31 protein-coding genes are annotated in these 47,596 nt (G+C 71.7%); 18 read left to right on the forward strand and 13 right to left on the reverse strand.

All coding sequences use genetic code 11. The features are described from left to right. Positions 1–133 precede the first annotated feature (133 nt). From JKV81_RS22095 to JKV81_RS22115, 5 genes are read right to left on the reverse strand one after another with little or no spacing between them, the layout of a single operon-like run. The gene (locus JKV81_RS22095) at positions 134–1,447 is read right to left on the reverse strand and encodes a DUF58 domain-containing protein (RefSeq protein ID WP_202077387.1); all 1,314 of its coding nucleotides are present in this window, start codon (positions 1,445–1,447) and stop codon (positions 134–136) included. 10 nt (positions 1,448–1,457) lie between these two features. Next, a complete protein-coding gene (locus JKV81_RS22100) occupies positions 1,458–2,477 on the reverse strand; it encodes an AAA family ATPase (RefSeq protein WP_129263729.1) in 1,020 nt (339 codons plus the stop codon). Further along, positions 2,474–3,703, reverse strand: a complete 1,230-nt coding sequence (locus tag JKV81_RS22105) for a DUF4350 domain-containing protein (protein WP_202077389.1) — start codon at positions 3,701–3,703, stop codon at positions 2,474–2,476. The genes JKV81_RS22100 and JKV81_RS22105 overlap by 4 nt, the downstream gene beginning before the upstream one ends. Beyond that, positions 3,700–4,392, reverse strand: coding sequence for a DUF4129 domain-containing protein (locus JKV81_RS22110; protein WP_202077391.1), 693 nt, complete (start codon positions 4,390–4,392; stop codon positions 3,700–3,702). Before JKV81_RS22110 ends, JKV81_RS22105 begins: the two co-directional genes overlap by 4 nt. Positions 4,393–4,396: 4 nt before the next feature. Next, a complete protein-coding gene (locus JKV81_RS22115; protein ID WP_202077393.1) occupies positions 4,397–5,608 on the reverse strand; it encodes a DUF7847 domain-containing protein in 1,212 nt (403 codons plus the stop codon). Between the two features lie 140 nt (positions 5,609–5,748). Here JKV81_RS22115 and mtnA point away from each other — a divergent pair, with 140 nt between their 5' ends. The 7 genes from mtnA to JKV81_RS22150 all read left to right on the forward strand — a co-directional run bounded on the left by mtnA (position 5,749) and on the right by JKV81_RS22150 (position 14,313). Beyond that, positions 5,749–6,894: an S-methyl-5-thioribose-1-phosphate isomerase gene (gene mtnA, locus JKV81_RS22120; RefSeq protein WP_202077395.1), complete on the forward strand. Its 1,146-nt coding sequence runs from the start codon at positions 5,749–5,751 to the stop codon at positions 6,892–6,894. Between the two features lie 4 nt (positions 6,895–6,898). Continuing rightward, complete coding sequence (gene mtrA / locus JKV81_RS22125) at positions 6,899–7,588, forward strand: two-component system response regulator MtrA (protein ID WP_187281934.1); 690 nt, start codon at positions 6,899–6,901, stop codon at positions 7,586–7,588. Between the two features lies 1 nt (position 7,589). Next, positions 7,590–9,623: an MtrAB system histidine kinase MtrB gene (gene mtrB / locus JKV81_RS22130; RefSeq protein ID WP_129263720.1), complete on the forward strand. Its 2,034-nt coding sequence runs from the start codon at positions 7,590–7,592 to the stop codon at positions 9,621–9,623. A gap of 22 nt (positions 9,624–9,645) precedes the next feature. Then, a complete protein-coding gene (locus tag JKV81_RS22135) occupies positions 9,646–11,472 on the forward strand; it encodes an LpqB family beta-propeller domain-containing protein (protein ID WP_129266989.1) in 1,827 nt (608 codons plus the stop codon). Positions 11,473–11,561: 89 nt separating this feature from the next. Beyond that, a complete protein-coding gene (locus JKV81_RS22140) occupies positions 11,562–12,347 on the forward strand; it encodes a ComF family protein (protein WP_202077398.1) in 786 nt (261 codons plus the stop codon). 329 nt (positions 12,348–12,676) lie between these two features. Beyond that, positions 12,677–13,366 carry a ribosome hibernation-promoting factor, HPF/YfiA family gene (hpf, locus tag JKV81_RS22145; RefSeq protein ID WP_099172963.1) on the forward strand — a complete coding sequence of 230 codons (690 nt, stop codon included), beginning with the start codon at positions 12,677–12,679 and terminating at the stop codon, positions 13,364–13,366. Between the two features lie 194 nt (positions 13,367–13,560). Next, complete coding sequence (locus tag JKV81_RS22150; RefSeq protein WP_099172962.1) at positions 13,561–14,313, forward strand: response regulator; 753 nt, start codon at positions 13,561–13,563, stop codon at positions 14,311–14,313. Here the strand turns inward: JKV81_RS22150 and JKV81_RS22155 are convergent. Both JKV81_RS22155 and JKV81_RS22160 read right to left on the reverse strand, forming a co-directional pair. Next, complete coding sequence (locus JKV81_RS22155) at positions 14,306–15,514, reverse strand: winged helix-turn-helix domain-containing protein (RefSeq protein ID WP_129263716.1); 1,209 nt, start codon at positions 15,512–15,514, stop codon at positions 14,306–14,308. The two genes, JKV81_RS22150 and JKV81_RS22155, sit on opposite strands and share 8 nt — an antisense overlap. Before the next feature lie 10 nt (positions 15,515–15,524). After that, entirely contained in the window at positions 15,525–16,115 is a 591-nt protein-coding gene (locus tag JKV81_RS22160) for a GNAT family N-acetyltransferase (protein ID WP_129263714.1), read from the reverse strand. A 241-nt stretch (positions 16,116–16,356) separates the two neighbouring features. On the opposite strand from JKV81_RS22160, the gene secA reads away from it, so the two are divergent. Then, positions 16,357–19,179, forward strand: coding sequence for a preprotein translocase subunit SecA (secA, locus tag JKV81_RS22165; protein ID WP_099172959.1), 2,823 nt, complete (start codon positions 16,357–16,359; stop codon positions 19,177–19,179). A gap of 258 nt (positions 19,180–19,437) precedes the next feature. On the opposite strand, the gene JKV81_RS22170 is transcribed toward secA, so the two are convergent. Then, on the reverse strand, positions 19,438–19,854 hold the full coding sequence (locus JKV81_RS22170; RefSeq protein WP_124276149.1) for an Rv3235 family protein: 417 nt from the start codon (positions 19,852–19,854) through the stop codon (positions 19,438–19,440). A gap of 278 nt (positions 19,855–20,132) precedes the next feature. On the opposite strand from JKV81_RS22170, the gene JKV81_RS22175 reads away from it, so the two are divergent. The 3 genes from JKV81_RS22175 to JKV81_RS22185 all read left to right on the forward strand — a co-directional run bounded on the left by JKV81_RS22175 (position 20,133) and on the right by JKV81_RS22185 (position 26,836). Further along, on the forward strand, positions 20,133–20,639 hold the full coding sequence (locus JKV81_RS22175) for a DUF6912 family protein (protein WP_124276150.1): 507 nt from the start codon (positions 20,133–20,135) through the stop codon (positions 20,637–20,639). A 97-nt stretch (positions 20,640–20,736) separates the two neighbouring features. Continuing rightward, complete coding sequence (locus JKV81_RS22180; RefSeq protein ID WP_124276151.1) at positions 20,737–21,408, forward strand: HAD family hydrolase; 672 nt, start codon at positions 20,737–20,739, stop codon at positions 21,406–21,408. 394 nt (positions 21,409–21,802) lie between these two features. Continuing rightward, positions 21,803–26,836, forward strand: coding sequence for an NAD-glutamate dehydrogenase (locus JKV81_RS22185; protein ID WP_202077400.1), 5,034 nt, complete (start codon positions 21,803–21,805; stop codon positions 26,834–26,836). Positions 26,837–26,926: 90 nt separating this feature from the next. Here the strand turns inward: JKV81_RS22185 and JKV81_RS22190 are convergent, their stop codons facing one another. Further along, positions 26,927–27,730: an ABC transporter ATP-binding protein gene (locus JKV81_RS22190; protein ID WP_129263710.1), complete on the reverse strand. Its 804-nt coding sequence runs from the start codon at positions 27,728–27,730 to the stop codon at positions 26,927–26,929. Next, on the reverse strand, positions 27,723–28,664 hold the full coding sequence (locus JKV81_RS22195; RefSeq protein WP_124276154.1) for an ABC transporter permease: 942 nt from the start codon (positions 28,662–28,664) through the stop codon (positions 27,723–27,725). Before JKV81_RS22195 ends, JKV81_RS22190 begins: the two co-directional genes overlap by 8 nt. 142 nt (positions 28,665–28,806) lie before the next feature. Here JKV81_RS22195 and JKV81_RS22200 point away from each other — a divergent pair, with 142 nt between their 5' ends. Then, on the forward strand, positions 28,807–29,412 hold the full coding sequence (locus tag JKV81_RS22200) for a TetR/AcrR family transcriptional regulator (protein WP_187281936.1): 606 nt from the start codon (positions 28,807–28,809) through the stop codon (positions 29,410–29,412). Here JKV81_RS22200 and JKV81_RS22205 read toward each other — a convergent pair. Next, positions 29,402–32,788 (reverse strand): CDP-glycerol glycerophosphotransferase family protein, encoded by a 3,387-nt coding sequence (locus tag JKV81_RS22205; RefSeq protein ID WP_202077402.1) that lies wholly within the window; start codon positions 32,786–32,788, stop codon positions 29,402–29,404. The genes JKV81_RS22200 and JKV81_RS22205 overlap by 11 nt on opposite strands. 100 nt (positions 32,789–32,888) lie before the next feature. Here JKV81_RS22205 and JKV81_RS22210 point away from each other — a divergent pair, with 100 nt between their 5' ends. From JKV81_RS22210 to JKV81_RS22235, 6 genes are all read left to right on the forward strand, one after another. After that, positions 32,889–34,901: a CDP-glycerol glycerophosphotransferase family protein gene (locus JKV81_RS22210; RefSeq protein WP_202077404.1), complete on the forward strand. Its 2,013-nt coding sequence runs from the start codon at positions 32,889–32,891 to the stop codon at positions 34,899–34,901. Between the two features lie 91 nt (positions 34,902–34,992). Continuing rightward, positions 34,993–35,727 carry a methyltransferase domain-containing protein gene (locus tag JKV81_RS22215; RefSeq protein ID WP_129263704.1) on the forward strand — a complete coding sequence of 245 codons (735 nt, stop codon included), beginning with the start codon at positions 34,993–34,995 and terminating at the stop codon, positions 35,725–35,727. Between the two features lie 11 nt (positions 35,728–35,738). Further along, positions 35,739–36,611, forward strand: a complete 873-nt coding sequence (locus JKV81_RS22220) for a TylF/MycF/NovP-related O-methyltransferase (RefSeq protein ID WP_187281938.1) — start codon at positions 35,739–35,741, stop codon at positions 36,609–36,611. 117 nt (positions 36,612–36,728) lie between these two features. Then, positions 36,729–40,181, forward strand: a complete 3,453-nt coding sequence (locus JKV81_RS22225; protein ID WP_202077406.1) for a bifunctional glycosyltransferase/CDP-glycerol:glycerophosphate glycerophosphotransferase — start codon at positions 36,729–36,731, stop codon at positions 40,179–40,181. Then, positions 40,178–43,024, forward strand: coding sequence for a bifunctional glycosyltransferase/CDP-glycerol:glycerophosphate glycerophosphotransferase (locus JKV81_RS22230; protein ID WP_202077408.1), 2,847 nt, complete (start codon positions 40,178–40,180; stop codon positions 43,022–43,024). The genes JKV81_RS22225 and JKV81_RS22230 overlap by 4 nt, the downstream gene beginning before the upstream one ends. Continuing rightward, a complete protein-coding gene (locus tag JKV81_RS22235; RefSeq protein ID WP_129263698.1) occupies positions 43,021–44,169 on the forward strand; it encodes a glycosyltransferase in 1,149 nt (382 codons plus the stop codon). Before JKV81_RS22230 ends, JKV81_RS22235 begins: the two co-directional genes overlap by 4 nt. Positions 44,170–44,219: 50 nt before the next feature. On the opposite strand, the gene JKV81_RS22240 is transcribed toward JKV81_RS22235, so the two are convergent. Both JKV81_RS22240 and JKV81_RS22245 read right to left on the reverse strand, forming a co-directional pair. Beyond that, positions 44,220–46,454 carry a bifunctional glycosyltransferase/CDP-glycerol:glycerophosphate glycerophosphotransferase gene (locus JKV81_RS22240; protein ID WP_202077410.1) on the reverse strand — a complete coding sequence of 745 codons (2,235 nt, stop codon included), beginning with the start codon at positions 46,452–46,454 and terminating at the stop codon, positions 44,220–44,222. Positions 46,455–46,649: 195 nt separating this feature from the next. Next, a complete protein-coding gene (locus JKV81_RS22245) occupies positions 46,650–47,564 on the reverse strand; it encodes a carbohydrate ABC transporter permease (RefSeq protein WP_129263694.1) in 915 nt (304 codons plus the stop codon). Positions 47,565–47,596: the final 32 nt, after the last annotated feature.

Here is a 47,596-nt window from a genome sequence, read left to right on the forward strand (position 1 = left end):
CCGTGCCCTTGTGGCACGGGGCTTTTCTGCGTTTACGGGCGCCCTTCGCCGAAGCGCCTTCGACGGCAGCTCTCCTGCCGGGACCAGGGGAGCTGCCGCCTGAGTAGCTGTCTTCCGAGTTCCGTGCCGGCAGTTACAGCCGGCCTGCCGCCTTCAGCGCGAGGTAGGCGTCAGCCAGTTCGGGAGCGAGCTCGTTGGGTGTCGCATCGACAACTGTCACGCCGTGGCGCCGGAGCTGGTCCGCGGTGCGGCGGCGCTGGGCCTGCGCCTGCATTCCTGCGGCGGCCTCGTAGATCGCGTCCGCTGTGCCCCGCGCGTGGGCCATCGCCTCGACGTGAGGGTCCGCGACAGCAGCCACCAGAACCGTGTGGCGCTGTGTGAGCTGGGGAAGGACCGGCAGGAGGCCTTCCTCGATGGGCGCGGCGTCCAGGCTGGTGAGCAGGACGATCAGGGAACGGCGTGGCGCGTTGGCCAGCGCAGCCGTGCTGAGGCCATGAGCGTCGGTCTCCACGAGCTCGGGCTCCAGTGTGGCCAGCGTGTTGACGAGCGTCGCCAGGACGTCCCCTCCCGCTGTTCTGCCCTGCACCTGTGCTCGGACACGTCGGTCGTAGGCGATCAGGTTCACGCGGTCGCCCGCGCGGGTGGCGAGGGCGGTGAGGAGGAGGGTCGCGTCCATGGCGGCGTCGAGCCGCGGTACGTCGCCCACCCGGCCTGCTGATGTGCGGCCTGTGTCGAGGACGACGAGGATGTGGCGGTCGCGCTCGGGGCGCCAGGTGCGGACAGCGACCGCGGACTGGCGGGCAGTTGCCCGCCAGTCGATGGAACGGGTGTCGTCGCCCGGGACGTAGGCGCGCAGACTGTCGAACTCCGTTCCCTCTCCCCGCGTCAGCACACTGGTCCGGCCGTCGAGTTCCCGGAGCCGAGCGAGGCGGGAGGGCAGATGCTTCCGGCTTGTGAAGGGCGGTAGCGCCCGGACCGTCCACGGCACCCGGTGATATCCCTGGCGTGACGCCAGACCGAGGGGGCCGAACGATCTGACGGTGACTCGGTCGGCCTGGCGGTCTCCGCGCCGTGACGGACGCAGGAGCGTGGTCAGGCGGCGGCGTTCGCCGGCGGGTACCGCGAACTGGTGGCGGGACGAGGCCTGTTCGGCCTCGGCGGTCCAGCTGCTGGGGGGCCAGGCGTCGCGGAGGTGGGCACGGAGCGGGCGCCGGGACGGATTGGTCACTGTGAGTTGCACAGCTGCGGTCTCGCCGAGTCGAACGGATGTGTCACCGGATCGGGTGAACTGCAGCGTACGTACTGGCGCGGCCAGGGCGTAGTCGCACAGAATTGCCAGTGAGAGCGGGACTTCGACCGCGAGTATGCCTGTCCAGTTCGGGGCCAGGATGCCTACGGGGAGTGACCCCAGGGCCGCCACCAGAGCGGCCCGACCGGTGAGGGCCATGGTCACCGCCTCACCGGGGGACGGGGACGTGGGCGAGGACAGAGGTGATGACGGAGTCCGCGGTGACTCCCTCCATCTCTGCTTCAGGCCGCAGTTGTATGCGGTGGCGGAGTGTGGGCAGCGCGAGGGCCTTCACGTCGTCCGGGGTGACGTAGTCCCGGCCCGTCAGCCAGGCCCAGGCTCGCGCGGTGGAGAGCAGTGCGGTGGCTCCTCGGGGGGAGGCACCGAGATTGAGCGAGGGGGAATCACGCGTGGCACGACAGATATCCACGACATAGGCGGCGATCTCGGGGGAGACCGAGGTCCTGGCGACGGCGGCGCGTGCCGCTTCGAGGTCGGCGGGGCCGGCCACGGGCTGGATGCCCGCTGCCTTGAGGTCACGAGGGTTGAACCCGTCCGCGTGGCGGGTGAGCACGTTGATCTCGTCCTCACGCGTGGGAAGGGGGACCGTCAGCTTGAGCAGGAAGCGGTCCAACTGGGCCTCGGGCAGCGGATAGGTGCCCTCGTATTCGACAGGGTTCTGGGTGGCTGCCACCAGGAAGGGGTCGGGCAGCGGCCGGGGGGACCCGTCGATGGTGACCTGGCGTTCCTCCATGGCCTCCAGCAGGGAGGACTGGGTCTTGGGCGGTGTCCGGTTGATCTCGTCGGCGAGCAGGAGGTTGGTGAACACGGGGCCGGGCTGGAAGGAGAACTCGGCGGTGCGGGCGTCGTAGACCAGTGAGCCCGTGACGTCGCTCGGCATCAGGTCGGGGGTGAACTGGACGCGTTTGGTGTCCAGTTCGAGTGAGGCCGCGAGTGCGCGGACCAGGAGGGTCTTCGCCACTCCGGGAACGCCTTCCAGCAGGACATGGCCTCGACAGAGGAGAGCCACGACCAGACCCGTCACGGCGGGGTCCTGGCCGACGACGGCCTTGGCGATCTCGGAACGCAGTGCTTCCAGGGATGCGCGGGCGCTGTCGGAGTTCACGGAGGCCGCAGGGGCCTCTGTGGGTGCCGCAAGCTCGGCGGTCTCCGGGGTCGGGGCGCTCATGACGTGCGTACCTCTCTTTCGAGGGCGTCGAGTTGATCGGTCAGAAGGACCAGCGCGGCGTCATCGGCCGGCGCGGGGCCGAAGAGGAGGGCGCCGGCGTCGCTGCCCTGATGGCTGAGGCGTGCGGCGAGGGCGGGAAGGAGTACGGCGGGGGAATCTGTGTCACGGGGTGACACACCGAGGAGGGGCGAGATGCGGTTCCGCGTGGCGGAGCGCAGGGCGGCCGCGGCGTGGTCGCGGGCATCGGCCCTGCGGTAGAGGCGGGCGCGTCCTTCGGTGGATTCGGAGGCTCGGATGGCGACGGGAAGCCGCTCGGTGACCAGGGGGCCGAAGCGGCGTCCGCGCCAGACGGCGGCGAGGACGGCGGCGAGGGCCAGTTGCAGGGTGGCCCAGAGCCAGCCCGGGGGGACGAGGCCGATGAAGCCGCTCTCTCCTTCGGCTCCGCCTTCGGTGCCGTCACCCGGGCCGGCTGTTCCGCCTTCGGCTGCGGAGGGATCGTCGAGCGAGGGGAGGTACCAGAGGAGATGCGGGCGGGATCCGAGGAGTTGGAGGCCGAGCGAGGCGTTGCCCTGCTGGTCGAGACGGTCGTTGTGGAGGAGGCCGGGGGAGCCGATCAGCACGGTGTCGCCGGCGGCCTGTCCCGGCAGGACGAGGAGGGAGGCCAGTCCGTTGTCCGGGTAGCAGGCGATGGCCCCGGGGGTGTCCGTCGCGTAGTGGATGCCACCCAGGTCTGCGCTCCCCGCAGTGCGCGCCGCGGGGAGCGCGCAGCGGGGGAGGCGGGCGGTCTCCGGGCCGTGTGCGGCCTGGTGCACGCCGGCTGCGAGGCGGGCCACGGAGGGGCCGCCGGCGGCGATCAGGACGGTGCGGCCAGCGGAGTCGGCGGTCGCCGCGCGAAGGCGCTGCTGCTGGTGGGCGGTGAGCGTGTTGGGCCCGGTGACGAGCAGAGTGGTGTCGGGTCCTGCCGCATCCGTGGCCTCGTCGAGGGTGGTGGCGATGTCGACGGAGACGCCGCGGTCCTTGAGGAGTTCGGCGAGCGCCCGGCTGCCGTTGGGGTCGGCGGAACGGGGGTCGAGCGGGCCGTGCTGGCCGCCCGGGCGGAGGGCGGCAAGGGTAACCCCGGCGACGACGAGGATGAGGACGGCGAGCAGGGGCCCGCGGACGCGCTGCCAGATCTGTTGGGGGCTGCGGGATTCCGATGTGGTGGGAGCAGCCGCGGTGGCGGTCATCCGGCGGCTCCCCGCGCAGCGCCGGTGGCCGGCAGGGGCTTGGCGGCCTCGAGATCGAGGTCGAGGGTGCACAGGGCCAGATACGCGGCCTCGTCGGCGGTGCGGCCGCCGTATGTGACGTCGTCGAAGACCCGGGCGGCGGCGCGGAGGCGGTCGGCGTGGGCCGGCATCAGCCTGCCCGCCTCGGAGGCCGCTTCGTCGGCGGTGCGGCCGGGGCGCGGGTCGAGCACGGCCCGGTCCTCCAGGGAGCGTACGAGGGCGCGCATCCGTTCCTGGACGGCTTCGGTCCAGCGTCGGGCTTCGGCGTGTGCGGCGGCCGTGGCGCGGTGGTCGGCCGCGCTGCGGAGGGTGTCGCCGAAGAGTGTCTCCGGGGAGTGGGCGATGCGTCGCGGGGTGCCGAGCCTCCACCACAGGGCGGCCACCAGGGCAGCCAGGATCAGGACGAGTACGACGAGCCCGAGCGGGCCGCCGGGGGCGGTCCCGGCGGCGTCGGAGAACAGGTCTCCGATCCAGTCCCAGAAGCGGTCGAGACCACGTTCGAGGAGGTTCGGGTCGTGTTCGTGGTACATCGGGTCGGACAGTTCGTCCCGCGCCGCCTCACGGGCGGGGACGCGTGGGGTGTCCACGGGTATGTCCTCGCCCGCCCTGATGAACCGTACGGCTGTGGTGGTGCCCCCCGCCCCCGTCACCGCATCAGTTCCTGGGGGTGTCGTAGCCGGGGACGCCCGCGGCCCGGGCGAGTTCGAGGTCGAGCGCTTCGCGGCGGATGCGCTGGTCGACGTAGAGCAGGGCCATCACTCCTGCGGTGAAGGGATAGGCGAGCGTCGAGACGATCACTTCACCGATGCCCGTGATGATGAGGAAGGGCCAGCCGAAGTCCGCGGAGTTGCCGTTGAGGAGCTCGCTGAGGCCGTCGCTGTCCACGGTCACGGCGATGACGCCGAACGGGATCGTGATGATCAAGGTCAGGACGATGACCAGCAGGTAGGTGAGGGCCAGGATGCCGAAGGTCCGCCACCAGTTGCCCCTGACCAGTTTGGCGGAGCGGCGCAGCGAGGTGAGTACGGACTGTCGTTCCAGCATCAGCGCCGGTGCCGCGAGCGTGAAGCGGATCATCAGCCAGACAACGACGGCACAGGCGCCGAGGAAGCCGAGGACCGTCAGGGCGAGCCCGCCCGCACCGTCGCCGAGGGCCAGGCCGGGAAGCAGGCCCACCGCCATGATCGCGGCGCTCATCAGGCTCAGCAGGAGGGTCAGCCCGAGGAGCGGGAGGAGGCGTGGGCGGGCCTCGGACCACGCCTCGGAGAGTGTGACGCCCCGGCCCAGCACGGAGCGGCTGATCACCACGGTGAGGATCGAGGTGGTGATGAGGGTCGCGATCATCGTGATGAGCGTGCTGGGGGCGCTGGTGATCAGCTGGGACTGCGCCGAGTCGGTGGCCTGACGGATGGCCTCAGCCCCCGTCGCGTTGGGGTCGACCGACTTCTGCTCGGGCAGGAGGAAGCGCTGCATGAGGATGATCGCGATCTCGGCGATCACGGAGACGGTGAGGCTGATGCCCAGCACCGTGCGCCAGTGCCTGCGCATGGTGGTCACCGCGCCGTCGAGGATCTCGCCGACCCCCAGCGGGCGGAGCGGGATGACGCCGGGCTTTGCGGCCATGGGCGGGCGGCCCCATCCGGGGCCTCCCTGCGGCATGCCGCCCCAGCCCGGTGCGGGCGGTGGGGCGCCCGGGCCGGTGCCGGGGGCGCTCGGCGGGGACCACTGTCCCGGCGGCGGCTGTTCGGGAGACCACTGTCCGGCGGGCCCGCTTCCGTCGACGGGAGCGGAGGGCCTGGGGATGCCCTTCTCCTGGCCGTCGGAGGGGGCGGATCCGGGCGAAGCCCAGCCCGGAGAGTCGTTCATCGTCGCTCCTTCACAGTCCTGCCCGCTCATCGGGGCGGCAGGTTGCCAGCCATCGTGCCACGCGTCGGTCCGATGCGGGTCTGGCGCCGTATCTCCTTCTTGCCTTCGTGTGCGGGCGGTTCAGCGGGCAGACTGGGCAGATGGCTGATCAGGACGCGCAAACGCCGGTGGGTATCGAGCCTCCGGCCCTCTCCGTACTCCGCTGGGCCGAGCCTCCGGAAGGCCCTGCGGTGGTGCTCCTCGACCAGACGCGGCTGCCCGCCGAGGAGGCCGAGCTGGTGTGCGCCGACGTGCCCGCGCTGGTGCGGGCGATCCGGACTCTGGCGGTGCGGGGGGCGCCCCTGCTGGGCATCGCCGGGGCATACGGGGTGGCGCTGGCCGCTGCCCGGGGTGAGGACGTGGCGCAGGCCGCGGAGCTGTTGGAGCAGGCGCGGCCCACCGCGGTCAATCTCGGGTACGGGGCGCGGCGGGTGGCGCGGGCGTACGAGGAGGCCGCCGGGAGCGGGTCCGGCCCGGAGGCGGCTGCCGTGGCCCTGGCCGAGGCGCGGGCTCTGCACCGGGAGGACGCGGAGGCCAGTGGGCGCATGGCGCAGTACGGTCTGGAGCTGCTCGCGGAGCTCCTGCCCGGGGGAGGCGGGCACCGGCTGCTGACCCACTGCAACACCGGGGCGCTGGTCTCCGGTGGCGCGGGGACGGCGTTCGCGGTGGCTCTGCGGGCGCATCGGAAGGGCAGCCTGCGGCATCTGTGGGTCGACGAGACCAGGCCGCTGCTCCAGGGTGCCCGGCTGACGGCGTACGAGGCGGGGCGGAACGGGATGCCGTACAGCTTGCTCACGGACAGTGCGGCGGGTTCGCTGTTTGCGGCGGGGGAGGTGGATGCCGTAATCATCGGGGCGGACCGCATCGCCGCGGACGGCTCGGTGGCCAACAAGGTGGGGAGCTATCCGTTGGCGGTGCTCGCGAAGTACCACCATGTGCCGTTCGTCGTCGTGGCCCCGACGACCACCGTCGATCTGGGGACGGTGGACGGCACATCGATCGTCGTGGAGCAGCGTTCCGCGACGGAAGTGACAGAGTTCACATCGAAGCCGGGTGTCCGGGGCGGAGGCGAAGGCGGCGGGACGGTCGTCGCGCCGCCGGGGACCAAGGCGTACAACCCCGCATTCGACATCACGCCGCCCGAACTGGTCACGGCGATCGTCACGGAGGAGGGCGTTATTTCCCCGGTCACGGGGGTCGGACTGGCAGAGCTGTGTGCCAGGTCATCGCAGGTAACGATTAGCTAATGGGATGATGTCGTTTATGAAGGGACGCGTCCTTGTCGTCGACGACGACACCGCACTGGCCGAGATGCTCGGCATTGTGCTGCGGGGAGAAGGTTTCGAACCGTCGTTCGTAGCGGACGGCGACAAGGCACTGGCCGCATTTCGTGAGGCCAAGCCCGACCTGGTGCTGTTGGACCTCATGCTGCCCGGAAGGGACGGCATCGAGGTCTGCCGGCTGATCAGGGCCGAGTCAGGTGTGCCGATCGTCATGCTCACTGCCAAGAGCGACACGGTGGATGTGGTGGTGGGCCTGGAATCCGGGGCCGACGACTACATCGTCAAGCCGTTCAAGCCGAAGGAGTTGGTTGCCCGGATCAGGGCGCGTTTGCGGAGGTCCGAAGAGCCGGCGCCGGAACAGCTGGCGATCGGTGACCTGGTCATCGACGTGGCCGGCCACTCGGTGAAGCGGGAGGGGCAGTCCATCGCCCTCACCCCGCTGGAGTTCGACCTGCTGGTCGCTCTCGCCCGTAAGCCGTGGCAGGTCTTCACCCGTGAGGTGCTGCTCGAGCAGGTGTGGGGCTATCGCCACGCCGCGGACACCCGTCTGGTGAACGTCCATGTCCAGCGGCTCCGCTCCAAGGTGGAGAAGGACCCGGAGCGGCCCGAGATCGTCGTGACGGTCCGCGGTGTCGGTTACAAGGCCGGACCGAGCTGACATGACCCTGGGCAGCGCTGCTCCGCCACCCGGGGTGCCCGGGGCCCGTACGGAGCGGGCTGCCGGTCCGGCACGGAGTGCTTCTCGTTTCGGGCGGGCCTCGCTGGGCGGCCGGTTGTTCCGCGACCGGACGCCCGGCGGCCCCGTGCCGCGGCTGCTGATGCGGTGGATCCGCGGCCCGCTGCTGCCGGCCGTCCGCCTGTGGCGGCGCAATCTGCAGCTCCGCGTCGTGGCGGGCACGCTGCTGATGTCGATCGCGGTGGTTCTCCTGCTCGGATTCGTCGTGATCGGGCAGGTCCGCAACGGGCTGCTCGAGGCGAAGGGGAAGGCCGCCCAGACACAGGCGGCCGGCGGTTTCGCGGCCGCCCAGACCAACGCGAACGCGCCGCTCGTCCCGGGGGACCAGAGCGAGGAGGGCGCCGACGGGATGACCGCCAACACCTCCTGGCGCACCGAACTCGTCGACCAGCTCGCCAGCGGCGGCACGAACGCCTTCAACGTGGTGGCGCTCAGCCCCGACTCCGCCGGGCACGGCACCACCAGCCGGGCCCCGCGCGGGTCCGGCAGCGTGGAGGCGTCCAGCATCCCGCAGAAGCTGCGGGACGACGTGGGCAACGGCGCGGGTGCCTTCCAGACGTACTCGCTGATCCGGTACTCGTACGGGAAGGACCCGGAGCCCGGTCTCGTCGTGGGCAAGCGGCTCTACGACGTCGACCACAACCCGTACGAGCTGTACTACCTCTTCCCGCTCACGCAGGAGGAGAAGTCGCTGACCCTGGTCACGACGACGCTGGCCACGGCCGGTCTGTTCGTGGTCGTGCTCCTGGGGGCCATCGCCTGGTTCGTGGTGCGCCAGGTCGTCACGCCCGTACGGATGGCTGCCGGGATCGCCGAGAGGCTCTCCGCGGGCCGGCTCCAGGAGCGGATGAAGGTCACCGGTGAGGACGACATCGCGCGCCTCGGCGAGGCCTTCAACAAGATGGCGCAGAACCTTCAGCTGAAGATCCAGCAGCTGGAGGAGCTCTCCCGCATGCAGCGGCGTTTCGTCTCGGACGTCAGCCATGAGCTGCGCACCCCGCTGACGACCGTGCGGATGGCCGCCGATGTCATCCATGAGGCGCGCGTCGACTTCGACCCGGTCACGGCTCGCTCCGCCGAGCTGCTGGGCGACCAGCTCGACCGCTTCGAGTCGCTCCTGTCCGACCTGCTGGAGATCAGCAGGTTCGACGCGGGGGCCGCTGCCCTGGAGGCGGAGCCGATAGACCTGCGCACGGTCGTGCGGCGGGTGATCGGTGGCGCCGAGCCGCTGGCGGAGCGCAAGGGCACGCGGATCCGGGTGGTCGGTGACGAACAGCCCGTGGTCGCGGAGGCCGACGCCCGCCGTGTCGAGCGGGTCCTGCGCAATCTCGTCGTCAACGCCGTCGAGCACGGCGAGGGCAGGGACGTGATCGTGCGGATGGGTGTCGCGCAGGGTGCCGTGGCCGTCGCGGTCAGGGACTACGGCGTGGGGCTCAAGCCGGGCGAGGCGACCCGGGTCTTCAACCGCTTCTGGCGGGCGGATCCGGCGCGGGCCCGCACCACCGGCGGTACCGGGCTCGGGCTGTCGATCGCCGTCGAGGACGCGCGGCTGCACGGGGGCTGGCTGCAGGCATGGGGCGAGCCCGGTGGTGGTTCGCAGTTCCGGCTGACCCTGCCGCGTACGGCGGACGAGCCGCTGCGCGGTTCGCCGATACCGCTGGAGCCGGAGGACTCCCGGCGTAACCGGGAGGACCGTGAGCGTGCGGAGGCGGCGCCGGCGGTGAGCGATCACCGGCTGATGTCCGTACCGAGCCAGACCGGTTCCACGGTGCGTTCGCAGCAGGCCGGGCCGGCGCACGGGTCCGGGGCGTCGCGTACGACGGCGTCGGTCGATCCGGCGGCCCTGCCGGGCAGTGGAGCACGCGTGGTGTCGCGTCCGGCCGGGGAACGGCCGGGCGGGGGCGCCGACCCAGAGACGCTGGACCGGGAGCAGGAGGACACGACTCGTGGACACTGACCGCCGTCGGGGCGGCCGCGCGGTGCGGTTGTCGGTGCTGCTCGGGTGCGGCGTCATGGTGCTCGCCGGGTGCGGAGCGATGCCGGTCACCGGGGACGTGAAGGCGGTCGACGCCTCGCAGCCGGGCGACTCCCAGGTCCAGGTGTACGCCGTCCCTCCGAGGGAGGGGGCCACGCCCATGGAGGTCGTGGACGGCTTCCTGGAGTCGATGACCAGTGACGACCCCGACTTCCGGACGACCCGCCAGTACCTGACGGCGGAGGCCGGCGAGAGCTGGCAGCCGGGCGAGGGCATCACGGTGCTCGCCAAGGCGCCGAGCCGCAACGGGCCCACGATCCATGACAAGGAACGCCGGAACACCGAGACCACCTACGCGCTGACCGGCGAACAGGTGGCGGCGGTCGACGCGCAGAGTTCGTACCGGCCGCTCGCCCCCTCGGAGTACGACCAGATGCTGCACCTGGTCCGGCAGAAGGGCGCGGACGGCAAGCAGGAGTGGCGCATCGACATCGTCCCGGACGGCCTGGTGCTCGGGCAGTCCGACTTCAAGCGCCTCTACCGGTCCGTGAACAAGTACTACTTCGCCGCCGGGCTGACGGACGAGTCGGCGGCGCTGGTCGCCGATCCCGTCTACGTGCGCAACCGTACGGATCCGGTCACGCGGATGGACACGGCCACCCAGACGGTGCGGACGCTGCTGGAAGGCCCTTCGAACTGGCTGCGGCCTGTGGTCGATTCGCGCTTCCCCGAGGGGACGGCGCTGAAGAGCGGGGTGACCTCGCTGACGACGGACGACCAGAACGTCCTGAAGGTGCCGCTCAACAAGAAGGCCGACGGGGCCGGGCAGGGGGCCTGCCGGATGATGGCGGCCCAGGTGCTCTTCACGCTGCGGGATCTGACGTCCGCGCGGGTCGGGCAGGTGGAGCTGCAGGGTGACCGCGGCCCGCTGTGCTCGCTCAGCGCCGACGAGGCGACGGACTTCGCCTCGGACCATGGTTCCGGCGAACCCGACAGCCAGTACTTCGTGGACGACAAGGGGCATGTCCAGCGCATCCCCGGGAGCACCAAGGGCGGTGGGGATCCGGAGCCGGTGATCGGTCCGCTGGGCAGCGGGACGGTGGCCATGAGCGCCGTGGGTGTGGCCAGGGACGAGGAGCAGGCCGCCGCGGTCTCGGAGAATCAGCAGGATCTCTACGTGTCCTCCCTGACCGAGGAGAGCGAGCCGGCGGCCCCTGTGGTGTCCAGCACCGCGAAGAAGGCCGCGGACCGTCTGTCGGCGCCGAGCTGGGACGGCCGGGGCGATCTGTGGGTCGCCGACCGTGATCCGGCGGATCCCAGGCTGCTGCGTCTGGCCGGAGGTGCCGGAGAACCGCAGGAGGTCGCGGTGCCCGGCCTGAACGGCGGGCGGATCGAGGCGCTGCGGATGTCCTCCGACGGGGTGCGGATCGCCCTGCGGGTGTCGAAGGACGGGCACACGACGCTGCACATCGGCCGGGTCGAGCGGCACGGTTCGGGAGACGCCGAGCAGGTCTCGGTGGAGGACCTGCGCCAGGCCGCGCCCCAGCTGGCGGAGGTGACGGCGGTTTCCTGGTCCGGGCGCAGCCGTCTCGTGGTGGTCGGCAAGGAGGAGGGCGGCGTGCAGCAGGTGCGTTACGTCCAGGCCGACGGATCCACGTCGTCCTCGGGGGTCCTGCCGGGGGTGAACCAGGTGACGGCCGTGGCCGCTGCCGACGACGACCAGCTTCCGCTGATGGCGGACACCGAGAGCGACGGGATAGTGAAGCTGTCGCCCGGCGACAACTGGCAGACGGTTCTCAAGGAGGGCTCCTCGCTGGTCTATCCGGGCTGACCAGCCCGGCGGTGCGGGCGTGCCCCGGTTGTCCACAGGGGTTTTCCACAGGGGTGGCGAGGACCTGACGGCCCGGTCACAGTGGGACTGTGCGCGGCTGGTGGCAGGAGATCGCCGGACTGGTGCTGCCCGTGGCCTGTGCCGGCTGCGGCAGGCCGCGGACCGAGCTGTGCGAGGAGTGTGCCGCCGGGGCGGCGGCCGGGCCGCGCCGGGTGAGGCCCGCGCCCGAGCCCGCGGGGCTCCCGGTGGTCCACGCGGCGGCGCCGTACGAGAACGCCGTACGGGCGATGCTGCTGGCCCACAAGGAGCGAGGGGCACTCGGCCTCGCAGGAGTGCTCGGCGGGGCGCTGGCGGCCGCTGTACGGGCCGGAGCGGGGCATCCGGGCGAGCGGGGCCCCCTGCTGCTGGTCCCCGTGCCGTCCACGCGGCGGGCCACGGCCGTGCGCGGTCATGATCCGGTGCGCAGGATCGCGGCCGCCGCCGCGGCCGAGCTGCGGCGCGGCGGGACGTCGGCCCGGGCGCTCGCCGTGCTGCGGCAGCGGCGTGCGGTGGCCGACCAGGCGGGGCTGGGGGCCCGGGAGCGGCAGGCGAATCTGGCGGGTGCGCTCGTCGTCGCGGACGGCGGCCGGAGGCTGCTCGACGGAGGCCGGGTGGTGCTGGTGGACGACCTGCTGACGACGGGGGCGTCGCTGGCGGAGGCGGCCCGCGCGGTCCGTGAGGTCGCTGAGGTCGGTGCGGGCCGTGCGGCCCGTGCCACGAGTGACACCTCGGCCGGTACGGGGGGCGCGGACGATACGGGCGAGGGCGCGCCGGACGGGCTGCGCGCTGCGGTTGTCGCAGCTTCTCCGTCTGCCTTCGAAATAAACCGGAACTGACAGATAACTTGCATCGTTGCAGGTAGTGAGTGGGTAAAGGGCCCCGATCGGAGGTACGCGTGAGTAGCGGGTGCCGACACGGTGGTGGGCAGGCTATGTTCGGTTGTGAGGGACGGTGAATTCCGTACCTCCGTGAATGCGCCACCAGGTTTCGGGCAGGTAACTCACCGGTACGCCAGAAGCATGGAAATCGGTGGGGTGGAGTCCCTGCCGATGGGGGAGGAGGAGGTGACAGCCACCGAGTCCGCGGCTCCGGCGATCACCGGAGCCTGGTGCAAAAGGGAGATGCTCCGCCGCCGAAGCGGAGCGATCCGGGAACGGAGTTCTGCGTGGACATCGTCGTCAAGGGCCGCAAGACCGAGGTACCCGAGCGGTTCCGCAAGCACGTGGCCGAGAAGCTGAAGCTGGACAAGATCCAGAAGTTCGACGGCAAGGTGATCAGCCTCGACGTCGAGGTGTCCAAGGAGCCCAATCCCCGTCAGGCCGACCGTGCGGCAAGGGTGGAGATCACGCTCCGCTCGCGTGGGCCGGTCATCCGGGCGGAAGCGGCAGCAGGCGACCCGTACGCAGCGCTTGACCTGGCCACGGACAAGCTGGACACACAGCTGCGCAAGGAGCACGACAAGCGCTACAGCAGGCGGGGCAACGGCCGGCTGTCCGCAGCCACGGTGGGCGAGGTCGTGCCGGACGCCGCCTCGTTCAACGGGGACGGTGAACTGATCCCCACCGAGCCGGAGCCGTCCGTGCCCACCACCAGGATCGGTTCGCTCGAGGTACAGGGCGAAGGACCGCTCGTGGTGCGCGAGAAGACGCACGTCGCTGCGCCGATGACACTCGACCAGGCGCTCTACGAGATGGAGCTGGTCGGGCACGACTTCTACCTGTTCGTCGACTCCGAGACCAAGGAGCCCAGCGTCGTCTATCGGCGGCATGCCTATGACTACGGTGTCATTCACCTGAGGACCGACCCGCTGGCCTCCGACGAGGCGGGCGGCGCGGGCGGTGCGCTCGGCGGCTGACACCATCGCTCACAGCCGATACGCGGTGCCCCTGGAAGCGTCAGCGCGCTCCCAGGGGCACCGCGTGCGACCGCGGGGGCACCGCTTCGGCGGCCAGGCATGAAATCATGGCGCCCCAGGCCAATCAGTGCTCTGTGCACTGCCGTTGGCGGACAGCCTGTGACCTCAGGCAGTGGCCTTCAGGGGGAGGAACGATGGCGGACACCTTCGGGCCCGTACGCGGGACGAACGATGCCGACAGCGCTGCCGGTGCGGATTCCGTTGCGGATGACGGCAGTTCCCGCAAGGAACCGATCAGGGTTCTCGTGGTGGACGACCACGCGCTCTTCCGCCGGGGCCTGGAGATCGTCCTCGCGCAGGAGGAGGACATCCAGGTCGTCGGAGAGGCGGGGGACGGGGCGGAGGCGGTCGACAAGGCGGCGGATCTGCTGCCCGACATCGTGCTGATGGATGTGAGGATGCCCAAGCGCGGTGGCATCGAAGCCTGCACCTCCATCAAGGAGGTGGCCCCCAGCGCGAAGATCATCATGCTGACGATCAGCGACGAGGAGGCCGACCTCTACGAGGCGATCAAGGCGGGCGCCACCGGCTATCTGCTCAAGGAGATCTCGACCGACGAGGTGGCCACGGCCATTCGCGCGGTGGCGGACGGCCAGTCCCAGATCAGCCCGTCGATGGCGTCGAAACTGCTCACCGAGTTCAAGTCGATGATCCAGCGCACCGACGAGCGCCGGCTCGTTCCCGCGCCGCGGCTGACCGAGCGTGAGCTGGAAGTGCTCAAACTCGTCGCCACGGGCATGAACAACCGCGATATCGCCAAGGAATTGTTCATTTCCGAGAACACGGTCAAGAACCACGTCCGCAATATTCTGGAGAAGCTCCAGCTGCACTCCCGGATGGAAGCCGTGGTCTATGCCATGCGGGAGAAGATCCTCGAGATCAGGTAGCGGACGGGCGCACGGCGTCCGGTGCCTGCCGAAGGGCCCGGGCGGTCTCCGCCATGAGCGGCTCGCGCAGCTCCGGTGCGTCGACACGCTCCAGCCGTACGTCCGTGCAGCCGACCCAGGACGCCGCCTCCACGAGGGCCTCCGCCATGGGCGCCACGGACTTCGCGCCGTCCAGGGACACCTGGCGGGCGACCAGCGTGGTCCCCTCCCTGGCCGGGTCGACCCGGCCCTGCAGTCTGCCGCCCGCCAGCAGCGGCATCGCGAAGTAGCCGTGGATCCGCTTGGCCCGGGGGACGTACGCCTCCAGGCGGTGGGTGAAGGTGAAGATCCGCTCCGTGCGCGCCCGCTCCCAGATCAGTGAGTCGAACGGCGACAGCAACGTCGTACGGTGCCGTCCGCGCGGCTCCGAGGCGAGGGCGTCGGGGTGGGCCCAGGCGGGCTTGGCCCAGCCCCGCACCGACACCGGGACCAGCCCGGAGTCCGCCACGACGGAGTCGAACTGCTCGGCCTTGATCCGGTGGTAGTCGGCGATGTCCGTCCGGGTGCCCACGCCCAGCGACTGCCCCGCCAGGGCCACCAGCCTGCGCAGGCACTCCTTGTCGTCCAGGTCGTCGTGGAGCACGGCGGCCGGGATCGCCCGCTCGGCCAGGTCGTAGACCCGCTTCCAGCCGCGCCGCTCGGTGCACACCACCTCGCCGTACATCAGGGCCCGCTCGACGGCGACCTTGGACGCCGACCAGTCCCACCACTCCCCGCCGTTCTTCGCGCCGCCGAGCTCCGTCGCCGTGAGCGGGCCCTCGGCGCGCAGCTGGTCGATCACCTTCGCGTACGCCCCGTCGGGCAGGTCGTGGTTCCAGTGCGGCCTGGCGCGGTAGGCGCGGCGGCGGAACGCGAAGTGCGGCCACTCCTCGACCGGCAGGATGCAGGCGGCGTGCGACCAGTACTCGAAGGAGCGGCCGCCCGACCAGTAGGCCTCGTCGACCGCGCGCCGGCCCAGCGCGCCGAGACGCGCGTACGGCACGAGCTCGTGGGACCTGGCCAGGACCGAGATGGTGTCGAGCTGGACGGCTCCGAGACGGCGCAGCACTCCGGGGACCCCGCCCCGGCGGTCCGGGGCGCCCAGGAGGCCCTGGGCGCGCAGCGCGATACGGCGCGCCTGGTCGGCGGAGAGTTCCAGCACGGGCGGAGGCACAGACGTCATGCGTCGAACCCTAGAGCGCGCCACTGACATCGGGGGCCGGCCGGTGGGGATGGGTGCCGGGCAGCCCCAGATCGGCCGGGAGGAGGGCGCCGACCCAGGTGTCCCGCCGTATGCCCTTGTTGAACAGGGCCGACCGCTGCTCACCCTCCATGCGGAACCCCGCACGCAGGGCGACCGCACGGGACGGGGTGTTGCCGACCTCGGCACGCCACTCGAGGCGGTCCGCGGCGAGGGCGGTGAACGCCCAGCGGGCCGCCGCGAGCACCGCTTCCGTGGTGTAACCGGCGCCGCGGTGCTCCTTCCCCGTCCAGAAGCCCACCTCGTACGTGCCGGGCAGGCTGTGGCGGTTGACGCCGAGCGCGCCGACGAGCGGCCCGCCGTCCCTCAGGAGGACGGCGAAGTTGTACATCGTGCCGTCCTGCCAGCCCGCGGGGGAGAGCTTCCGGGTGAAGAGTTCCGCGTCGGCGCGGGTGTACGGCGAGGGGACCACCGTCCAGCGCTGGATGCCGGGGTCCTGGCACGCGAGGTGGACCGCGTCCGCGTCCTCGGGCGCGAAGGGGCGCATGAGCAGGCGTTCAGTGGTGAGTGAGGTGGGTTCCATGGATGGATTCTGGTGACGGGGAGCGCGGGAAGCGAGCACTTTTCGGTGCTTCCCGGCACCTTCCGTCCCCTCCGGCCGTTGTCCTGGAAGGGCGCGGCGGGGAGAACGCCGTGGCAGCCCTCCCGGCGCGGCGGGGTCCTCGCTTACGATGGCCGTTGCGGTGGGGCCCACCTGCCGTGCCCGCGCCAGAGTCCATCACACGACCCAGTGCCAGGCCCGACCGGCAAGGAGACCAGCCTCAGTGTCCGTCTTCAACAAGCTCATGCGTGCAGGCGAAGGCAAGATCCTGCGCAAACTGCACCGCATCGCGGACCAGGTCAGCTCCATCGAAGAGGACTTCGTCAACCTCTCCGACGCCGAGCTGCGGGCGCTCACCGACGAGTACAAGGAACGGTACGCGGACGGCGAGAGCCTGGACGACCTGCTTCCCGAAGCATTCGCGACCGTCCGTGAGGCCGCGAAGCGCGTCCTCGGACAGCGCCATTACGACGTCCAGATGATGGGCGGTGCCGCCCTGCACCTCGGCTACGTGGCCGAGATGAAGACCGGTGAGGGCAAGACCCTCGTCGGTACCCTGCCCGCGTATCTCAACGCGCTCTCCGGCAAGGGTGTGCACCTGATCACGGTCAACGACTACCTGGCCGAGCGCGACTCCGAGATGATGGGCCGGGTGCACAAGTTCCTCGGCCTCGAGGTCGGCTGCATCATCGCCAACATGACTCCGGCCCAGCGCCGTGAGCAGTACGCCTGCGACATCACGTACGGCACGAACAACGAGTTCGGCTTCGACTACCTCCGCGACAACATGGCGTGGTCCAAGGACGAGCTCGTCCAGCGCGGCCACAACTTCGCCATCGTCGACGAGGTCGACTCGATCCTGGTCGACGAGGCCCGCACGCCGCTGATCATCTCCGGCCCGGCCGACCAGGCCACCAAGTGGTACGGCGACTTCGCCAAGCTGGTCACGCGTCTCACCAGGGGTGAGGCGGGCAACCCGCTGAAGGGCATCGAGGAGACCGGCGACTACGAGGTCGACGAGAAGAAGCGGACCGTGGCCATCCACGAGCCCGGTGTCTCCAAGGTCGAGGACTGGCTCGGGATCGACAACCTCTACGAGTCGGTGAACACCCCGCTCGTGGGTTACCTGAACAACGCGATCAAGGCCAAGGAGCTCTTCAAGAACGACAAGGACTACGTCGTCATCGACGGCGAAGTCATGATCGTCGACGAGCACACCGGCCGTATCCTCGCCGGCCGCCGCTACAACGAGGGCATGCACCAGGCCATCGAGGCGAAGGAAGGGGTGGACATCAAGGACGAGAACCAGACGCTCGCCACGATCACCCTGCAGAACTTCTTCCGCCTGTACGGCAAGCTCTCCGGCATGACCGGTACGGCGATGACCGAGGCCGCCGAGTTCCACCAGATCTACAAGCTCGGCGTCGTGCCGATCCCGACGAACCGGCCCATGGTCCGTGCCGACCAGTCGGACCTGATCTACCGCACCGAGGTCGCGAAGTTCGCCGCGGTCGTCGACGACATCGCGGAGAAGCACGAGAAGGGGCAGCCGATCCTGGTCGGCACGACCTCCGTCGAGAAGTCCGAGTACCTCTCGCAGCAGCTCTCCAAGCGCGGTGTGCAGCACGAGGTCCTCAACGCCAAGCAGCACGACCGGGAAGCGCCGATCATCGCCCAGGCCGGCCGCAAGGGTGCCGTCACGGTCGCGACGAACATGGCGGGCCGCGGTACGGACATCAAGCTGGGCGGCAACCCCGACGACCTGGCCGAGGCGGATCTGCGGCAGCGCGGACTCGACCCGGTCGAGCACGTCGAGCAGTGGGCGGCCGCGCTGCCCGCGGCGCTGGAGAAGGCCGAGCAGGCCGTCAAGGCCGAGCACGACGAGGTCAAGGAGCTCGGCGGGCTGTACGTGCTGGGCACCGAGCGGCACGAGTCGCGGCGCATCGACAACCAGCTGCGCGGTCGTTCCGGCCGTCAGGGCGACCCGGGCGAGTCCCGGTTCTACCTGTCGCTGGGCGACGACCTGATGCGGCTGTTCAAGGCGCAGATGGTCGAGCGCGTCATGTCGATGGCGAACGTGCCCGACGACGTCCCCATCGAGAACAAGATGGTGACCCGGGCGATCGCCTCCGCGCAGTCGCAGGTCGAGCAGCAGAACTTCGAGACGCGTAAGAACGTCCTGAAGTACGACGAGGTGCTCAACCGGCAGCGCGAGGTCATCTACGGCGAGCGCCGTCGCGTCCTGGAGGGCGAGGATCTGCAGGACCAGATCCGTCACTTCATGGACGACACGATCGACGACTACATCCGGCAGGAGACCGCCGAGGGCTTCGCCGAGGAGTGGGACCTCGACCGTCTGTGGGGCGCCTTCAAGCAGCTCTACCCGGTGAAGGTCACGGTCGAGGAGCTCGAGGAGGCCGCGGGCGACCTGGCCGGCGTGACCGCCGACTTCATCGCCGAGTCGGTCAAGGACGACATCCACGAGCAGTACGCGGAGCGTGAGAAGACGCTCGGCTCGGACATCATGCGTGAGCTGGAGCGGCGCGTGGTCCTGTCGGTCCTGGACCGCAAGTGGCGTGAGCACCTCTACGAGATGGACTATCTCCAGGAGGGCATCGGGCTGCGGGCCATGGCGCAGAAGGACCCGCTGGTCGAGTACCAGCGCGAGGGCTTCGACATGTTCAACGCCATGATGGAAGGCATCAAGGAGGAGTCCGTCGGCTACCTGTTCAACCTGGAGGTCCAGGTCGAGCAGCAGGTCGAGGAGGTCCCGGTGCAGGACGACGCGGAGCGGACCTCGCTGGAGAAGCAGGACGCGCCGGTGGCGGCGGGTACCGGGCGGCCGGAGATCCGGGCCAAGGGCCTGGACGCCCCGCAGCGTCCGGACCGGCTGCACTTCTCCGCCCCCACGGTGGACGGGGAGGGCGGCGTCGTCGAGGGCGACTTCTCCAACGGCGACGGTGCGCGGGCCGAGGGCGACGGCATGACGCGTGCGGAGCGCCGCAAGGCGCAGAAGAGCGCGAGTGGGCGGCGCCGCAAGAAGTAGCGGTCCTGCCCGGCCACCTGGCCCGGATGCCCCTTGGGGTGTCCGGGCCAGGTGCGTTTGGTGGGCTTCTGCGGGGTTTCCGGGGTTGAAGTGGCCCCGTGTTCCTCCTGGCCTCCTCCCGGGCCGGAGGGGGGCTCCTGGGGCCCTCTGGGGGTGCTCCCGGAGGGAGTCCGGGGGCACCCCAACGGGCTTGATTCGGTCGCGCTTGGTGTCGGGTGCGGGTGAGGCCTCGGGCGGGTGGGTGCGCTCGGCCCCGGGTTACCTCACAGCCGGGAGGCGTTCGCCGCCCAGGTCGATGGCTGCGCAGCGCCAGCGGAGGTCGGGGCCCTGTTCCAGGCGGAAGGCCATGGCGCGGACCTGCTCGCCCGTCGCGATGCTGGCGAAGGCCTCGACCACGCCGTCGGCGGGCCGGGTGCCGTGGCAGGCGCGGACGACCGGGCGCCTGCAGCCCGCGCCGAGCGGGGCGTCCGGGGCGAGTTCGGCGAGCTGGTCGTAGGCCTCGCCGATCGTGTGGCCGAGCATCCAGTGCACCGGCCGCTGGCCGCTGAGCACGGCGAGCAGCCGTTCCGCGAACCACTGGTGCGGGCGCAGCGGCCGCCGGGGCCGTTGCGCCGGTACCGTGCCCGGCCTGCTGCTGTCGCGTCGTCCGGCCGGCCTCGTCCTGTCCTTGCTCATGCTCGTAGCCCCCGTGGCTGCTGTCCGGAGCCCGGTGGGTACCGGGCGGTAACTTTGCTGGGGATCTTCTACGGGCCCGGGCGTCGGCCCCGCAACCGGCGACGTGGGCCGACCGGGCATCCGGGGAGATCACCTATCCGGGTGACCGGCCCGGCGCCGCAAGGCAACAGCGGGGGTGACGGCCGTCGCGCGGTGGACGCGGGCGGGCGGATGGGCAACCCCGAAGGGGGACGTCGCACGTATCCTGAGGGCGTCATCGACTACGAAAGCGGTCAGCCATGCGTGTGTACGTCCCCCTGACCCTCTCCGGTCTCGCCGCCGCGCAGAAGGCGGGCGAGGTCGGTCCGGGGCCGCTGACCGCCTATGCCGTGACGCCCGGTCTGCGCGAGTGGTACGTCTCCGACGACATCGAGGAGCTGGAGTACGCGGCGCTCAACCGGGCCGCCTCCGCATCGCTGAGGCTGATCGCGGCCCGGCCGGAGGAGACCCGGCGCCGGGTCGTCGTCGCCCTGGACGTGCCGGACGGGGCGGCGGTCGCCGATCCCGACCACGTCCTGGACGCGTCCTCGCTCGGTGAGGTGCGCATCGCCGACGCGGTGGCGCTGTCGAAGGCCGCCGCCGTGCACGTGGACGCCGACGACGCCGAGAAAGACGTCGCCGCGGCGGCTGCCGCGCTGGGTGCCGCCGACCTCGGCGACGACGACGCGCAGTTCACCGTGGACGGCGCGGAGGACCACGAGCTGCTGTGGTTCGGGATCCAGGAGATCCCCGGCCTGATCGCCTGACCGCCTGACCCTGACCACGGGACGGACGGACCGGCCGCCCGGGCGGCCGGCTCCCCGTGCCCGGGTGACTGTCGTACCGGGCGAGTATTTTCTACCCATGGCGACATCGGGGAAGCACCGCACACATCTGGTCTGGGACTGGAACGGCACACTGCTCGACGACATCCACGCGGTCCTCGGGGCGACGAACGCCGCCTTCGCCGAGGTCGACCTGGAGCCGCTCACGCTGGACCAGTACCGCGAGATGTACTGCGTGCCGATACCCAAGTTCTACGAGCGGCTCATGGGCAGGCTCCCCACCCCCGCCGAGTGGGAGCGGATGGACGACCTCTTCCACCGCCACTACACCGAGCAGCGGACGGCCTGCGGGCTGACCGAGGGCGTCGAGGAGCTGCTGACCCGCTGGAAGCTCGGCGGCCGCAGCCAGTCGCTGCTCAGCATGTACGGCCATGAGCACCTGGTCCCGGTGGTCCGGGGATACGGCATCGAGCGCCACTTCGTCCGCGTCGACGGCCGTACGGGCCCCTCCGGCGGCAGCAAGGCCCAGCACATGGAGCGCCACTTCGAGGTGCTCGGGGAGATAGCCCCGGAGTCCGCGGTGGTCATCGGTGACGCGGTGGACGACGCCGTGGCCGCCGCGCACGTCGGTGCGCGCGCCGTGCTCTACACCGGTGGTTCGCACAGCCGCAGCAGCCTGGAGGCGGCGGGTGTTCCCGTGGTGGACACCCTCGCCGAGGCCGTCGCGCTGGCCGAGCTGATGGCGGACTGAGGCGAGCTGATGGCGGACTGAGTGCATCTGCCCGTCTGTGCGCCCTTACGTGCAGGAACGGTCCCGTGCGATGTCCAGAGTGTCAAAGTTCGGGGTCTTCTTTTGTACATATGCGGCTCATGACGGTTGTGGGTGCGGGAGGGATAGCCTGGTGCGGTGATCAGCGCGATACGCCTCGGGGGCAGCGAAGCCCCCGGCCTGCGCCCGGAGTGCCACAGCACCCGGGCGATGCGCGATCTCCGCGTCCCGGGCCGTCTGCCGAAAATGGCCGATATGGACCCGGGAATCTCCCCCGGCGGCATAGCGTCGAACCAGACCGGAAACCCCGCGTCGTGGCGGTACGTCGCCTTCTTCACCTACGTCACGCAACGGCGCGCGACAGGAGCCAGAGGACATGCAGACCAAGCTGGACGAAGCCAAGGCCGAGCTGCTCGCACGGGCGGCCCGGGTAGCTGACAACAGTCCGGGCGGTGGTGTCGGTGGCCCGGGAGGTGGCCTCCGGGTGCACCTCGCCGGAGAGGCCGGCAGCGGCGCGGAGGAAGGCACCGAGGCCGCCCGGGACCAGGGGGCGGGCGCGAACACGCTGCTCGCCTATCTCCAGCGCTACTACCTGCACACCGCTCCGGAGGACATCAGCGACCGCGACCCGGTCGACATCTTCGGGGCTGCTTCCTCCCACTACCGTCTCGCCGAGAACCGCCCGCAGGGCACCGCGAACGTCCGGGTGCACACCCCGACCGTCGAGGAGAACGGCTGGACCAACAGCCACTCCGTCGTCGAGGTCGTCACCGACGACATGCCCTTCCTGGTCGATTCGGTCACCAACGAGCTGTCCCGGCAGGGCCGCGGCATCCACCTCGTGATCCACCCGCAGGTCATCGTCCGCCGCGATGTGGCCGGCAAGCTGATCGAGGTGTTCGCCGACCCGGCCAGGAGCAACGGATCGAAGCGTTCCGGCGGCCGCAAGGAAGCCGGCGCCGAGCTGCCGCACGACGCCGTCGTCGAGTCCTGGATCCACGTCGAGATCGACCGGGAGACGGACCGCGCGGACCTGAAGCAGATCACCGCCGATCTGCTGCGTGTTCTGTCCGACGTACGGGAGACCGTCGAGGACTGGGAGAAGATGCGCGACGCCGCCCTGCGGATCGCCGACGACCTCCCGGCGGAGCCGCTCGACGAGCTGGGCGACGAGGAGGTCGAGGAGGCCCGTGAGCTGCTGCGCTGGCTCGCCGCCGACCACTTCACCTTCCTCGGGTACCGGGAGTACGAGCTCCGTGACTCCGACGCGCTGACGGCCGTCCCCGGCACCGGTCTGGGCATCCTGCGCTCCGACCCGAAGCACACCGAGGACGAGGCGCACCCCGTGAGCCCGTCCTTCGACCGGCTGCCCGCGGACGCCCGCGCCAAGGCCAGGGAGCACAAGCTCCTCGTCCTGACGAAGGCGAACAGCAGGGCGACCGTGCACCGCCCCAGCTACCTGGACTACGTCGGGGTGAAGAAGTTCGACGCCGAGGGCAACGTCATCGGCGAGCGGCGCTTCCTCGGCCTGTTCTCCTCCGCCGCGTACACCGAGTCCGTGCGCCGGGTGCCCGTCGTGCGCCGCAAGGTCGCCGAGGTGCTGGAGGGCGCGGGCTTCACGCCCAACAGCCACGACGGCCGCGACCTGCTCCAGATCCTGGAGACGTACCCGCGCGACGAGCTCTTCCAGACGCCCGTCGACCAGCTGCGTTCGATCGTCACGTCCGTGCTGTACCTCCAGGAGCGCCGCCGGCTGCGGCTCTACCTGCGTCAGGACGAGTACGGGCGCTACTACTCCGCCCTCGTCTACCTGCCGCGCGACCGCTACACCACCGGTGTGCGGCTCCGCCTGATCGACATCCTCAAGGAGGAACTGGGCGGCACCAGCGTCGACTTCACGGCCTGGAACACCGAGTCGATCCTCTCCCGGCTGCACTTCGTCGTCCGGGTCCCGCCGGGCACCGAGCTCCCGCACCTCACCGACGCGGACGCCGACCGCATCGAGGCGCGTCTCGTCGAGGCCGCCCGCTCCTGGGCCGACGGCTTCCAGGAGGCGCTGGGCGCCGAGTGCGGTGAGGAGCGCGCCGCCGAACTGCTGCGCCGTTACGCGCACTCCTTCCCCGAGGGCTACAAGGCCGACCACTCGCCGCGCGCCGCCGTGGCCGACCTGGTCCACCTCGAAGAGCTCAAGAGCGAGCGCGAGGACTTCGCGCTCAGCCTGTACGAGCCGGTCGGCGCCGGCCCCGCGGAGCGCCGGTTCAAGATCTACCGGACCGGTGAGCAGGTCTCGCTCTCCGCCGTCCTGCCCGCGCTCCAGCAGCTCGGGGTGGAGGTCGTCGACGAGCGTCCGTACGAGCTGCGCTGCGCCGACGGCACGCACGCCTGGATCTACGACTTCGGGCTGCGCCTGCCGAAGAAGGCCACGGGCAACGGCGACTACCTCGCCGACGACGCCCGGGACCGCTTCCAGGAGGCGTTCGCCGCCATCTGGACCGGCGAGGCGGAGAACGACGGCTTCAACTCCCTGGTGCTGGGCGCCGGTCTCGACTGGCGTCAGGCCATGGTGCTGCGCGCCTACGCGAAGTACCTGCGCCAGGCGGGTTCGACGTTCAGCCAGGACTACATGGAGGACACCCTCCGCAACAACGTCCACACCACCCGGCTCCTGGTCTCCCTCTTCGAGGCCCGGATGTCCCCGGTCCGCCAGAAGGCCGGCACGGAGCTGACGGACGGGCTGCTGGAGGAGCTGGACGGAGCCCTGGACCAGGTCGCCTCGCTGGACGAGGACCGGATCCTGAGGTCCTTCCTCACGGTCATCAAGGCCACGCTGCGGACCAACTACTTCCAGCTGGCCGACGACCACGAGCCGCACGGCTACGTGTCGATGAAGTTCGACCCGCAGGCCATCCCCGACCTCCCGGCGCCCCGCCCGGCGTACGAGATCTGGGTCTACTCGCCGCGCGTCGAGGGCGTCCACCTGCGCTTCGGCAAGGTCGCCCGCGGCGGTCTGCGCTGGTCGGACCGGCGGGAGGACTTCCGTACGGAGATCCTCGGCCTGGTCAAGGCGCAGATGGTCAAGAACACCGTCATCGTGCCGGTGGGCGCCAAGGGCGGCTTCGTCGCCAAGCAGCTCCCGGACCCGGCCGTCGACCGTGACGCCTGGCTCGCCGAGGGCATCGCCTGCTACAAGATCTTCATCTCGGCGCTGCTCGACATCACCGACAACATGGTGACGGGCGAGGTCGTGCACCCCGCGGAGGTCGTCCGCCACGACGAGGACGACACCTACCTCGTCGTCGCCGCCGACAAGGGCACCGCGAGCTTCTCGGACATCGCCAACGACGTGGCCGTCTCGTACGGCTTCTGGCTCGGCGACGCCTTCGCGTCCGGCGGCTCGGCGGGCTACGACCACAAGGGCATGGGCATCACCGCCCGCGGTGCCTGGGAGTCCGTGAAGCGGCACTTCCGCGAGCTGGGCCACGACACCCAGACCGAGGACTTCACCGTCGTCGGCGTCGGCGACATGTCCGGTGACGTCTTCGGCAACGGCATGCTGCTCTCCGAGCACATCCGGCTGGTCGCGGCCTTCGACCACCGGCACATCTTCATCGACCCGGACCCGGACGCGGCGACCTCGTACGCCGAGCGGCGCCGGCTGTTCGACCTGCCGCGCAGCTCCTGGGCGGACTACGACAAGGACCTGCTGTCGGCGGGCGGCGGCATCCACCCGCGTTCCGCCAAGTCGATCCCGGTCAACGCGCACATGCGCGCGGCGCTCGGCATCGACTCCAAGGTCACGAAGATGACCCCCGCCGATCTGATGCAGACCATCCTCAAGGCGCCGGTCGACCTCGTGTGGAACGGCGGCATCGGTACGTACATCAAGTCGACGGCCGAATCGAACGCGGACGTCGGCGACAAGGGCAACGACGCGATCCGGGTCAACGGCGCGGACCTGCGGGCCCGTGTCGTCGGTGAGGGCGGCAACCTCGGTGCCACCCAGCTCGGCCGGATCGAGTTCGCCCGGGCCGGCGGCCGGATCAACACCGACGCGATCGACAACAGCGCCGGTGTGGACACCTCCGACCACGAGGTGAACATCAAGATCCTGCTGAACGGTCTCGTCCGGGACGGCGACATGACCGTGAAGCAGCGCAACAAGGTGCTCGCGGAGATGACCGACGAGGTCGGACAGCTCGTGCTGCGCAACAACTACGCGCAGAACGTCGCGCTCTCCAACGCCTGCGCCCAGGCGCCGTCACTCCTCCACGCCCACCAGCGCTTCATGCGCAGGCTCGGCCGCGAGGGGCACCTGGACCGTGCGCTGGAGTTCCTGCCGAACGACCGCCAGATCCGCGAGCTGCTGAACCACGGCAAGGGCCTCAGCCAGCCGGAGCTCGCCGTGCTGATCGCCTACACGAAGATCACGGCGGCCGAGGAGCTGATCTCCACCAGCCTTCCGGACGACGCGCACCTGCAGAATCTGGTGCACGCCTACTTCCCGAAGCAGCTGAGCGAGCGGTTCCCCGAGGCGGTCGGCGGGCATGCGCTGCGCCGCGAGATCATCACGACGGTGCTGGTCAACGACACGGTGAACACCGGTGGTTCGACGTTCCTGCACCGGCTGCGGGAGGAGACCGGGGCCTCGCTGGAGGAGATCGTGCGGGCCCAGTTCGCCGCCCGTGAGATCTTCGGCCTCTCCGGGGTGTGGGACGCCGTGGAGGCGCTCGACAACACGGTGGCCGCCGATGTCCAGACGCGGATCCGGCTGCACTCGCGCCGGCTCGTCGAGCGCGGCTCCCGCTGGCTGCTGGGCAACCGGCCGCAGCCGGTCGAGATCGCGGAGACCATCGAGTTCTTCCGGGACGGGGTCGAGCGGGTCTGGGGCGAGCTGCCCAAGCTCCTCAGGGGCGCCGACATCGAGTGGTACCAGTCGATCCTCGACGAGCTCACCTCGGTGGGTGGCCCCGAGGAGCTGGCGGGGCGGGTCGCGGGCTTCTCGTCGGCCTTCCCGGTGCTGGACATCGTGGCGATCGCGGACCGTACGGGCAAGGACCCGCTGGCCGTCGCCGAGGTGTACTACGACCTCGCCGACCGGCTGGGGATCACCCAGCTGATGGACCGGATCATCGAGCTGCCGCGGGGCGACCGCTGGCAGTCCATGGCCCGCGCCTCCATCCGTGAGGACCTGTACGCCGCGCACGCCGCGCTCACGTCGGACGTCCTGTCCGTCGGCAACGGCACGTCGTCGCCCGAGCAGCGGTTCAAGGCATGGGAGGAGAAGAACGCGGCGATCCTGGCGCGTTCGCGCTCCACCCTGGAGGAGATCCGGGGCTCGGAGTCCTTCGACCTGGCGAACCTGTCGGTGGCCATGCGGACGATGCGGACCCTGCTGCGTACGCACGCCTGACCCGGGGCGGCCGCACGGCCGTCACACAGCCGTCCGCCGGACGGGCCGCACTCGGCCCGTCCGGCGGACGGCGTCAGGACCTTGACGGCGCTACTTCTTGGCCTTCTTGGACTTCGCCGCGGGCCCGGTGAACTCCTCGTACGCGGCGACGACCTCCTTGGCCGGCCCGTCCATGCGCAGGGTGCCCGCCTCCAGCCAGATCGCCCGGTCGCAGGTGTCGGTGATCGACCTGTTGCTGTGGCTGACCAGGAACACCGTGCCGGCCTCCTCGCGCAGCTCCATGATCCGGTCCTTGCTGCGCCGCTGGAACTTGGCGTCGCCGGTGGACAGCGCCTCGTCGATCAGCAGGACGTCATGGCTCTTCGCGGCCGCGATGGAGAAGCGCAGCCTGGCGCCCATGCCCGAGGAGTACGTGCGCATGGGCAGGGTGATGAAGTCGCCCTTCTCGTTGATCCCGGAGAAGTCGACGATGTCCTGGTAGCGCTCGCGGATCTGCTCGCGCGTCATGCCCATGGCCAGACCGCCGAGCACGACGTTGCGCTCCCCGGTGAGGTCGCTCATCAGGGCGGCGTTCACGCCGAGCAGCGAGGGCTGGCCCTGGGTGTGGACCCGGCCCTTCGACGGTGGCAGCAGCCCCGCGATCGCCTTCAGGAGCGTCGACTTCCCGGATCCGTTGGAGCCGATCAGGCCGATGGCCTCGCCCTTGTACGCCGCGAAGCTGACGCCCTTCACCGCGTGCACCTGGCGCGCGCCCCGGGGCTGCCCCCGCGACACGATCCGGTTCAGGGCGGACGTGGCGCTGCCCCGTCCGGTGCGGGCGCCGTTCACCGTATAGGTGATGTGGACGTCGTCGACGACGACGGTGGGGACGCGTGTGTCGGTGATGTCAGCCACGTCCGTACCTCTCTTCGGCCTTCCAGAAGAAGACGAATCCGCCGATGCCGCAGACGAGCGCCCAGCCCGTCGCGACGGCCCACACGTGCGGGGGCAGCTGTGCGCCGGTGAAGCTGTCGATCAGGGCGAAGCGCATCAGGTCGATGTAGACGGCCGCCGGGTTGCACTCCAGGGCCAGCAGGACGAGCCGCGGGACCCGGTCGCCGCTGAGCAGGTGGTCGAGGCTCCACATGACGCCCGACGCGTACATCCAGGTGCGCAGGATGAAGGGGGTCAGCTGCGCGATGTCGGGGGTCTTGGCGGCCAGCCGGGCCATGACCATCGAGATGCCCGTGTTGAACAGGGCCTGCAGGGTCAGGGCCGGGATCGCGAGCAGCCAGGACGGACTCGGGTACTGGCCGAAGGCCAGGAGGATCATGAACAGCGCGGCCAGCGAGAACAGCAGCTGCTGGAGCTGCTGGATGGCCAGGGCGATCGGCAGGGAGGCGCGCGGGAAGTGGAGCGCCCGGACGAGCCCGGTGTTGCCGCTGATGGCCCGGGTGCCGGCGGTGATCGAGCTTGCGGTGAAGGTCCAGATGAAGACGCCGGTGACGAGGAAGGGCACGAAGTCGGGGACCCCGCGCTTGGTGTCCATCAGGATGCCGAAGATGAAGTAGTAGACCGTCGCGTTGAGCAGCGGGGTCATGATCTGCCAGATCTGGCCGAGCTTCGCCTGGCTGTACTGCGCGGTCAGCTTGGCCGTGGCGAAGGCGGTGATGAAGTGCCTGCGCCCCCAGAGCTGCCGGACGTACGCACCGAGCGTCGGCCGGGCCCCGCTGACGGTCAGCCCGTGCCGGGCCGCGAGCGCGGCCAGCTCGCCGGGTTCGTACACGGGCAGGAGGTCGGGGGAGGCGGTGTCCACCGGGGCCGGCGGGGCTGCTGTCTGGCTCACCACGGTCGCTTTCGACAGGAGGCGGGGGGATCGGGGCGGACGGATCCGGCCCGATGGGACGGCACCGTATCGTCGCAACGCTGACAGTAGGACGTTTGTACGTCGCAACGCAACCGTTTCGTCGTTACGGTCTATCATTCGGGCCATGACCACCGAACGGCGAACCGGGCGCCGCACCCCGGCAGGTGCCGCGGTGCTGCGGGAGGACGTGACCGACGCGATCCGCGGCGCCGTCTTCGAGGAACTGGCCGCCGTCGGATTCGCGCGGATGTCGATCGAGGGCATCGCGCGGCGCGCGGGCGTGGGCAAGACGGCCGTCTACCGCCGCTGGAAGTCCAAGCTCCACCTCGTCCTGGACCTGGTCGCCGCCGTCGCCGCGCAGGGCATGCCGGCGCCCGCGACGGGTTCGCTGTACGGGGATGTGCGCGCCGTGCTGGAACTGGCCGCGTACGCCCTGCGTCACCCCGTGGCCTCGCAGGTGATCCCCGACCTGCTGGTCGAGGCGGCCCGTAACCCGGAGATCTCCGAGGCCATCAAGGCGGCCCTGCTGGACCAGCAGCAGGGGGTGGCCGCCGTCGTCGTACGGGCGGCGGTCGCGCGCGGCGAACTGCCCGAGGGCAGCGACCCCGACCGGGCGCTGGACCTCATCGTGGGGCCGCTGTACTGGCGGCTGGTCGTGGTCCGCGGCGATCTGCCCAAGGGGTATCTGGACGACCTCGCGGCCTCGGCGGTGCGGGCCCTCAAGGCCTGACGGGACCCGGGGAGCCTTCCTGCTCCAGCAGCCGGTCCACGACCCGGCGGGCCGCGTTGCCGTCGGCGGGCCCGCAGTGGTCCCGCCGGAAGCTCTCGTACGCCTCCGCGTGGAGGTCCGCCGACGCCGGTGTGGCCCGCAGGGCCTGGGCCACCTCCTGGGTGGTGACGAGCAGCGGCCCGGGGGCCCGGGTCTCGAAGTCCAGGCAGAAGCCGCGCACGGTGTCCCGGTAGTGCTCCAGGTCGTAGGTGTGGAAGAGCATCGGACGGCCGGTGTGCGCGAAGCCGAACGCGAGCCCCGAGTAGTCGGTGACCAGCACATCGGCGATCAGCAGCAGCTCCGTGGTGTCCGGGTGCGCGGACACGTCACGCAGGGCGGGGTGCGCCGGGACGCTGCCCGTCACCCGGGGGTGCCTGCGGACCAGCACGGTGGTCCGCCCGTCCAGCGACCGCGCCAGCGCGGGCAGGTCGAGCGCGGGGTCCCAGCGGTACAGCGGGGCGGAGCCCGCCGGGACGCCGGCCGGCGGGTGCGCGAGGTGGTCGCGGTAGGTCGGCGCGTACAGCACCACGCGGTGGCCGTCCGGGATGCCCAGCCGGCGGCGTACCCGCTCGGCCGTCTTGTCCCTGCCCGGTGCGTACAGCAGGTCGTCGGCCGGGCAGCCCGCCTCCAGCACCTCGCCGCGGTGGCCCAGGGCGCGCCGGAGGTGCGGGGTGGCGTAGGCGCTGGGGGAGACCAGGACCGACCACTGGGCGGAGCGGTGCTCCAGCGTGGCCAGGTACTGGTGGTCGGCGTACAGGGTGCCGGTGAGGTCCAGGCCGAACCGGCCGAGCGGCGGGCCGTGCCAGGTCTGGACGACCGTCTGGCCCGGGCGGCGCTCGAACCAGACGGGCAGCTGCCCGGCCGCGACGATCCGGCGGGCCCGGGCCAGCGCCTCGTACCAGGCGGTGCTGTACGCCACGACGGGGACGGCCGTGGCGGGTACGCGGGTCGCGGCGCCCGGGGTGCCGTCGGTGACCCAGAGGTGCTCGGCATCGGTGCTCCGGCGCACGAGCTCGGCGTGCACGGCGCGAAGGGAGCCCGCTGCGGTGCCTCCCGCGTCTCCGGCGTAGAGCACGGCGTCCCGGAGCGGCAGCCTCTTCTGCGCCGGGTGGTGCGCCGTCCTCAGCAGACGCTGGTGGTACGCGCTCCGCTCCGCGTCGTCGAGCGCGGGGGCGCAGTGCACGGTCAGCCGGTCGCCGTGACGGCGGTCGAGGCGGAAGCGGGTGCCGGGAGCGTGCACCGGCAGGAGAGCGGCGAGCGCCGCCCCCACGCGCACCGGCCGGTCGTCCAGGAACACCTCCCAGTCGCCTTCGCGGGGCGGCGGCGCGAGTACGGCGGTGAAGCGGCCCCCGTGCCCGTCCGGGGGCTCCTGGCCGGTGACAGGAACGGGCAGGGGCACGGCCACCGTCTCGCCCAGCGTGCTGTGCCGGAGTTCGAGCAGGGCCCCGGCCCCGGTGCCTCCGATACGCAGTCCGCCGTCCGGTGCGGTCTCCGCGCGGTCCACGCGCGGCTCGCCGGAGAGATCCACCACCAGGGCGCCGGCCGCGTCCGCGAAGGCGGGCGGCGGCAGCTCCGGGGCCGCGGCGAGCGGCACGCGGACGCCGTCCGTCAGGAGCGCGGCCCGCCACCGGCCGGCGGTGAGCGCCGCCAGCGGGATCCGCGCACCGAAGCCGTCCCCGCACCGCACCGGGTGGACCTGCTCCGCACCCCCCTCACGCGTCAGGACGAGGGCCGTCGGCCGGGTGTCCCCGTACAGCCGGCCGGTCAGCTCCAGGGTGTCCGGCCCCTGTTCGTGGCCGGTGGCCAGGGCGGGGAGACGGGACACGGCCAGTTCCAGCCGGCCGTCCCGGTAGCCGAGCACCGCGCGCAGCCCGTCGCCCAGGTCGTGGACCAGCGGCTGCGCGGCGGCTGCCTCCACGGCCCGCAGCGCGGCCCGCCGTACGACGCCGTGTCCCGCCACCACGACGCCCACCAGCCAGTGGCCGGGGCCCAGCCGCCCCGGGTCGAGGACCATCTCGAAGCCCGCGTGCCCGTAGTGGTGCAGCTCCTGGCCGGAGTCCGCGGTGGCCCGTTCCGTGCGGACCGTGCGCACCGGCACCGGCCTCGGCCGACCGCCCGACGCCTCCCGCACCAGGCCGGCCTTCAGCGACTGCCGGGCCGCCCGCGCCGGGAGGTTGCGGATGTACGCGTATCCGCGCAGCCGCAGCCTGCCGTCCTCGCCCCACCCGGCGTCCACCAGCCGTGCCACGGCGGGCAGATCGCCCTTGCCGAGGCGCGCCGAGGCGCTCCGGCCGGCCGTGACCGCGGGGCTGACGGCGCGGCGCCGCCCCGGCGGGCCCGCCACGGCGAACGTGCCCGTCCCGTTGGCCCGTTCGAAGTCCAGAACCGCCAGCAGGTCCTCGGTCCTGCGCTCCCGCACCAGCTGCCAGCGGATGCGCGCCTCGGCCGGCAGCCCGGCCAGGGCCGCGTCGCCCGCCCGGTCGAGGAAGGCGCCCGCGTCCGCCATGAAGGCGGAGCGGTAGGCGGGTCCGCCCATCGGCAGCCCCTCCAGGAAGTACACGAAGTCGTCCCGCAGGCACGAGATGTCGTAGCGCAGCCGGTGCTCCGCGCCCCGGTCCGCGAGGAACGCGCTCACCTGCTCGCAGGCCGCGATCCGGTCCCGTACACCCCGTACGTCCGTACGCCGCCGGGTGATCGAGCCCTCCCGCACCCGCCAGAGGTAGACGTGCTCGTGCAGCACGTCCACCGATCCGGCGAGGTAGTGCGCCGGGATCATCACCGGGGTGTCCTCGTAGAGCTTGCCCACCGGGAAGGTGAACGCGTGCCGGTCCCAGAAGGAGCGCCGGAACACCTTGTTCCAGGCGACGCGGTCGGCCAGCAGCCGGGGGTCGCGGGTGATGTGGGTGCGGGGGCGGTCGGCGGTCAGCCAGCGGTACTGCCAGGCCTGCTGCCTGCCCTGCTCGTTGAGCCGCCACACATTGCCGGTCACCAGGTCGGAGCCGGTCGACTCCAGGGAGGCCAGCATCCGTTCGTAGGCGCCGGGGACGACGATGTCGTCGCTGTCGGCGAACGCCAGGTAGGGAACACCGGGGGTGGTGCGGGCGACCCCCGTGTTGCGGGCGGCGCTCAGGCCCGCGTTGGGCTGGTGGACGCAGCGGAAGCGGTCGTCCCGGGCGGCGAAGTCCTCGGCGATCCTGCGGCTGCCGTCCGTCGATCCGTCGTCGACGAGCACCACCTCGATGTCCTTCAGGGACTGTTCCGCCAGCGAGGCCAGGCACTCCTCCAGGTAGTCCTCGACGTTGTGCACCGGGACGACGACGCTGAGGAGTGGCTTCATGTACGGCTCAACCCGGGGGAGCGCCCCGGGTCACGCCGCTGACCCGAACGGGTGAAGATCCGTAGGGCGGGCCGCGCGCTCCCCGTTACGCTCGGCTGCCATGCTCCTCACCGTCGTCGTGTCCGCCCACCGTGCTCAGGGGTATCTGAGGGCGGCACTGGAGTCCGTGACCGCACAGTCGCCGGCGGGGAGCGGGCCGCCGATCGGCCCGGAAGTGCTCGTCGTCGGCGCGCCCGACGGCGACCTGGGCCTCGCCATCGCCCGGGAGTCAGCCGAGCGCGACCCCCGGGTGCGCGTGCTGGTCACGGACGGCCCCTGGGACACCGGTGCGGCCCGCAACACCGGTGCGGCAGCGGCGCGCGGGGCGTACCTGCTCTTCCTCGACGGGGACGACCTGCTCCTCCCCGGGGCGCTCGCCGAGATCTCCGCGCGGCTGGCGGACGACCGGCCCGACGTGCTGCGCCTGGGCCACGACCGGGTCGACTGGTGGGGTGCGGAACGGCCGGGCGAGGACCTCCCGGCCGCCCGGAACCAGCTCTTCCGCCGCGCCTTCTGGGAGGCCCACCGGCTGCGCTTCACGGAGGGCCCGTACGGCGATGTGGTGCCCGTGCACCGTGCCGCCTTCCTCGCCTCCGACGCGGGCACCCTCGCCTCGCTCGACCGGATCTGCGTACGCCACCGGCTGCGCCGCACCGGCACGTCCGCCGTGCCGCCGGGCCGGGTGCACTTCGCCGTCATCGACGCCTACGAGCGGCTGGCCGCCGGGACCGGCGGAGACCACCGGGTCCCGGCCGCGCGCACCGCCCACCTGACGGCCGTCCTCGACGACCCGGAACGGATCGCCCCCGGCGACCGTGCCGCGTTCTTCCGGGCCGCCGGGCTCCCCGGCCGGTACGCCGCGCGCCGGGGCGGGGAAGCGGTGCGCGCCGGGCGCACCCGGGCGCGAGGCGTCGCGCGCGCGGGCAAGAAGGCGCTGCGCGCCCGCGCGATGAGTGCCGTCTACCGCGCCGATCTGCGCCGCCCCCTGGACCCCCGTCTCGCCGTCTACGGGGCCTACTGGAACAGGGGCTTCGCCTGCAATCCGGCCGCCGTCTACGCCAAGGCCCGCGAACTGGCCCCGCACATCCGGGGCGTCTGGGTCGTCTCCTCCCGCCACCGCGACCGGATGCCCCCGGGCGTGCCGTACGTCATCGAGGGATCCCGCGCCTACTGGCGGACCATGGCCACCGCGACGTACCTCGTCAACAACTCCAGCTTCCCCGGCGGCTTCACCAAACGGCCCGGCCAGATCTACCTCCAGACCCACCACGGGACCCCGCTGAAGACCATGGGCCTGGACCAGCTGCCGTACCCCGCCCTCACCAAGGGCGTCAGCTTCGAGCGGATCGTCGCCCACACCGACCAGTGGGACTTCAGCCTCTCCGCCAACCCGCACAGCACCGAGATCTGGGACCGGGCCTACCCCTCCTCGTACGAGCAACTGCCGTACGGCTACCCGCGCAACGACGTCCTCTGCGACGCCACCGCGGAGCAGAGCGACAAGATCAGGGCGGAGCTCGGCATCGCGCCCGGGGCGACCGTGCTGCTGTACGCGCCGACGCACCGCGACTACCGGGAGGGCTTTCTCCCCAGGGTCGACCTGGAGCGCCTCGCCCGCGCACTGGGGCCCGGGTGCGTGCTGCTGGTGCGTGCCCACTACTTCTACGGGCGGTCGGCCGGGACAGCGGCGGGGGACCGGGTCCTCGACGTCACCGGTCACCCCCGGGTCGAAGAACTCTTCCTGGCCTCCGACGCGTTGATCACGGACTACTCGTCGCTGATGTTCGACTACGCCTGTCTGGACCGCCCGATCATCGCCTACGTGCCGGACTGGGAGGCCTACCGCGCCGCGCGCGGCACCTACGTCGACCTGCTGTCCGGCCGCCCGGGCGACACCCCGGGGGCGGTCGCCACCACGGAGGACGAGCTGCGCGAGGTGCTGTGCGGCGGCGCCTGGAGGTCCCCGGAGGCCGACGCGCTGCGCGCCGCGTTCCGTGACCGCTTCTGCCCGTACGACGACGGGCACGCGGCGGAACGGGTGGTGCGGCGGCTCTTCGGGGTGCCTCCGAACTGAACACCGGGGTCACCCGTACGGGGCGACCCCTCCGTGCCCCGCCGTCGTTGTGCTCAACAGCGCGCGCACACGGCAACGTTGGGAGAAGCTCATGCACCGGTCCGCCTACGAGCAGATGCAGCTCTGCATCGAGGAGTATCTGCCCAGGTCCCGCAGGCACCGTGTCGTGGACCTCGGCTCCCGGATCTCCGGCAAGCAGACCCGTACCCACCGGGGACTCCTCGCGGACCACGACATCGACTACTTCGGGGTCGACGTCCTCGACGGCCCCAACGTCGACGCGGTGATGACCCGGCCCTACCGGATCCCCGCGAAGTCGCGCAGCGCCGACGTGGTGCTGTCCGGCCAGGCGTTCGAGCACATCCCCTTCTTCTGGGTGTCGATGATGGAGATCGCCCGGGTGCTCAGGCCCGGCGGCTACGCCTTCATCACCGCGCCCTCGCGCGGCCACGCCCACGACGCGCAGGACTGCTGGCGCTACTACCCCGACGGCTTCCGGGCGATGGCGGCCCACTCCCGCCTCGAACTCTGCGAGGCGTACACGGACTTCCCGCCCGCCAAGGGCATCTGGCACGACTACGCCTCCATCGACACCAAGGCCGCCTACTGGGGCGACTCGGTGGGCGTCTTCCGCAGGCCGCTGCCGCATCGCCGTCCGGTGACCCGGCTGAAGAACACGCTGGCCGACCTCGCCGTCCGGGAGACGGCGGTGTGGTGGGCGAACCGGGCCGGGGGAGTGGACCGGGTGCCGCTGCCGCGCCCCCTGGACGGACGGGAGCGCTGCGGGCGGCCGGACAGCCGTACGGTCGCATCAACTACAGGTTGACGAAAGATGACATGAGCCGCAAAGCGCGCGTACTGTCCCGCCCCATGGCTTGGCGCAACGCCGTCAACGGCGTCCTTCAGCAACTCACCGGATACCAGCTCAGGCGCGCGACCCTGCCCGCCCCCCGCCGGGCACCCGCGCAGCCGCCGGTGGCGGCCCCGAAGCAGGCGGAGCGGCCCGCCCCGAAGGCCGCGGCCAAGAAGCCGCCGCAGTTCCCCGCGGACTACGACGACGAGGCGAAGGACATCATCCGTGCGGTCAAGCCGTACACGATGACCTCCCCGGAGCGGCTCAACGCCTTCGTCCTCGCGACCCGGCACATCGTCAGGCACGGCATCCCGGGCGACATCGTCGAGTGCGGTGTCTGGCGCGGCGGTTCCATGCAGGCCTGCGCCAAGACCCTGCTGTCGCTCGGTGAGACGGACCGCGACCTCTACCTCTTCGACACGTACGAGGGCATGACGCCGCCCACCGCCGAGGACCTGCGGCGCGACGGCAGGCCGGCCCAGGAGCTGCTGGACGCCCAGGGCAAGGACCGCCCGATCTGGGCCGTGGCCTCCCTGGAGGACGTCCGGGCCGGGTTCGAGCAGGTGCCGTACCCGGAGGACCGCGTCCACTACGTGCGGGGCAAGGTCGAGGACACCGTCCCGGAGCAGGCGCCGGAGCAGATCTCCATCCTCCGGCTGGACACCGACTGGTACGCCTCGACGAAGCACGAGCTCACGCACCTGTACAGCCGGCTGGTGAGCGGCGGGGTGCTGCTGATCGACGACTACGGCTACTGGCAGGGATCGCGGCAGGCCGTGGACGAGTTCCTGGAGGAGACCGGCGAGCAGCTCCTGCTGCTGCGCATGGACGAGGGCCGTATCGCCGTCAAACCCTAGGCGGGCCAGGGCCCGTGAGGGCAGCGCCCCGTTGTGAGCCCCGTGCCTCCCCGGCACGGGGCTCGTTCCCTATGCAGGAAGTCCGTTCGTCCGTCCGGAAGGATCGTGCGCAGCGCCATGGCACCCCGTCTCACCGTCGTCGTCCCGCTCTACAACGTCGAGGAGTACCTCGGAGCCTGCCTGGACTCGCTCGCCGGGCAGACCCTGACGGACCTGGAAGTCGTCATGGTCGACGACGGTTCGACGGACGGCAGTCCGGACGTGGCCATGGAGTACTCCCGGAAGGACTCCCGCTTCCGGCTGATCCGGCAGAAGAACGCCGGGCTCGGGGCCGCGCGCAACGCCGGCGCCGCACAGGCCCACCCGGACGCGGACTACCTGACGTTCGTCGACAGCGACGACGTCGTCCCGGCGGACGCCTTCGCCCGGATGACCGGTGAACTGGACGCTTCGGGTTCGGACTTCGCGACGGGCAACGTGCTCAGGCTCCGGGCGAACGGGGCGCTCGAACAGTCCCCCATGTTCCGCCGGCCGATGGAGAGGTCCCGCCGGGCCACCCACGTCACCCGGGACTGGATCCTGCTCGGCGACCGCATCGCGTGCAACAAGGTGTTCCGCAGGTCCTTCTGGGACGAGCACGCCTTCGCCTTCCCGACCGGTGTCCTGTACGAGGACATCGCCGTGGTCCTGCCGGCCCACTTCCTGGCCCGCAGCGTCGACGTCGTGGCGGAGCCCGTCTACCACTGGCGGGACCGTGACGGCTCGATCACCACCCGGCGCGCGGTGCCCCGGGGCATCCGCGACCGGGTCACGGCGGTCTCCACGGTCAGCCGCTTCCTCGCCGACCGGGGCATGACGGAGGCGAAGCGGCGCTACGACGAGCACGCGCTCTCCGGTGACCTGTGGCTGTTCATCGAGGCGCTCCCGGACGGCGACGAGAGCTTCCACGAGGCCTTCCTCACCCACGCCAACGCCTTCGCCGCGACCGTCGAACCGGCCGTCCTCGAAGCGCTGCCCCTGCATCTGCGGGTCAAGTGGCAGCTCATCCGGGAGCGCAGGACGGCGGAGCTGCTCGCCCTCCTGGCCCACGAGTCCACCGACCGCGACACCTTCCACGTCCGGGGACGGCTGCGGCCCCGTGCCCAGTACCCGGGTGTCGAAGCGCCCCTGCCGCGCAAGGTCACCGCCCTGTCCGCCGAGGACCTCCCCGTGCACGCGCATCTCACGGAGGCCGTGTGGCGCGACGGGCTGCTGCACCTCAAGGGGTACGCGTACGTCCGCAACGCACCGGGGCGGTCGGCCGGGGCCGGCTGGCTGAGGTCGGGCCGCCGGCTGCTCCCGCTCAGGCTGCACCGGACGGTGACCGACGAGGCGACGGCCGGATCCGGCCGCTCGGCCCACCGCTACGAGCGGTCCGGCTTCGAGACCGTGGTCGACCCGCGCCGGCTCGTCACCCGGGCCACGGCACGGGGCACCAGGACCCTCTGGAAGCTGGAGTCCCTGGTCGTCGGCGCCGGGAGGCCCCGCCGGGGACCGATGCGGCTCCTCGGCAACCCGGCCGCGCCCGCCGTGCGGTACGTCGACGAGCGCACCCGGGTCGTCCCGCTGCTCTCCGGGAACAAGCTGGAGCTGCGCGCCGAGCGGGTCGACGCGGTGCTGGCCGGGCACGGGCCGACCGAGACGGGGGACGGCATCCGGATCGCGGTGCGTGTGCCCGACGGTGAACTGCCGACGGCTCTGCGGATCCAGGAGTGGCGTACGAAGGAGACCCGCGAGTTCCCCCTGGTGGAGGGCGAGGGCACGGACGGCCGTACGGTCTTCGCCGAGGTGCCGCTGGTGGCGTTCCGCGGCGCCGACGGCGACTGGGGCGTCCAGCTGACCGGCGGCGGGCGCCGGCTGACGGTCGCGGCGCGTCCGGAGACCGACGCTGCACGGTATCCGCTGTCCGGCGGCCGCGAGGTCTACGCCGCCGCCAACCCCTCCGGGGACCTGGTGCTCACCGACCGGGAGGTACGGCCCGTCGTCACGGGCGTGACCTGGACGGAGGAGACGGGCCTCGTCCTGGAGGGGACCTTCCCGGCGGTGCGCTACCGCCCGGTCGAGCTCGTCCTGCGGCACAGCGGCCACCAGGAGGAGAACGCCTTCGCCGTGGAACGCACGGGTGCCGCCTTCCGTGCGGAGCTGACGCCCTGGGCGGTCGAGGGGGCCGGTGGCACGGTGCCGCTCGCCGAGGGCCGGTGGTACCCCTTCCTGCGGTCGCGGGGTGAGACGGACCCGGAGCGCTATGTGCCGCTGCGCGTGGTGCACCAGCTGCACCCGGGACTGCCCCTGGCGCGCGAGTCGGGAGGGCGCGCCTTCACCCTGGAGCGGCGCTTCCACGACCGGCTCTCCCTGCGGTCGGGCAGCGCCCTGCCGCCGGAGGACCGTGGAGCGTACGGGCAGCGCCGGCTGCGCGCGTGGTACGGCGGCCTGGTCGGCAGGGAGTTGCGGGACACCGTCCTGTACTCCAGCTTCGACGGGCGCCAGTACTCCGACTCGCCCCGCGCCGTCCACGAGGAGCTGGCCCGGCGCGGCACGGGCGTCGAGCACCTCTGGGTGGTGCGGGACCAGCAGGCCGTCGTGCCGCCCGGGACCCGCGCCGTGGCCCTGCACAGCGCCGAGTGGTATGAGGCGCTGGCCCGCAGCCGGTGGGTCGTCACCAACACCCAGCTGCCGGAGTGGTTCGAGCGGGCGGAGGGACAGTTCGTCGTCCAGACCTGGCACGGCACCCCGCTCAAGCGCATCGGCCGCGACCTCGCGGGCACCCCGTACGCCGACACCGCGTACATGGAGTCCATGCCGCACAGGGCCGCCCAGTGGAGCGTGCTCGTCTCGCCGAACCGCTTCTCCACCCCCGTCCTGCGACGCGCCTTCGGGCACACGGGCGAGGTGCTGGAGTGCGGCTACCCCCGCAACGACCTGCTGTACGCGCCCGACCGGGCGAAGGTCACCGCCGCCGTCCGGGAGCGGCTCGGTGTCCCGGAGGGCAAGCGGATCGTCCTGTACGCCCCCACCTGGCGCGAGGACCGGCCCAAGCAGAGCGGGCTGTACGGGCTGGACCTCCAGCTCGACCTGGAACAGGCGCGGAAGGTGCTCGGTGACGACCACGTCCTGCTGGTGCGCCGTCACTACCTGGTCGGCGGCAGCGTCCCTTCGGGCGACTTCGTCCGCGACGTGTCCCGGCACCCCGATGTCGCCGAGCTGATGCTGATCAGCGATGTGCTGGTCACGGACTACTCGTCGCTGATGTTCGACTTCGCGCAGACGGGCCGGCCGATGCTGTTCCACACCTACGACCTGGAGCACTACCGCGACACCCTGCGCGGCTTCTGCTTCGACTTCGAGAACCGGGCGCCGGGCCCGCTGATCACCGACTCGGCCGCCGTCGTCGAGGCGCTGCGCGACCCGGAGGCCGCGACGGCGGGCCACCGTGAGGCGTACGCGAGCTTCCGGGAGTCGTTCTGCGATCTCGACGACGGGACGGCGTCCGCCCGGGTCGTGGACCGGATGCTGAAGGGGGCACAGGCATGAGCGCGCCCGACTTCAGCTGTGTGATCACCGCCGCCGAGGGCGGGCAGGAGGCCCTGACGGCGTCCGTGGAGTCCGTGCTCGACCAGAGCCTGCGCGCCGTGGAGGCCCTCGTCGTCCTGCCCGCCGGCGCACCCGCCGCGCTGCGGGCGGCGGCCGGCTCGCTCGCCGGGCGCTCCCCGGACCGCGTCCGCCTGCTCGACGCCGGTACGGACTCCGTCGCCTCGCTGCGCAACGCCGGCCTGGACTCGGCCCGGGGCACGTACGTCCTCGTCCTCGACGTCGGCGAACGCCTCCAGCAGCACGCCTGCCGCAACCTCCGGGAGGCCGGGGCACGGACCCGCGCCGACCTGGTCGCCGGGCGCTGGAGCCGGTTCACCGGGGACGGGACGAAGGAGCGGGAACCCTCCTGGCAGCACACGCTGTTCACCCGCTCCCGCACGGTCGGCCGGTTCGCCGACGCCCCCGAACTGGCCGTGCACGACGCCCTGGTGACCGGTTTCTGTCTGCGGCGCGACGCGCTGGAGCGGCACGGGCTGCGCTACGACGAGGACCTCACCCACTGCGGGATCCCGTTCGGCCCCCTGGCGGCGTCCGTCGTCGGCAGGATCGCGCTCGTACGCCGCAGGATCGTCACCGGGCGGGCCGTGCCCGACGCCGGACGGGACCTCGCCGGGCTCGTGGAGGCGCACCGGCGGGTGTGCCATGTGCTGGTGGCCCAGGGGCTGGCGGACCTGCGCGAGGAGCGGGACAGGGCCTTCCTCCTGGATCACCTGGTGCCGCTGGTGCGCGGCTTCCCCGAACGGCCCGCCGGGGAGCGCGACCGCATCGCGGCGACGGCGGCCCGGGTGCTGCCCGGCTCCGTCCCCGAGGCGGCCCTGCTCACCCTCCCGCCCGTCGAGCGCGTCGGCGTCCGGCTGCTGGAGCGGGGCGACGCGGACGGGGTGCTCACCGCGGCGTACGCGCTGCGCAGGAGGGGCACCGTGGCCGCGCCCCTCGTCACCGGGGACGGCGGGCGGGTGTACTGGCCGGGCGGGCCCGACCCGGTGCTGGACGTCACCGAACTGGGCCACCAGTACCGTGCGTTCGGCGAGCTGAAGCTGATGAACCGGCTCACCCGCTACGAGGCCGAGGGCCGCCGGGTCCTGCTCGAAGGCCGGCTCGTCCTGCCCGCGCACACCGGGCCCGACCCGGACGGCGCCCTCACCGCGCATCTGGAGTTCCGCGTACGCGACGGCTCCCGCACCTTCCGCGCCCCCGTGGACACGCTGCGGCCCGACGCCACCGGCATCGGCTGGTCGGCCCGCACCGACCTCACGCGCCTGCTGCGCCCCTTCGGCCCCCGCGACACGGTGTGGGACGCGCGGATGGTGGTCGAGGACGGCCGCACCCGCTCGGTGAGCGACCTCTTCGCCGCCCACGACCTCGTCGGCCCGTCGGAGCGCTCCCCGGCCCGGCCTCGGCTGGGCCGGGTCACGGGGGACACCTGGCAGCCCTACATCACGCTCCGGGACCATCTGGCGCTCCGGCTGGAGGCCCGCCGCCGGCCCGCCCGTACGGCCCGCCGGCTGGTCCACTACGCCACCCACTTCCGCCCCGCCCGCCACGCCAGGCTCCTGCTGCGGGGCCTGCGCAAACGCCTGGACGGGCTGCGGTCCAGGGGGTTCAAGACCTCCGTGTACCGCTCCTGGCTGCTGCGGCTGCCCGTGCGCAAGGGCTCCGTGGTCTTCGAGAGCCACATGGGCACCTGTTACGGCGACAGCCCCCGGGCCGTCCACGAGGAGGTGCGCGCCCGGGGGCTCCCGCTGCGCTGCGTCTGGTCGTACGCCGACTCCCCGGCCGGCTTCCCGGCGGACGCCAGGCTGGTGCGCCGCTGGTCCTGGCGCTATCTGTGGGCCCTGGCCCGGGCGGAGTACTGGGTCGACAACCAGGGGTTCCCGCTCACCCTCGACAAGCCCTCCGGCACCTCCTACCTCCAGACCTGGCACGGTTCGGCGTACAAGCGCATGGGTTTCGACGAGACCCGGGTGCGCCTGCAGAACGCCCCGCAGCGTGAGCGGCTCCAGCAGGCCGTGGGGCGCTTCGACCACTTCCTCGTACGGTCCGCGCACGACGAGCGCACGCTGGCCCGCGCCTACCGGCTGCCGGAGTCCACGCTGCTGCGCACCGGCTACCCCCGTAACGACGCGCTGATCGCCGCCCGGGCCAGGGCCGAGGCCGAGGGGCGGCTGCCCCGGCCGGCGCTCGCCGCCGAGCTGGGCCTGCCCGACCACCGCAAGGTCGTGCTGTACGCGCCGACCTTCCGGGGCGGGCCGGGCAAGCGCAGGCGGCAGCGGCTCCTGCTGGACGCCGCGCGCTTCGCGGAGCGCTTCGGTGACACGTACACGCTGCTGGTGCGCGCGCACTACCTGGAGGCGGCGAGCCTGCCCGCCTGCCCGCCTGGGACGGTCGTCGACGTCTCGCACCACCATGACGTCAGCGAACTCCTGGCGCTCTCCGACGTCCTGGTCACCGACTACTCGTCGATCATGTTCGACTACGCCCTCCTGGACCGCCCGATCGTCCTGTTCGCCCCCGATCTCGACGCCTACTCCGCCGAGCGGGGCAGTTACTTCGACCTGCGGGAGAAGGCGCCGGGGCCGGTGACGGCGACCGAGGAGGAGCTGTTCGTCGTGCTGTCGCGGCTGAAGACCGCCGACACCGGTTTCCAGGAGCGCCGCGCGGCGTTTGCCGAGGAGTTCGGGGCGTACGACCGGGGGGACGCGGCCCGTGCGGTCGTCGACACGGTGTTCGCCCGGCATCTCGTCCCGTCCCGTACCGCCCGCACCGGGGAGGCCCGCCGATGAACCGCAGCCGTGACGTCTTCGTCGTCGCCAACAGCACCGACGAACTCGGCGGGGTGACCGGCTGGATGCACCGCACCGCCCAGTTGTTCCAGGAGGCGGGCCACCGGGTGCACACCATCGGCATCCACGCCGCCGAGCGGAAGATGGCCCTGCCCGACCCGCCCGGCTACCCGGTGACCGCCCTCTACCCGGCGCACCCCCCGACGCCGTGGGCGCCCAAGGGGGTGCGGGACCGCTTCCGGATCCCGGCACGGCGGGCGGAGGCCGGCCGGGTGGCACGGAAGCGGCAGGCCGTCGAGCAGCTCTCGGAGATCTTCCGCGGGGCGCGGCCCGGCGGGGTGGTCATCGTCAGCCAGGTCTGGGCGATGGAGTGGGTCGGCGAGGCGGACACCGGCGGGCTGCGGGTCATCGGGATGAGCCACGAGTCGTACGACTACTCGCGGGCGAGCCACCGCTACCGCTGGATCAAGAACCACTACCCGCCGCTCGACCGCTGGCTCGTCCTCACGGAGGAGGACGCCGACAAGTGGGCGGGCGACGGCATGAACAACGTCGGCTTCATGCCGAACGCCCTGGCCGCGCTGCCCGAACTGCCCTCCCCCCGGCGCGAGAAGTCGGTCGCCAGCATCGGCCGGCTCACCGACCAGAAGGGCATCGACATGCTCCTGGACACCTGGGCGCTGGTGGCTCCGCAGCGCCCGGACTGGCGGCTCGACGTGTACGGGACGGGCGAGGACGAGGCGGAGCTCAAGGCGCAGTGCACCGGTCTGGGGCTCGACTCCTCGGTCGGCTGGCGGGGACGCACGGACGACGTGCCCGGCGCGCTCGCCGGCTCCTCCGTCTTCGTCCAGTCCTCACGCGGCGAGGGGTTCCCGCTCGCGCTGCTGGAGGCGATGGCGAGCGGGGTGCCGTGCGCGGCGTTCGACTGCGCGCCGGGCGTACGGGAGATCGTGCGCGACGGCGAGGACGGGCTGCTGGCGCCCGCCGGCGACATCGGGGCGCTCGCCGACCGGCTGCTCCGGCTCACCGGCAACCCCCGGATGCGGGACGCGATGGGGGACCGGGCGCGGACCAACGTCCAGCGGTTCTCCGAGGCGGAGATCATGAGCCGCTGGGAAGAGCTGTTCGCGTTCCTGGAGCGCTGAACGTCCGGGCGCCCCGGGGTGATCGGCGTCCCCGGGGCGCCCGGTGGGGCTCACCCGCCGGTGTACTCCCGCACCGGCACCTGCCGCGGCACCCCGGCCGGCCCGTGGCCCGGCTGCGGGGCGGGCAGCGGCAGTCCCGAGGTGTCCTCCAGGAAGACCCGGCGCACCACCCGCTCCGCCGCGTGCCCGTCGTCGTACGGACAGAACCGGGCCCGGAAGGCCGCCCGGCGCTGTGCGGACCGGGGCCCGCGCCAGTGGTCGGTGGCGAAGATCTCGTGCAGCTCCTCCTGGTCACGGGCCACCGCCCCGGGAGGGAAGGCCGCCGGGTCGAAGTACGTGCCGCGCGCGGCCTCGTACGCCTGTGCGTCCTCCAGGTGCAGGACGACCGGCCGGTCCAGGTTGACGTAGTCGAACATCAGCGACGAGTAGTCCGTGATCAGCGCGTCGGAGGCGAGGCAGAGCTCCTCGACGGACGGGTGGCCGCTGACGTCGATGATCCGGGGGTGCCGCAGGTGCCCGGCGGTGGCGCGGGCCGTCGCGTCCAGGTAGTGCGAGCGGGCCAGGATCACGAAGTGCGGGCCCAGGACGCGGACCAGCTGCTCCAGGTCCAGGGAGTGCTGCTGGGCGCGGCGGTAGTCGCGGTGGGTCGGCGCGTACAGCAGGGCGTGGCTGCCCTCCGGGACGCCCAGGCGCTCGCGCAGCCGCGCGGTCTCCTCGGGGCCGGTGCGGTGGAAGACGTCGTTGCGCGGGCTGCCGTACTCCAGCGTGGTGTAGCCGGACGGGTAGGTGCGCTCCCACACGAGGGTGGAGTGCTGGTTGGCCGAGAGCGAGAAGTCCCACTTGTCGACGTTGCGCAGCAGCTGGTCGAAGTCCATGGAGCCGGCCGCCGCCGGACGGTGCACGAGGTCGGTGCCCATGGTCTTCAGGGGGGTCCCGTGATGGGTCTGGAGCAGCACCTGGCCGCGTCTCTTCACCAGCCTGCGATCGAAGTTGACGTTGTTCACGAGGTACTTGGAGCGGGCCAGGGCCGTCCAGTACGCGGCCGTCCCCGGGTGCAGCACCCGGGTCGCCTCCGGCACGGTGTGCGCGTCCTCCGGGCGGCAGATCCAGGAGGTGCGCAGACCCGGCACGAGGGCCCTGGAGGTGGCCTCCAGCGCCGCGGGGCTGCAGGTGTAGCCGCGGTGCCAGTAGGCGGCGAACACGGCTTCCCCGTCGCGGAGGGGCAGCCTCAGCTGGACGCGGTAGTGCAGCTGGAGCGCCGCCCCGCGCACCGCCCGGCGCGCCCTGGAGGCTGCGCGCCCGAGCCGGCCGCGCAGCCGCTGGGCGGCCCACAGGGCGCGGTACGTGCGGTGGGCGCCCAGCCGGAAGAGCGCGTGCCGCAGCCGGGCGCGGCGGGGTGCGGGGGCGCCGGGGGTGCGGTAGCGGCGGCAGTGGGCGCGGGCGCGGCGGAAGAACTGGGCCCGGCTGCCGCGCGGCAGCCGGCCCCGGGAGGTGAAGAGGGTCGAGAAGTGGTCGAGCATCCGGCGGAATATGACCGGGCGCCAGAGGGCCAGTTCGGGGCGGGCGTCGATGAAGGCGAAGACCCGGTCGTACTGGTCGAAGACGTCGAAGTGCCGGCGGGTGGTGGTGGACAGGATGTTGCCCCGGCGCCGCTGGCGGTATCCGACGCAGACGGCGTCCAGCACGGCGATCGACCCGGCGGCCATCAGCACCGGGTAGGTCCAGGGGGTGTCCTCGTAGTAGCCGGGCGGGAAGGTGAAGCCCTCGGCCTCGACGAACTCGCGGCGGTACGCCTTGTTCCAGACGACCATCAGGACCTTGAGCAGCTCGGGCCGCTCCGTGAGCCGGAAGGAGGCGGGGCCGGTCTCGGCGAGGTGCTGGGAGAAGGTGTTGCGCACGCTCTCGCCCGACCAGTACGTACGGGCGTAGTCGTAGACCAGGACGTCGGGGCCGCCGGTGGCCTCCAGGCGGTCGGCGATGGCCTGGAGCGCCTCGGGGGCGAAGGTGTCGTCGCCGTCGAGGAAGAGCAGGTAGTCACCGGTGGCCCTGGCGACCCCGGCGTTGCGGGCCGGTCCCAGGCCGGAGTTGTGCGGCAGGTGGACGGCGCTGACCCGGGGGTCGCGCACGGCGTACTCATCGGCGATCGGGCCGCAGGCGTCCGGTGAACAGTCGTCGACCACGATGATCTCGTAGTCCTTGAAGGACTGGTTCAGCACGGAGTCGAGACACGCGTGCAGATACGCCTGGACCCGGTACGCGGGCACGATGACACTGAACCGGGGCACAACACATCCAGAGGCGCTCGCGGGCGGGCAGGTGGCCCGCAAACGGCCGATGGAGTGACTTGGTTACGCGGGATGTGGCATTCGGGGGAAATACGAGGTAGGGCGGCCCGATCGCGAGTGAACGGGCCGCCCTGGTGTTGACGAACGTATGTGCTGCCGTGCCCTTCGGGCGCCGCCGCGCGGGGCGGTCGCCGACTACTTGACGGCGCCCGCCATCACGCCGGAGACGAACTGGCGCTGGAAGGCGAAGAACACCGCCAGCGGGATCACCATGGACACGAAGGCGCCGGGTGCCAGGACGTCGATGTTGTTGCCGAACTGACGGACCTGCTGTTGCAGGGCCACGGTGATCGGCGGGGACTCCGAGTCCGCGAAGATCAGCGCGACCAGCATGTCGTTCCACACCCAGAGGAACTGGAAGATCCCGAGCGAGGCGATCGCGGGGCCGCCGAGCGGCATCACGACCCGGGTGAACAGCCGGATCTCGCCCGCGCCGTCCAGCCGGGCGGCCTCCAGGAGTTCGCGCGGGATCTCCGCGAAGAAGTTCCGCAGCAGGAAGATGGCGAACGGCAGGCCGAACGCCGTGTGGAACATGATCACACCGAAGGTCGTCTCGAAGATCCCGATGGTGCCGAAGAGCTCCGACACCGGGATCAGGGCGACCTGCACGGGGACCACCAGCAGCCCCACGACCACCAGGAACCACCAGTCGCGGCCGGGGAACTCCATCCAGGCGAAGGCGTATCCGGCGAGCGAGCCGATGACGACCACCAGGAACGTGGACGGGACGGTGATCATGACCGTGCTGAGGAGCGAGTCGGTGATGGTCGAGTTGTCCAGCAGGCGCTGGTAGTTGTCGAAGGTCAGCTCGGAGGGCGCGGTGAAGACCTTCCACCAGCCGCTCGCCGCGATGTCCTCGGGGCCGCGCAAGGAGGAGAGCAGCAGCCCGATGGTCGGCATCAGCCAGAACAGGCCCACCAGGACGAGGAAGACCCGCATGACGCCGCCACCGGCCCGCGCGGCGATCCGCGCGCCGAGGGACTCCTTGGCCTCCGTGTCCGACGTGGCCCGAGCGGCCTTCCCGGCCTGTACTGCCTCGGTGGTGGTCACCGGCGCCCCTCCTTCCGCATGCGGCGGATGTT

The sequence above is a fragment of the Streptomyces silvae genome (assembly GCF_016745505.1).
Taxonomy (GTDB): domain Bacteria; phylum Actinomycetota; class Actinomycetes; order Streptomycetales; family Streptomycetaceae; genus Streptomyces; species Streptomyces silvae.

What these genes read in the sequence shown, in the direction of transcription:
- mtnA (WP_202077395.1), top strand. Translation starts at nt 5,749, where the DNA reads ATGGCTGATCAGGACGCGCAAACGCCGGTGGGTATCGAGCCTCCGGCC.
- JKV81_RS22180 (WP_124276151.1), top strand. Translation starts at nt 20,737, where the DNA reads ATGGCGACATCGGGGAAGCACCGCACACATCTGGTCTGGGACTGGAAC.
- JKV81_RS22185 (WP_202077400.1), top strand. Translation starts at nt 21,803, where the DNA reads ATGCAGACCAAGCTGGACGAAGCCAAGGCCGAGCTGCTCGCACGGGCG.
- JKV81_RS22160 (WP_129263714.1), bottom strand. Translation starts at nt 16,115, where the DNA reads ATGGAACCCACCTCACTCACCACTGAACGCCTGCTCATGCGCCCCTTC.
- JKV81_RS22215 (WP_129263704.1), top strand. Translation starts at nt 34,993, where the DNA reads ATGCACCGGTCCGCCTACGAGCAGATGCAGCTCTGCATCGAGGAGTAT.
- JKV81_RS22095 (WP_202077387.1), bottom strand. Translation starts at nt 1,447, where the DNA reads ATGGCCCTCACCGGTCGGGCCGCTCTGGTGGCGGCCCTGGGGTCACTC.
- JKV81_RS22220 (WP_187281938.1), top strand. Translation starts at nt 35,739, where the DNA reads ATGAGCCGCAAAGCGCGCGTACTGTCCCGCCCCATGGCTTGGCGCAAC.
- JKV81_RS22175 (WP_124276150.1), top strand. Translation starts at nt 20,133, where the DNA reads ATGCGTGTGTACGTCCCCCTGACCCTCTCCGGTCTCGCCGCCGCGCAG.
- JKV81_RS22225 (WP_202077406.1), top strand. Translation starts at nt 36,729, where the DNA reads ATGGCACCCCGTCTCACCGTCGTCGTCCCGCTCTACAACGTCGAGGAG.
- JKV81_RS22150 (WP_099172962.1), top strand. Translation starts at nt 13,561, where the DNA reads ATGGCGGACACCTTCGGGCCCGTACGCGGGACGAACGATGCCGACAGC.
- JKV81_RS22230 (WP_202077408.1), top strand. Translation starts at nt 40,178, where the DNA reads ATGAGCGCGCCCGACTTCAGCTGTGTGATCACCGCCGCCGAGGGCGGG.
- JKV81_RS22205 (WP_202077402.1), bottom strand. Translation starts at nt 32,788, where the DNA reads ATGAAGCCACTCCTCAGCGTCGTCGTCCCGGTGCACAACGTCGAGGAC.
- JKV81_RS22200 (WP_187281936.1), top strand. Translation starts at nt 28,807, where the DNA reads ATGACCACCGAACGGCGAACCGGGCGCCGCACCCCGGCAGGTGCCGCG.
- mtrB (WP_129263720.1), top strand. Translation starts at nt 7,590, where the DNA reads ATGACCCTGGGCAGCGCTGCTCCGCCACCCGGGGTGCCCGGGGCCCGT.
- JKV81_RS22100 (WP_129263729.1), bottom strand. Translation starts at nt 2,477, where the DNA reads ATGAGCGCCCCGACCCCGGAGACCGCCGAGCTTGCGGCACCCACAGAG.
- JKV81_RS22235 (WP_129263698.1), top strand. Translation starts at nt 43,021, where the DNA reads ATGAACCGCAGCCGTGACGTCTTCGTCGTCGCCAACAGCACCGACGAA.
- JKV81_RS22155 (WP_129263716.1), bottom strand. Translation starts at nt 15,514, where the DNA reads ATGACGTCTGTGCCTCCGCCCGTGCTGGAACTCTCCGCCGACCAGGCG.
- JKV81_RS22105 (WP_202077389.1), bottom strand. Translation starts at nt 3,703, where the DNA reads ATGACCGCCACCGCGGCTGCTCCCACCACATCGGAATCCCGCAGCCCC.
- JKV81_RS22115 (WP_202077393.1), bottom strand. Translation starts at nt 5,608, where the DNA reads ATGAACGACTCTCCGGGCTGGGCTTCGCCCGGATCCGCCCCCTCCGAC.
- JKV81_RS22210 (WP_202077404.1), top strand. Translation starts at nt 32,889, where the DNA reads ATGCTCCTCACCGTCGTCGTGTCCGCCCACCGTGCTCAGGGGTATCTG.
- mtrA (WP_187281934.1), top strand. Translation starts at nt 6,899, where the DNA reads ATGATGTCGTTTATGAAGGGACGCGTCCTTGTCGTCGACGACGACACC.
- JKV81_RS22170 (WP_124276149.1), bottom strand. Translation starts at nt 19,854, where the DNA reads ATGAGCAAGGACAGGACGAGGCCGGCCGGACGACGCGACAGCAGCAGG.